The 49,505-nt window shown below is 48.2% G+C and carries 47 protein-coding genes, 3 pseudogenes and 2 riboswitches; of the genes and pseudogenes, 30 read left to right on the forward strand and 20 right to left on the reverse strand.

What is annotated here, in order from left to right; translation table 11 throughout:
* The coding region (locus tag ON063_RS02865) for an SDR family NAD(P)-dependent oxidoreductase (RefSeq protein ID WP_274664165.1) at nucleotides 1-661 on the reverse strand (661 nt) is incomplete at its 3' end.
* Between the two features lie 189 nt (nucleotides 662-850).
* Here ON063_RS02865 and ON063_RS02870 point away from each other — a divergent pair.
* A complete protein-coding gene (locus ON063_RS02870; protein ID WP_274664166.1) occupies nucleotides 851-2,146 on the forward strand; it encodes a glutamine synthetase family protein in 1,296 nt (431 codons plus the stop codon).
* Between the two features lie 30 nt (nucleotides 2,147-2,176).
* On the opposite strand, the pseudogene ON063_RS02875 reads toward ON063_RS02870, so the two are convergent.
* From ON063_RS02875 to ON063_RS02885, 3 genes and pseudogenes are all read right to left on the reverse strand, one after another.
* A pseudogene (locus tag ON063_RS02875) lies at nucleotides 2,177-3,650 on the reverse strand (peptide MFS transporter).
* 145 nt (nucleotides 3,651-3,795) lie between these two features.
* Entirely contained in the window at nucleotides 3,796-5,040 is a 1,245-nt protein-coding gene (locus ON063_RS02880) for an MDR family MFS transporter (protein ID WP_214782895.1), read from the reverse strand.
* Between the two features lie 269 nt (nucleotides 5,041-5,309).
* Nucleotides 5,310-6,410: an AI-2E family transporter gene (locus ON063_RS02885; protein ID WP_214749008.1), complete on the reverse strand. Its 1,101-nt coding sequence runs from the start codon at nucleotides 6,408-6,410 to the stop codon at nucleotides 5,310-5,312.
* Nucleotides 6,411-6,568: 158 nt separating this feature from the next.
* Nucleotides 6,569-6,668, forward strand: a riboswitch (SAM riboswitch).
* Nucleotides 6,669-6,746: 78 nt separating this feature from the next.
* On the opposite strand from ON063_RS02885, the gene ON063_RS02890 reads away from it, so the two are divergent.
* The 5 genes from ON063_RS02890 to ON063_RS02910 all read left to right on the forward strand — a co-directional run bounded on the left by ON063_RS02890 (nucleotide 6,747) and on the right by ON063_RS02910 (nucleotide 11,655).
* On the forward strand, nucleotides 6,747-7,922 hold the full coding sequence (locus ON063_RS02890) for an aminotransferase class I/II-fold pyridoxal phosphate-dependent enzyme (RefSeq protein ID WP_274664167.1): 1,176 nt from the start codon (nucleotides 6,747-6,749) through the stop codon (nucleotides 7,920-7,922).
* A complete protein-coding gene (locus tag ON063_RS02895) occupies nucleotides 7,919-8,935 on the forward strand; it encodes an iron-containing alcohol dehydrogenase (protein ID WP_274664168.1) in 1,017 nt (338 codons plus the stop codon). The genes ON063_RS02890 and ON063_RS02895 overlap by 4 nt, the downstream gene beginning before the upstream one ends.
* 41 nt (nucleotides 8,936-8,976) lie before the next feature.
* A riboswitch (SAM riboswitch) is annotated at nucleotides 8,977-9,080 on the forward strand.
* A gap of 73 nt (nucleotides 9,081-9,153) precedes the next feature.
* Entirely contained in the window at nucleotides 9,154-9,975 is an 822-nt protein-coding gene (locus ON063_RS02900; protein WP_214782904.1) for a MetQ/NlpA family ABC transporter substrate-binding protein, read from the forward strand.
* An 11-nt stretch (nucleotides 9,976-9,986) separates the two neighbouring features.
* A complete protein-coding gene (locus ON063_RS02905) occupies nucleotides 9,987-11,021 on the forward strand; it encodes a methionine ABC transporter ATP-binding protein (protein WP_274664169.1) in 1,035 nt (344 codons plus the stop codon).
* The gene (locus ON063_RS02910; protein WP_274664170.1) at nucleotides 10,993-11,655 is read left to right on the forward strand and encodes a methionine ABC transporter permease; all 663 of its coding nucleotides are present in this window, start codon (nucleotides 10,993-10,995) and stop codon (nucleotides 11,653-11,655) included. The genes ON063_RS02905 and ON063_RS02910 overlap by 29 nt, the downstream gene beginning before the upstream one ends.
* Before the next feature lie 30 nt (nucleotides 11,656-11,685).
* Here ON063_RS02910 and ON063_RS02915 read toward each other — a convergent pair whose 3' ends face one another.
* A complete protein-coding gene (locus ON063_RS02915) occupies nucleotides 11,686-12,081 on the reverse strand; it encodes a Spx/MgsR family RNA polymerase-binding regulatory protein (RefSeq protein ID WP_012726343.1) in 396 nt (131 codons plus the stop codon).
* Between the two features lie 161 nt (nucleotides 12,082-12,242).
* Between ON063_RS02915 and ON063_RS02920 the strand changes: the two genes are divergently transcribed.
* The 4 genes from ON063_RS02920 to ON063_RS02935 all read left to right on the forward strand — a co-directional run bounded on the left by ON063_RS02920 (nucleotide 12,243) and on the right by ON063_RS02935 (nucleotide 16,376).
* Nucleotides 12,243-12,626: a DUF302 domain-containing protein gene (locus ON063_RS02920; protein ID WP_274664171.1), complete on the forward strand. Its 384-nt coding sequence runs from the start codon at nucleotides 12,243-12,245 to the stop codon at nucleotides 12,624-12,626.
* 99 nt (nucleotides 12,627-12,725) lie between these two features.
* Nucleotides 12,726-14,018, forward strand: coding sequence for a hypothetical protein (locus ON063_RS02925; protein ID WP_274664172.1), 1,293 nt, complete (start codon nucleotides 12,726-12,728; stop codon nucleotides 14,016-14,018).
* The gene (locus ON063_RS02930; RefSeq protein ID WP_274664173.1) at nucleotides 14,015-15,313 is read left to right on the forward strand and encodes a hypothetical protein; all 1,299 of its coding nucleotides are present in this window, start codon (nucleotides 14,015-14,017) and stop codon (nucleotides 15,311-15,313) included. The genes ON063_RS02925 and ON063_RS02930 overlap by 4 nt, the downstream gene beginning before the upstream one ends.
* Before the next feature lie 157 nt (nucleotides 15,314-15,470).
* Nucleotides 15,471-16,376 carry a methyl-accepting chemotaxis protein gene (locus ON063_RS02935; protein WP_274664174.1) on the forward strand — a complete coding sequence of 302 codons (906 nt, stop codon included), beginning with the start codon at nucleotides 15,471-15,473 and terminating at the stop codon, nucleotides 16,374-16,376.
* A gap of 21 nt (nucleotides 16,377-16,397) precedes the next feature.
* On the opposite strand, the gene ON063_RS02940 is transcribed toward ON063_RS02935, so the two are convergent.
* Nucleotides 16,398-17,051: a M48 family metallopeptidase gene (locus ON063_RS02940; protein ID WP_274664175.1), complete on the reverse strand. Its 654-nt coding sequence runs from the start codon at nucleotides 17,049-17,051 to the stop codon at nucleotides 16,398-16,400.
* Between the two features lie 115 nt (nucleotides 17,052-17,166).
* Here ON063_RS02940 and ON063_RS02945 point away from each other — a divergent pair, with 115 nt between their 5' ends.
* The 3 genes from ON063_RS02945 to ON063_RS02955 are packed head-to-tail and all read left to right on the forward strand — an operon-like array spanning nucleotide 17,167 to nucleotide 20,742.
* Nucleotides 17,167-18,339, forward strand: a complete 1,173-nt coding sequence (locus ON063_RS02945) for a MalY/PatB family protein (RefSeq protein WP_274664176.1) — start codon at nucleotides 17,167-17,169, stop codon at nucleotides 18,337-18,339.
* 55 nt (nucleotides 18,340-18,394) lie between these two features.
* Nucleotides 18,395-19,606, forward strand: a complete 1,212-nt coding sequence (locus tag ON063_RS02950) for a hypothetical protein (RefSeq protein WP_274664177.1) — start codon at nucleotides 18,395-18,397, stop codon at nucleotides 19,604-19,606.
* Nucleotides 19,603-20,742: a hypothetical protein gene (locus tag ON063_RS02955; RefSeq protein ID WP_274664178.1), complete on the forward strand. Its 1,140-nt coding sequence runs from the start codon at nucleotides 19,603-19,605 to the stop codon at nucleotides 20,740-20,742. The genes ON063_RS02950 and ON063_RS02955 overlap by 4 nt, the downstream gene beginning before the upstream one ends.
* A gap of 62 nt (nucleotides 20,743-20,804) precedes the next feature.
* On the opposite strand, the gene ON063_RS02960 is transcribed toward ON063_RS02955, so the two are convergent.
* Together ON063_RS02960 and ON063_RS02965 are read right to left on the reverse strand one after the other, a co-directional pair.
* Entirely contained in the window at nucleotides 20,805-21,818 is a 1,014-nt protein-coding gene (locus ON063_RS02960) for a tyrosine-type recombinase/integrase (protein ID WP_074034446.1), read from the reverse strand.
* The gene (locus tag ON063_RS02965) at nucleotides 21,815-22,876 is read right to left on the reverse strand and encodes a GGDEF domain-containing protein (protein WP_274664179.1); all 1,062 of its coding nucleotides are present in this window, start codon (nucleotides 22,874-22,876) and stop codon (nucleotides 21,815-21,817) included. Before ON063_RS02965 ends, ON063_RS02960 begins: the two co-directional genes overlap by 4 nt.
* A 341-nt stretch (nucleotides 22,877-23,217) precedes the next feature.
* Between ON063_RS02965 and ON063_RS02970 the strand changes: the two genes are divergently transcribed.
* The 3 genes and pseudogenes from ON063_RS02970 to parC all read left to right on the forward strand — a co-directional run bounded on the left by ON063_RS02970 (nucleotide 23,218) and on the right by parC (nucleotide 28,070).
* Nucleotides 23,218-23,622 (forward strand): CoA-binding protein, encoded by a 405-nt coding sequence (locus ON063_RS02970; RefSeq protein ID WP_211782816.1) that lies wholly within the window; start codon nucleotides 23,218-23,220, stop codon nucleotides 23,620-23,622.
* Between the two features lie 155 nt (nucleotides 23,623-23,777).
* Nucleotides 23,778-25,679 (forward strand): annotated as a pseudogene (gene parE / locus ON063_RS02975) (DNA topoisomerase IV subunit B); the annotation flags it as partial.
* Nucleotides 25,680-25,681: 2 nt separating this feature from the next.
* Nucleotides 25,682-28,070, forward strand: a pseudogene (gene parC, locus ON063_RS02980) (DNA topoisomerase IV subunit A).
* A 32-nt stretch (nucleotides 28,071-28,102) separates the two neighbouring features.
* On the opposite strand, the gene ON063_RS02985 reads toward parC, so the two are convergent.
* Nucleotides 28,103-28,609: a DinB family protein gene (locus ON063_RS02985; protein ID WP_274664181.1), complete on the reverse strand. Its 507-nt coding sequence runs from the start codon at nucleotides 28,607-28,609 to the stop codon at nucleotides 28,103-28,105.
* 129 nt (nucleotides 28,610-28,738) lie between these two features.
* Between ON063_RS02985 and ON063_RS02990 the strand changes: the two genes are divergently transcribed.
* The 3 genes from ON063_RS02990 to ON063_RS03000 are packed head-to-tail and all read left to right on the forward strand — an operon-like array spanning nucleotide 28,739 to nucleotide 30,550.
* The gene (locus ON063_RS02990; protein ID WP_274664182.1) at nucleotides 28,739-29,356 is read left to right on the forward strand and encodes an NUDIX hydrolase; all 618 of its coding nucleotides are present in this window, start codon (nucleotides 28,739-28,741) and stop codon (nucleotides 29,354-29,356) included.
* A gap of 12 nt (nucleotides 29,357-29,368) precedes the next feature.
* Entirely contained in the window at nucleotides 29,369-30,082 is a 714-nt protein-coding gene (locus tag ON063_RS02995) for an MBL fold metallo-hydrolase (protein WP_274664183.1), read from the forward strand.
* 15 nt (nucleotides 30,083-30,097) lie between these two features.
* The gene (locus ON063_RS03000; RefSeq protein WP_274664184.1) at nucleotides 30,098-30,550 is read left to right on the forward strand and encodes a GNAT family N-acetyltransferase; all 453 of its coding nucleotides are present in this window, start codon (nucleotides 30,098-30,100) and stop codon (nucleotides 30,548-30,550) included.
* Between the two features lie 113 nt (nucleotides 30,551-30,663).
* Here the strand turns inward: ON063_RS03000 and ON063_RS03005 are convergent, their stop codons facing one another.
* The gene (locus tag ON063_RS03005) at nucleotides 30,664-31,215 is read right to left on the reverse strand and encodes a GNAT family N-acetyltransferase (RefSeq protein WP_274664185.1); all 552 of its coding nucleotides are present in this window, start codon (nucleotides 31,213-31,215) and stop codon (nucleotides 30,664-30,666) included.
* A 260-nt stretch (nucleotides 31,216-31,475) separates the two neighbouring features.
* Between ON063_RS03005 and ON063_RS03010 the strand changes: the two genes are divergently transcribed.
* The 5 genes from ON063_RS03010 (at nucleotide 31,476) to ON063_RS03030 (ending at nucleotide 36,077) form a co-directional block, all read left to right on the forward strand.
* Entirely contained in the window at nucleotides 31,476-32,324 is an 849-nt protein-coding gene (locus ON063_RS03010; RefSeq protein ID WP_214760938.1) for a transporter substrate-binding domain-containing protein, read from the forward strand.
* 9 nt (nucleotides 32,325-32,333) lie between these two features.
* Nucleotides 32,334-33,032, forward strand: coding sequence for an amino acid ABC transporter permease (locus ON063_RS03015; protein ID WP_214692406.1), 699 nt, complete (start codon nucleotides 32,334-32,336; stop codon nucleotides 33,030-33,032).
* Nucleotides 33,033-33,164: 132 nt separating this feature from the next.
* Entirely contained in the window at nucleotides 33,165-34,073 is a 909-nt protein-coding gene (locus ON063_RS03020; protein WP_214692405.1) for an AAA family ATPase, read from the forward strand.
* A gap of 1 nt (nucleotide 34,074) precedes the next feature.
* The gene (locus ON063_RS03025) at nucleotides 34,075-35,103 is read left to right on the forward strand and encodes a DUF58 domain-containing protein (RefSeq protein WP_271304786.1); all 1,029 of its coding nucleotides are present in this window, start codon (nucleotides 34,075-34,077) and stop codon (nucleotides 35,101-35,103) included.
* The gene (locus ON063_RS03030; protein WP_274664186.1) at nucleotides 35,100-36,077 is read left to right on the forward strand and encodes a hypothetical protein; all 978 of its coding nucleotides are present in this window, start codon (nucleotides 35,100-35,102) and stop codon (nucleotides 36,075-36,077) included. The genes ON063_RS03025 and ON063_RS03030 overlap by 4 nt, the downstream gene beginning before the upstream one ends.
* A gap of 42 nt (nucleotides 36,078-36,119) precedes the next feature.
* On the opposite strand, the gene cls is transcribed toward ON063_RS03030, so the two are convergent.
* Nucleotides 36,120-37,586 carry a cardiolipin synthase gene (gene cls, locus ON063_RS03035; RefSeq protein ID WP_274664187.1) on the reverse strand — a complete coding sequence of 489 codons (1,467 nt, stop codon included), beginning with the start codon at nucleotides 37,584-37,586 and terminating at the stop codon, nucleotides 36,120-36,122.
* A gap of 109 nt (nucleotides 37,587-37,695) precedes the next feature.
* Here cls and ON063_RS03040 point away from each other — a divergent pair, with 109 nt between their 5' ends.
* Nucleotides 37,696-38,916: a cation:proton antiporter gene (locus ON063_RS03040; protein WP_274664188.1), complete on the forward strand. Its 1,221-nt coding sequence runs from the start codon at nucleotides 37,696-37,698 to the stop codon at nucleotides 38,914-38,916.
* A gap of 47 nt (nucleotides 38,917-38,963) precedes the next feature.
* Here the strand turns inward: ON063_RS03040 and ON063_RS03045 are convergent, their stop codons facing one another.
* Nucleotides 38,964-39,752, reverse strand: coding sequence for a LysM peptidoglycan-binding and 3D domain-containing protein (locus ON063_RS03045; protein WP_274664189.1), 789 nt, complete (start codon nucleotides 39,750-39,752; stop codon nucleotides 38,964-38,966).
* A gap of 208 nt (nucleotides 39,753-39,960) precedes the next feature.
* On the opposite strand from ON063_RS03045, the gene ON063_RS03050 reads away from it, so the two are divergent.
* On the forward strand, nucleotides 39,961-40,221 hold the full coding sequence (locus ON063_RS03050; protein ID WP_214692393.1) for a DUF1294 domain-containing protein: 261 nt from the start codon (nucleotides 39,961-39,963) through the stop codon (nucleotides 40,219-40,221).
* A gap of 149 nt (nucleotides 40,222-40,370) precedes the next feature.
* Nucleotides 40,371-41,165 carry an AraC family transcriptional regulator gene (locus tag ON063_RS03055; RefSeq protein WP_274664190.1) on the forward strand — a complete coding sequence of 265 codons (795 nt, stop codon included), beginning with the start codon at nucleotides 40,371-40,373 and terminating at the stop codon, nucleotides 41,163-41,165.
* Between the two features lie 16 nt (nucleotides 41,166-41,181).
* On the opposite strand, the gene ON063_RS03060 is transcribed toward ON063_RS03055, so the two are convergent.
* Nucleotides 41,182-41,940: a glucose 1-dehydrogenase gene (locus ON063_RS03060; protein WP_274664191.1), complete on the reverse strand. Its 759-nt coding sequence runs from the start codon at nucleotides 41,938-41,940 to the stop codon at nucleotides 41,182-41,184.
* A 181-nt stretch (nucleotides 41,941-42,121) separates the two neighbouring features.
* Between ON063_RS03060 and ON063_RS03065 the strand changes: the two genes are divergently transcribed.
* Both ON063_RS03065 and ON063_RS03070 read left to right on the forward strand, forming a co-directional pair.
* Nucleotides 42,122-42,289 (forward strand): hypothetical protein, encoded by a 168-nt coding sequence (locus tag ON063_RS03065; protein WP_274664192.1) that lies wholly within the window; start codon nucleotides 42,122-42,124, stop codon nucleotides 42,287-42,289.
* An 11-nt stretch (nucleotides 42,290-42,300) separates the two neighbouring features.
* Complete coding sequence (locus tag ON063_RS03070; RefSeq protein ID WP_274664193.1) at nucleotides 42,301-42,909, forward strand: alpha/beta fold hydrolase; 609 nt, start codon at nucleotides 42,301-42,303, stop codon at nucleotides 42,907-42,909.
* A 22-nt stretch (nucleotides 42,910-42,931) separates the two neighbouring features.
* Here the strand turns inward: ON063_RS03070 and ON063_RS03075 are convergent, their stop codons facing one another.
* From ON063_RS03075 to bglA, 7 genes are all read right to left on the reverse strand, one after another.
* A complete protein-coding gene (locus ON063_RS03075) occupies nucleotides 42,932-43,885 on the reverse strand; it encodes an alpha/beta hydrolase (RefSeq protein ID WP_274664194.1) in 954 nt (317 codons plus the stop codon).
* On the reverse strand, nucleotides 43,885-44,433 hold the full coding sequence (locus tag ON063_RS03080) for a helix-turn-helix domain-containing protein (RefSeq protein ID WP_274664195.1): 549 nt from the start codon (nucleotides 44,431-44,433) through the stop codon (nucleotides 43,885-43,887). The genes ON063_RS03075 and ON063_RS03080 overlap by 1 nt, the downstream gene beginning before the upstream one ends.
* A gap of 130 nt (nucleotides 44,434-44,563) precedes the next feature.
* Entirely contained in the window at nucleotides 44,564-44,788 is a 225-nt protein-coding gene (locus ON063_RS03085; RefSeq protein ID WP_370149069.1) for an excalibur calcium-binding domain-containing protein, read from the reverse strand.
* Nucleotides 44,789-44,940: 152 nt separating this feature from the next.
* Entirely contained in the window at nucleotides 44,941-45,765 is an 825-nt protein-coding gene (locus ON063_RS03090; protein ID WP_274664196.1) for an SDR family oxidoreductase, read from the reverse strand.
* Between the two features lie 88 nt (nucleotides 45,766-45,853).
* Nucleotides 45,854-46,117, reverse strand: a complete 264-nt coding sequence (locus tag ON063_RS03095; RefSeq protein ID WP_274664197.1) for an ArsR/SmtB family transcription factor — start codon at nucleotides 46,115-46,117, stop codon at nucleotides 45,854-45,856.
* Nucleotides 46,118-46,248: 131 nt separating this feature from the next.
* Complete coding sequence (locus ON063_RS03100; RefSeq protein ID WP_274664198.1) at nucleotides 46,249-47,058, reverse strand: MBL fold metallo-hydrolase; 810 nt, start codon at nucleotides 47,056-47,058, stop codon at nucleotides 46,249-46,251.
* A gap of 93 nt (nucleotides 47,059-47,151) precedes the next feature.
* The gene (gene bglA / locus ON063_RS03105) at nucleotides 47,152-48,588 is read right to left on the reverse strand and encodes a 6-phospho-beta-glucosidase BglA (protein WP_274664199.1); all 1,437 of its coding nucleotides are present in this window, start codon (nucleotides 48,586-48,588) and stop codon (nucleotides 47,152-47,154) included.
* A 136-nt stretch (nucleotides 48,589-48,724) separates the two neighbouring features.
* Here bglA and ON063_RS03110 point away from each other — a divergent pair, with 136 nt between their 5' ends.
* Nucleotides 48,725-49,435, forward strand: coding sequence for a GntR family transcriptional regulator (locus ON063_RS03110; RefSeq protein ID WP_274664200.1), 711 nt, complete (start codon nucleotides 48,725-48,727; stop codon nucleotides 49,433-49,435).
* Nucleotides 49,436-49,505: the final 70 nt, after the last annotated feature.

Genomic DNA, 49,505 nt, shown 5'->3' on the forward strand with positions numbered 1-49,505 from the left:
CCGATCCGATTAAACGGATGGATTCAAAGTCATGACCGCGGCGCTCCAATTTCCGTTTGAACAGCTCGAGTGCACGCATATAGCCATACATCGTGAACTTTGAATCCGCTTCTCCGGTCTTAGAGTCACCAACGATGATGGCTGGACGGAAGATGGATACGTCGAGTTCATCCCGTGATTGCCAGACAGCCTGTTCGGCATGTGCCTTACTCTCTTCATATGGATTTAAAAAGGATTGAGATACATCATATAATGTCTCGCCGCCGACTTCTTTTGCCCCGAGTGTATAGGCGGTACTTACATGGAAAAACCGAGGAACGTCAATCAACTTGGCCAATCGAAGAGCTTCTTTCGTCCCCGTTACATTTGTTTCAAACAATTCATCGCGTAACTCTTCATCAAATTTGACGAGTGCTGCCATGTGTAGGAATAAATCGATTTTTCCTTTATGTGAATCGATAAATTGTTCATTAGCACCGAGTGCGTGTGCCGTCAAATCGCCAGGCAACACATCGATTGATTTTCTTTCTTCCACCGTGAACTGAGCATTTACTTTTTCCGGTGTTCGGGCGAGCATGCAAATCCGATGCCCCCGTTCAATCAACTCTTTGGCGAGTCGACCTCCTAAAAATCCAGTTCCACCAGTCATAAAAATATACAATCGCGTTCTCCCTCTCTGTGACATTCTGCATCCATCATATCAAGTCTTCCGTCATGTAGCCACTTTGCGTCGTTCAAAATTTCATGTTTAGAAAAAAACGAAGTCGGTTATGAACTATAGAGAAGCGTACGAAAGGTGCGTAACGACAGCTTGCCTGTCAAATCCATTGAAGTGAGGTTTTTAAGAATCATGGCAAATCTATTCGGAACAGACAAGGATGACGTAGCAAAGAAGCAACAAGAAATTGAGAAAACGGTACAAGAGAAAAATATTACCCAAATCCATCTTTACTTTTCAGATGTCCTCGGTGATTTGAAACTCTTGACCCTTTCGGCAAAATTGTTGCCAGAGGTTTTTGAAGGAAAAACAATGTTTGATGGCTCTTCGATCAACGGATTCTCTTCCATCAAAAACTCCGACTTATTCTTGAAACCGGATTTAGATCGTCCACGTTATGAGCAAGATGGTGATGAGAGTATTTTGGCGTTCTTCTGTGATGTTTGTACACCAGAGGGTGAGCGATATGAATACGACCCACGTAATGTGTTGAAGGATGCACTCGAGCGAGCTGCACGCGATGGCTACTCGGTTTTTGTCGGCGCAGAGCCTGAATTCTTCATCTTTGATGAAAATGGAGAGTTTTATGATGAGGCCGGTTACTTCTCGACTCGTTCAGAAGACAAAGGTTACGAAGTACGTCAGCATATTGCAAATCGCTTGAGCAATGTCGGATTCAACATCGAAGCGGTCCACCATGAGGTCGCTCCGGCACAACATGAAATCGGAATCAAATATGACGATGCGCTCCATACGGCAGATAACATTCAGTTCTTCAAAGAAATCGTCAAGATTGCGGCGAAAGAAAAAGGGGCATCTGTCTCATTCTTACCGAAGCCGTTGCGTGACGTGAACGGTTCTGGGATGCATTTGAACATCTCGGTATGGAAGAACGACGAAGCAGGCAAAGCGACAAGCAACGCGTTTGACGAGGCTGACGCCGATTATGGCCTCTCTCAAACAGCTCGTCATTTCATCGAAGGGATCTTAAAGCATGCCCGTGCGACGGCCATCTTTACAAATCCGCTTCCTGAGTCATATGAGCGTCTCGTTCCTGGATTCGAGGCACCGGTCAACATTTGCTGGAGTCCATCGAACCGTAGTTCGATGATTCGAATCCCAGCTTCTCGTGGAAGCGCGACTCGAGTAGAGGTCCGAAACCCTGACCCGAGTGCAAACCCATACTTGGCACTTGCTGCCCTCATCTACGCTGGTTTAGAAGGAATCGAGCAGAAGCTCGAACCGTCTAAGCCGAACGAGGACGACTTGTTCGAGTATTCAGCGAAACAAATCGAAAGCCAAGGAATCGCATCTCTTCCTGCGACATTCCATGAATCGATTCAATCGCTGAAACAAGACAACTTCCATGATTACTTTAACCACAATATGATTGACCGCTACTTGTCACTCATTCAAGTACGCAAATAAAAAATGACGCCAGCCTGGCGTTTTTGATGATTAATGGATTCCGCGCATATATACTTTGATTTTTGGTGCGAGCGCGAACAGAATCAAACTTAAGATGATAGCGACTCCGCCGATGACTCCGAAATAGAGCATCTCATTCTCTGGTGAGTAGAACTTGACGAGCTGGGCATTGATCCCTTGCGCGGCAGCGTTCGATAAAAACCAGAGTGACATCGTTTGAGCAGAGAACGCAGCGGGTGCAAGTTTAGTCGTAGCCGACAAACCGACCGGCGACAAGCTCAACTCGCCCAACACGACGATAAAGTAACTCAAGACGAGCCAGAGCGGGTTGACGAGGGCATCCGGACCGCTGAAGTAAGCAGGGAGTAGGATGACCAAGAAACTGATCCCTGCAAACAAGATCCCGAAAGCGAATTTCGTCGGGATACTCGGCTCACGGTCCCCAAGGCGAACCCACAACCAAGCGAATACCGGTGCGAGCAGAATGATGAAGAGCGGGTTCAACGACTGGAACCATGCCGGTGACAATGTGAATCCGAAGAATTCAAGGTCAGTCCGTGTATCGGCATAACTCGCAAGGATTGTTGCCCCTTGCTCTTGAATCGCCCAAAACATGACCGAAGCGATGAAAAGTGGGATGTAGGCGATGATGCGCGAACGCTCGACCTCTGTCGTCTTCGGACTGCGGTACATAATAATAAAGTAAATCGTCGGAATCGCAATCCCGAACACTCCGACGAGCGAGATGAACGTGTTGATTGTGAACCATCCGAGCGGAATCAAAATCGCGAGCAAAATGGCGATACCGATCGTGACGAGACTGACGATGCGAATCGTTTTCTTTTTCTCGTCTGGGGACAACGGGTTCGGTACATATGAACCAGCAAGCCCGAGGTTCGTCTTACGTGTCAACACGAAGACAACAAGTCCAACGAACATCCCGATTGCTGCAAGGGCGAAGCCCCAATGGAACCCGTAATCTTTTTGTACTTGTCCAACGATCAGAGGCGAAATGAATGCGCCTAAGTTGATCCCCATGTAAAAGATACTGAATCCAGCGTCGCGACGGCGATCCGTTTCGCTATACATATCTCCTACGATGCTTGATACGTTCGGTTTCAATAAACCTGTACCAATAACAATCAAAAACGACGCTACCTGGAATCGAGAGGACGATGTGCCCGAGCATGATGAACACACCACCGTAGAAGACCGCACGTGACGTCCCGAATACTCTGTCCGCAAGCCATCCCCCAATGACCCCTGACATATAAACGAGCGCACCATAGACGGACATGATGGACAGCGCGACATTACGGTCGAGCCCGAGTCCACCTTCAGAAACCTCATAGTACATATAGAATACGAGGATGGCCCGCATGCCATAGTACGAGAAACGTTCCCAAAACTCCGTGAAGAATAGGGTGAACAACCCTTTCGGTTGTCCGAAGAAGCCTTTTTGTGGAACACTGTCCACGATTGTCTGTTTATCGATCCTTTCCATGAAAGATCCCTCCTTAACCGTTTTATCATAAAAAGGATTATTATGATTGTAAAGTGAATTGAATGATAATTTCAAATTTTAATAAGAATGAAAAGAATGAAAAGACCACACTTTCTAAAAAACAGAGAGTGTGGTCAATGAGTGATTACGCGGATTTTTGCTTTGCTTCTGTCGCTTGAACGTGACGTCCGAGTTGCCAGTAAATAATACCTGACAGACAGCTCGCGCCGCCGATCAAAATCAGTGCGATATGCCCGGCACGATGATCGAAGAAGACGCTTGCGATAATCGGTGCCGTCACACCGCCGATCAGCCACTGGACACTCGCAGCCCCATTGTAGGCGCCGCGCATGTTCTCTGGCGCAATCAAGGCGATGAATGTCTGTTGGACAGGGGACATGATCATCTCGCCAAACGTGTAAAACGCGTAGACGGCGAGTAAAATCCCGACGAGTGGGAGATAAGGAACGTCGAGAGCGTACAATGCTCTCGGGACGATTGCAATCAAGACCATCCCAATCCCGAATACGGTAGCTCCAGCAAACATGACTTTCCCAAAAGGCTTATTCCCAAGCTTCGATGCAATCGGGAACTGGAAAAGAACGACGAGAATCCCGTTAAGTGCCAACAGGTAAGGGAATGGGTTTTGTTGATCCGTATACGTCGGGAGCGACTCTTTCAAAAAGAGCGGCAACATACTTTCGACGACCGAGAACCCCATTGATATGAATATACCCGCAAAGATAAAGATCAGAAACACGCGGTCGTTATAGAATACGCGCAACACTTCACGGTTGCTCGGGGTCTCATCTTCCGTGAACTCCGGCAACGACTCGTGAATAAATGCCCCAAGCACGAGGGCATATAATCCAAAGATGAAAGCAGCCGCAAAGAAAATGAGCTCCCTGTCGATAAACAGTACCGCACTCCCGAGAAGCGGTCCGAATGCGGCTCCGATGTTATGCCCCATTCGTAAGAGGCCGAACGCCTCGTTCATATGCTCGGGTTCCGTGACATCAGCGACCATTGCACTGGCAGCGGGGTGGAACAATGAATTGGTCAAGCCGAGCATGGCATTGAGTAAGAGCAACGGCCAAAACGAGTCGGCGAACGCAAAACCGATGAGGGCGAGCGCGTCACCAACGATGGCGATCATCATGATTGGTTTGCGTCCGTATAGATCAGCAAGCCGTCCCCCAATCATCGAGCCGAGGAGCGCCATGATTGGTCCCGTCGCCATGATGATTCCGACTTGAAGATAGCTGTCTAACTGGTCACTATAATAAAGGACTAAGAATGGGGCAATCATGAACATCATGATTCCCGTGATCGTTTCTCCTAAGAAACGTATCCAAATGTTGCGGTCGAGTTGCTTGAGTGATTGAAACATACAGGTCACCTGCTTTATTTAATTTTAGACACAAAAGGGACGTCATATGCATGAAGGCATACGACGTCCCACGTTGTTTATGCATGCCTAGTTAGGCAGGCGTCTTAGATATGAATCAATCGAAGAGGTGCCTGCCAATCAGTATGAACTTGAATGAATGGTTTCGAAGATACTACTGACATGGGAACCTCTCCTTTCTGTTAATTGTTGTTCTTCTCTTCAACTGTATGACACATTTCATCAATGTGTCAACAAATTATTGGGAGGATTTAGAGTAATTCATTTAAATTTTTTCGATTCAAACGATAATCAATCAGTCTAGACAAGACGACTTGAATCATCGCCGTGATCGGGACACTCACAAACATGCCGACGAGACCGAATAGACTTCCTCCGATGATAATCGATGTGATGACCCAAAACGGAGTGATTCCGACGCTGTCACCCAAAATCTTCGGCCCGAGCCATAACCCGTCAAATTGCTGCAACAAGAAGATGAACAAGAGCACCAATACGGCGGTGAACGGATCATAGAAGTAAGTGATGATAAACGCTGGGATCATCCCCAGTAGCGGACCGACGTATGGGATAAAATTGAGCACCCCGACGATGACACCAAGAAGTAACGCGTATGGCGCCCCGATGATTAAGAGTCCGATGACAGCGAGAACACCGATGATCAGACAATCGAGTGATTTACCGATGATGTATCGTTTAAAAATGTAGTCCATCTCCTGAAAGATATCGATTGTCGTCTTCGCAGTGCCCACTGGTAAGAGCGCGTAGAGAAGGCGTTTGAACATGCGAGCGAAGACTTCTTTGTCTTTTAACAGATAGATGGAGATGACAATCCCAATCAAGAAGTTGATCAATGTCATCGTGAAACTAGAGACATAACTGACAGAAGAGAGGACGGCCGTCTCGACCCATCCGGAATAACGATCCTCGAAGCGTGCAAAATCAATCGCCTGGGCGATCGTCGCATTATAGTCTTTCAAGTAATTGTTTACATCACCTAAGAACGCATCGATTTGACGGATGTAGACGGGTAACTCCTCGATGAGTGATGAAAGACTCGAGTAGATCCGCGGGAACAACGTGACGACGGAGATCGCTAAAATCCCGATAAACGTGATATAGACGATGAGCAGACCTTGATATCGCTTCAAATGGAACCGTTCTTCAATATAAGAGAGTACGGTGTTGAGTAACAAAGCGATGGCAATCCCCATGATGATCGGGGTCAGTAACTGAAACGTGTACTGCAAAACACGTGAGATGGTATCCGGTTCACTGATGACCCGCCATAAGACGAGTAAAATCAGACCGATCACACTGAGTTTCCAAATAAGTTGACGATTAAGCTCCAATGCTCTATCCCCTCATACAAATATAATTTTTCTACTCTTTTACTATGAATGTTTTTTGAAAAGGATTCAATAGATGTTCACTTTGAAAAAAATGTTTGACACCGTTGGAAATGTCTGGTTAACTTAGGGACATACAAAAATTACATAGCGAATAACACTTTCTATCAAGAGAAGCGGAGGGACTGGCCCGATGAAGCTTCAGCAACAGATTGCAAAATACTGTGCTAATTCCAGCAAGGTGACCTTGAGAGATGGGAAGGTGGTTGACTACATACGTCTGTATTGAGCACCCCTTTCCTCAGAAAGGGGTGTTTTTTCGTATCAGGAGGAAGAATCATGGCAGACAGACGTTCACAATTATTAAAATCTTTACCGACGCAACACTTCGTCGGATTAGCAGAAGAGGTCGCAGCGGTAGAGGCAAGCGGGAAGAGCGTCATCCGACTCGGGCAAGGGACACCCGATTTACCGACGCCCGCTCCAATCTGTGAGGCGCTCGAACGTGCCCTCACGGACCCGACCACACACCAATACGGTCCATTTCGAGGACAGACCCGATTGAAACAGGCGGTCGCATCATTTTACTCTCGTGAATATGGTGTCGAACTCGACCCGGAACGAGAAGTCGCCATCTTGATTGGTAGTAAATCAGGTTTGATCACACTCCCACAATGCCTTCTCGAACCAGGTGACGGGATTTTGCTCCCGAACCCGGGTTACCCGGATTACATCTCTGGAGCGAGGCTCGCAGGTGCGGAAATCATCGATTTGACGCTAAAAGAGGAACATGGCTTTCTTCCGAACTATTCAACACTCGATCCGTGCCATGCGAAACTCATGTATTTGAACTACCCGAGCAATCCGACTGGGGCTGTCGCAACACCAGCATTCTTTGAAGAGACCGTCGCGTTTGCGAAAAAGCATGATGTGATGGTCGTCCACGATTTCGCTTATGGAAGCATTGGGTTCGACGGTTATGTTCCACCGAGCTTCCTGCAGGCAGATGGTGCGAAAGATATTGGAATTGAAGTATACACGATGTCGAAGGCGTTCAATATGTCAGGGTGGCGTGTCGCGTTCGCGGTCGGAAATGCCGATATCATCGAAGCCATCAACACATATCAAGATCACGTCCACGTCTCTGTCTTCTCGGCCATTCAAGAGGCAGCGATCGTGGCATTAGAATCCCCGCGTGACTTACGTGACGACCTAGCCTCACTTTACGAAACAAGACGAAACCGATTGATTAATGGGTTACGCCGGGCGGGGTGGGAGATTGAGGCACCAAAGGGTTCGTTCTTTGTATGGGCGAAAGTACCTGAGGGGGATGCAAAATCGTTCTCGACAAAGTTACTCCACGAGGCGGGAGTCGCCGTCACACCAGGCTACTTCTTCGGAACAGAGGGAGAGCACCACATCCGTTTCGGTCTCGTATCGTCTGAACAGAAGATTGATGAAGCGGTAGAACGGATTGAGAGACTGTTTGCAGCCTATGAGGAGGTACATTTGTGATTCGTCAGGCCGTGCTCGAATATGACCATTCGCATAATGCGCTCGAGGACCTTCATACGTTGATTGGGAATCGGGAGGCACTCGTTTTGAGAGGATTGAACGGATACGGTGAAGCGGTTCGCGTGTTCCCTCGTCTAGCAGAAATTCCGAGTGTACGATTTTACGGTGAATGTTCAGACGAAGAAGTAAATCGTTTGAATGCCTATCGACCAGACGTATGGATTGCCGTCGGCGGAGGTAAATTGATTGATACGGCGAAGCGGATTGCATTCGCTCAGTCAGTCCCGCTCATTGTTGTCCCGACACTCGTATCAAACTGTGCAGCCTTCACACCACTGAGCGTCATCTACAGTGAGGAAGGGTCTTACATTCGCTATGACACGTTTCCGGTCGTCATCGAGCGCGTCATCGCAGATGAACGACTGTTACGTGATTCGCCTTATGACTATTTCAAGGCTGGCGTCATCGACACGGTCGCAAAGTGGTTCGAGGCTCGTTATATTAGCGGGACGACTTCAAAGGATGCAGGGATTCAGTCCGGGTTATCACTTGCTGCGCAGTGCGGTAAATTGATGGACTTGTCGATTCATGAACAGGACTTTCGTCGTTATGGAACGGACGTCCGATATATCGTCGACCATGTCCTCGCAATCGGTGGTGCGGTTGGTGGGTTCGGGGATGCCGGCACACGTGTTGCCGTCGCGCACGCCGTTCATAATGCACTTAGTCGCTTTGATTCGACTCATCATTGGTTACATGGGGATAAGGTCGGGTTCGGATTGATTGTTCAAAAACGGTTGATTAGATCCGATGACACCTTCCTGCTCGAGGACTGGCTTCAATCCATCGATGCGCCGACTTCGCTAACACAACTTGGGATTCATCCTGATCAAGTCGATGAATTGGTCACTTCGATTGTTGAAGAAATCACGATTCAAGGGATTCGGAATCTTGAAGATTCAGAGCGGTTAAAAGAAATTCTCATCAATCTTCAAGAAGTGGTTTACAAATAATGCTTTTATCAGTAATATAATAACAAAATAATAAAACCGATTGCTTATCAAGAGTGGTGGAGGGACTGGCCCGATGAAACCCGGCAACCAGATCAGTATGATCATGGTGCTAATTCCAACAGACGTGACGTCTGGGAGATGAGCGTGTCCGACTTTCACTTGTCGTGCCCGCCGCTCTTCGTGAGTAGCGGGCTTTTCATTTGGAGGAGGAACTATTCATGAACATCAAACAAAAAACACTTTTGGCAGGTACATCATTCCTTGCAGCAATCGCACTTTCTGCGTGTGGACAATCCGAGGCGAGCGAGACGCTCAGCACGGAAGAACTGACGATCGGCGTGACCGGTGGCCCACACGAGCAAATTGCGGAGAAAGTACAAGAACTCGCGAAAGAGGACGGTCTTGAGATCGATATCAAAGTATTCAATGATTACAACACACCGAACACGGCACTCGACGAAGGAAGCCTTGATGTAAACAGTTACCAGACGTTATCGTTCCTCGAACTACAAAAGTCAGACAAAGGGTATAAAATTGACGACGTATTCAAAACGGTCGCATTCCCGATGGGTCTTTATTCTGAGAAGTTGACAGATATCAAGGATTTAAAGGAAGGGGATAAAGTGGCCGTCCCGAACGATCCGGCAAACGAACTTCGTGCCTTGCGACTATATGAAACAGCAGGTCTGATCACACTAAAAGAAGGTCTGACGGATAAAGCGACGAAACGAGATATCGCGGAAAACCCGCTCAATCTCGAATTCATCGAACTCGAAGCGTCACAGCTTCCCACACAGCTACCGGAAGTAGCACTTGCAGCCATCAATACGAACTTCGCGATGGGTGCAGGTCTCTCCATCAACGAGGATGCCCTGTTCCATGAGGACACGGTCGACAACCCGTATCCGAACTATGTGGTCGTCCGCTCGGCCAACAAAGAAGATGAGGTCGTTGAGACGTTGAAGTCTTACTACCATTCGGATGAAGTACGTGCTTTCATCGAAGAGGAATTCAATGGATCTGTCGTACCAGCATTCTGAGGAGGGATTCGATGATTGAACTGAAACAAATCACCAAGCAATTTCACGTCAATGGAGATAAAATCACAGCGCTCGACGACGTCTCCCTTACAATCGAAAAAGGGGAGATCTTCGGCATCATCGGCCGAAGCGGTGCCGGAAAGAGTACCCTTATCCGGATGATCAATCTATTAGAACGCCCGACGACAGGTGTCGTTGAGATTGAGGGACAAGACATCACGCTGCTAAAGAAAAAAGGTCTGTCGAATTTACGTCAGCGAATCGGCATGATCTTTCAACATTACAACCTATTAAAGACCGCGACCGTCGAAGAGAATGTCGCCATCCCGCTCCGCCTCGAAGGGCTCGGGAAGCAAGTCATCCGTGAACGGGTCGACCGCTATCTCGACATCGTCGGTTTATCCGAACATCGGAACCATTATCCGGAACAATTGTCAGGCGGTCAAAAACAGCGTGTCGCCATTGCGCGAGCGCTCGCCCATGAACCGGACATCCTCCTCAGCGACGAGTCGACGAGTGCGCTCGACCCTGAGACGACCGAGTCGATCTTAGAGTTGTTGCTCGAGATCAACCGAGAACTCGGATTGACCATCTTCTTGATCACGCATGAGATGGAAGTGATTGAACGAATCTGTGACCGAGTCGCCGTCATCGATCATGGGAAAATTATTGAACAAGGCAACGTGTTGGATGTCTTCTCAAACCCGAGACACGAAACGACGCAGCGGTTCTTGAAGACGAATCTCGATGTTCCGGAAGAAGTGGTGTCGGAATTACAGACGCGAGGCACGCTCGTTCATTTATCATTCATCGGTAGTCAAACGGAGCAAGCGGTGCTCGCGCAGTTGACGAAACGATTCGGGATCTTACCGAACATCATCGGAGGCGGGATCAAGAAATTGAAAGCGGGTCTTGTCGGAAATCTGCTCGTTCACCTTGACGGGGATCACGATCAAACAGAACTTGCTGTCCGTTATTTGAAGACGAGCGGCGTACACGTAAGGGAGGTGTCGAACCATGCAACAGTTCTGGACAGACTGGGGTGACCTCATTTGGACGGGAACGATTCAAACGTTGACGATGACGAGTATCGCGCTCCTCATCTCGACCTTGATTGGACTTCCGCTCGGGACGTTGCTCGTACTGACGAGACCGAACGGGCGTCTCGCAAACCGGTTCGTGTACGGTGGATTATCGAGCGTCATCAACGTCATCCGTTCGATTCCGTTCATCATTCTCTTGTTTTTCATCTTGCCGTTCACACGCTTCATCATGGGTACGACGATCGGGGTCCAAGGCGTACTTCTACCACTCATCGTCTTCACCGCCCCATACATCGCGCGGCTCATGGAGTCTGCTCTTCTTGAAGTCGACCGCGGGGTCATCGAGGCGTATGAGGCGATGGGCATCTCAACGAGAAAGATTATCTGGTACGTCCTCATCCGTGAGGCACGTTCTTCCATCGTTCTCGGATTGACGATTGCGACAATCGGGTTGATTGGTGCGACAGCCATGGCAGGTCTCGTTGGAGCCGGTGGGCTTGGAGATATCGCGTATCAATACGGACACCTTCGTTTCGAACCGGAAGTCATGTATGTGACGATTTTTGTCCTTATCCTACTCGTTCAATCGATTCAGTCATTCGGAAACCGATTGGCAGCTAGATTAAAACGAGCCTAAAAAAGAATCGTGTCGCCTTGGCGACACGATTTATGCGTTGTGGAGCAAACGTTTTAGTTCAGCGATGCGGTCATGCCGAGGAATGAACGTCCGAATCTCTTTCTCACTGAAACCGACCTGGATGCGATGATGGTCGAAGACAATCGGACTTTTCAGGATTTGAGGGTTTGATGCGACAAAACTGTACAGTTCGCGGATCGACATCTCGTCGAGTTTCTCAGCCGCTTGCTTATAGACGCTCTTCTGTACCGACAGCAAGTCGGTCGTCCCATTCTCGGTCAGACTTAGCATTTCTTTAAATTCACCAAAGGATAAGCCTTGGTCTGTCAATTTCTTTTCGATGAAGGGAATCTTTTGTTCCCGCAACCAATCAATCGTTTTTCTGGAAGAACTGCAGCTCGTATGCGTGAATACCGTGACCGTCACGACAACCACTTCTCCTTTACATCAGTTTGGTTCTAACTATTATCTCTTTTTATACGTTACGTTTCGTGATTATGTTTCAAATCACATACAGTTTCTTTTTGATTGAAGAAGACGTCGTTCGGGTACAGATTTCAAGAGTGACCACATAAGGAGGAATGAAGATGTTTGATTATACTGTACAGTCTGACCGTACCGTTGAGGACGTCATCGACCGTCTTGGAGAAGCGCTGAAAGATGAGGCATTCGGTGTATTATGGGACTTTGATTTGAGCGACACGTTAGAGAAAAAAGGTCAGGCCATTGAAGGGGAGTATCGCATTTTAGAAGTGTGCAACCCAAAGGCAGCAAAAGAAGTGCTGTCGCACCATCTAGAGGGAGGCTACTTCCTCCCGTGTAAAATTGCCGTTTTCGAAAAGGACAATCACACCCAAATCGGCATGCCGAAACCGACAACGTTGATTCGCCTCATAGATGACGAATCCTTACAAGCCGTCGCAGCGGACGTCGAATCTAGATTGCAACGTGCGATCGACCAAAGTAAATAATCGATGTACCATCCGTTCATGAAACATGAGCGGATTTTTTTTCGTATAAGATAGTTAGATAATGGTAAAATTGGATAGAAGCATGAGTGGAGGGATTATATGTTCAAACGTGGTATGGCGATGTTGCTTGGCGCTTCCATGTTAAGCGCATGTGGTGCATCTGACATAGAAGTCATTCAACTAGATTACATAGAAAATCAATGGAATCTCGAGAGTTACACGAAAGAAGGAGAATTTGTTCAAGTACACGAAACGAGAGAAGTGCTCGAGGCATGTGAGGGTGAACGAACGACGGAGCTAAATGGAGATGTCACTGTATATCAGACAGTGTTCGCAGGACGAAACGGGGTCGTGTCATCCATGGATCCGTACTCGATGAAAGTAGTTACCTATTTAGAAGGTGACGAACGATATGTCGTCTGTCGCGAAGATTATACGAATCAATTGATGGCGGAGACGATCGATAAGTTCCCGGACTTCGTAAATACATCTGAAGGAATCAGCGTTCCGCGATTACCTAGCCTTCATCAAACACCATCATCCTCAAAAGACAATCTAATGAAAACAGACGAACTAAACATTGATGAAATCGACATCATTCCGTTCCCCGATACGTTACTTGAAATTGAACCGGCTCTATTCGGAGAGCTTGAACTAGAACTCGATGGTAAAGCGACGAGACATTCGCTCACTAGTTTTCAACCGACCGGAATCGATATGCCGCATCAACAGATTGCCATCGGAATCGATCGAAAAACATCACAACCGTATGTTCTTTTTTCATTCAATGAACGCTTTGTTTTTCAGCAATTACAGTTTGAAGAACTCGAAGACCCTGCGTCAGTGGAACAACGAGTCTTTGAGGGGCTAAGCGTCGACACCATCGTCGAACCTGGAGAGCTAACGGAAGGCGAAGCAGTTCCCTTATATACGTTCCATTACATGAGGGATGGCGAACCCGTGACTGAAACGATGACGGTTCGCTTTATTGAAGGTACGTTGCTGAAAGAAGGCGAAGAACCCGATTCGATGCTTGAAGAGTGGATGCCGGACCAAGAAGACGGTTCAAGAGTCATTGCGCACCGTAAACCGTTTGACGGGAATTCACTCACTTATCCTGATTTCATCGAAATCTCGACGGAAGAATCTGAGCAAGTCATGAAAGTATTGAAGGAGGCAGAACCGGTCAGCCGAAAGGGTGAGCCTGCAGACTATCGATACTTGACGTTGATGGATGGATGGAAAGGTCAAGCGTTTGAAGTCAGTTATAAACAGCGGTCAAAAAAAATCGACATCTATCTGACAGACCCGCTTCGCGAGCAGACATTTAAATTATCTAGTAAAGGGGCGGAAGTGTTCTTGGATATTTTCCCGGAGTACGAAAAATCATGATGAAACGACTATTATTCACGTTATGTACAGTTGGAATTTTATCGGGTTGTGGTGGTGAAGAGGTAAAGGTCGTCAAACTGGACCATATGCCCTCACAATGGGATGTACGAGACATGAACTCGAACAGCTTTACTACTGGTCCGGAGACGTGGGCGAGCGATTTACTCCTTGCATGCACCGATGACCCGGTTCCCCAAATCCATGAGGACGTCACGGTCTATCATTCGTATGTCTTGAACCGAAAAGCCATGATTTCCGACTACGATGCACATGCCTATAAGCTAGTGACGTATGTAAAAGGCGAACAGAATTATGTCATTTGTCAGGACGGCTTTTCTCCAAAGATGAGAGTCGGACTTGTTGAGAAGTTCCCTTCGTTTGTACAGGCTTCTGAAGGTGTCACCATCCCAAGTCACCCGACGATTGCAAATGGGACTGGGGAACAAGAAGAGAGTTTGAAGGAAAGCGATTATTCCGATGTTTTCGAGAATCCCGTCAATCTCATTGACGAAACGATGATTCAAGTGACCCCTTCTTTGAATGGAAGTATCCATTTAACCATCGGAGAGGACGAAGGGATCTTTCCGCTCTCAATCATTGAACCGTATCACGCGCAAATGGGAAGCATGACAATCGCACTCGGCTACGACGAACAATCCAAAGAAGCTTACATTTTCGCTAAGTCGGAAGGTGGGTTACTTTCTTATGACCCGATTGTCCTTATAACAAAAGATGATTATTCGCAACCAGAGCAGCAACCAAAGCAATTTGAAGGGCTCAAAGTCGAGCGGGTACTGCAAGCAGAATCACTCGAACCAGGTGTCGAGACACCGCTCTACACGTTCTCTTTTATTGATGATGGCAAGCGTGTGACGGAAGACGTCCGTCTCACGTACACGGATCGCGATTTTGCGACGGATGAATCGATTGAAGCGGACATAGAATCGAATCCCGCCGTACCAAATGGTCCGTTCGTGTTCGTCCACAAGACTCCTTTGAACGGAAAGGCAACGATTGATTACCCGAACGTGTTGCGGGCTGCAGGGATTGACATGACTGAGTTGATGGACGCCATCGATGAGGCAGAGCCGGTCAAGCGTGCGGGGGACGCGGAAGCGTATTCGCTCCTCACGATCATCGACGGGTGGGTCGGTCAGGAGTTTCAATTAAGCTTTCAGAGACGCTCCAAAAAGGTGGATGTATACTTAACCGATCCAAAGCGAGAGCAGACGTTCAAATTGTCGAGTAAGGGTGCAGAGACGTTCTTCAGCTATTTTCCCGATTTGAAAGAGTAAAGGTGCCTATTGGCGCCTTTTCAATTGGTAAATACTTCAAAATCAAGATATTGACCTTCTATACAAAAAGGATGCAATGGATTGCTTCTCAATACGTTACACTGAGGTTCACGATTTAGTACGAATATCCTACGAAGAAGAAAGGTTGCTATCTTTCATGAGTACATTGAACCAAAAAGTAATCCATTCAGAAGACGTTTTCCGGTCCATCGAGACGAACATGGCGATGATTCGATTTGATCGTCAACGCCGGGTCGTCGATGTGAACGATACATTCGCAAAAGCAATGAAATATAGACGCGAAGAGATGGTTGGCATGCAACACCATTTGTTCTGTCCTTCCTCCTTTGTCAATAGTCCAGAGTATTCGGCATTTTGGGAGAAACTTTGGAGCGGATTCAGTTTCTCGGATAAAGTGGAGCGTGAGAATGCAAAAGGAGAGACGATCTGGCTCGAGGCGACGTACATGCCAATCTTTGAAGGAGATGATGTCATCGGTGTCGTCAAAATCGCATCGGATATCACGGAGCGGCAACAGGTGATTGAGAATTATGCGTATCGCTTCAAATCGATGACCGATGTGCTCGATGAACGGGCGAAGACGGGTATGCAAGATACGAAAGTATTGAATGAGACGATTGAACGGCTTGCTAAAGATGCAGCGGACAACCTCCATGCCCTTCAGAACTTGCGTCGTCAAGCAGATGATATCGCGAAAATCGCACTGTCCATCAAAGAGATTGCCGCACAAACAAATCTATTGTCCCTGAATGCCGCCATCGAAGCCGCTCGCGCCGGTGAACATGGACTTGGATTTAATGTCGTGGCGACGGAAGTGCGGAATCTCTCCCGTATGGTTGAACGTGCGGTCGTCGACGTCAATTCAAATACGGAAGGGATGAACTTTGAACTACGAAAAATTGTAGAAGGTGTCACCGCATCCAATCAAGAAATTCAGTTGAGTGCAAAGACGATGGAACAGACCATGGATCGATTCCATGCGTTCGAGCAGGCAGCAGCCGAGTTACATGATACGGCCGACACGTTCACTTCTAACCTGTGAACCGATTGACCCTGTGATGGGTCAGTCGGTTTTTTTGAGCTGTAATGTATGACCGTTCTGCTTCAACCAAGCTTTCGCTTGATCTGTTTTTGGATATACGGTACGTAACGTGTTCCAAAATGAGGCAGAATGGTCGAAGTGGACGAGATGCACCCATTCGTGAGCGATGACGTAGTCCATCATTTCTTTTGGTGCGAGCATGAGGCGGACGTTGATGGAGATGGTCCCATTTGAACTACATGACCCCCAACGTGTCTTTTGGTGACCGATCCGAATCTTTTTCGCTTTCACGCCTAAGATTCTTTCGTAAGTCGGTGCCCGCTCGGTCACATATTCAAGTGCGCGTTCGCGTAGCCATGCCTCATAATGTTTAGACAGAGTGTTTTCGTCCCATGTCCCTGGTACGAAAAATGAGGAACCGTCATGTCTGAGTGTCGTGCCCTCATCTTTTTTGGTCGGATAGCTTTTTCCATGAAAGACGAGCCCCTCATCAAGAACAGACGTCTGTTTCGGAAGGTTGTGCCATGTATGACGAATCCATGAGTCGTGCTCTTCTAAAATGCGATCGACGACTCGTTTTGACAAACGTGCTGGGATACGTAGCTCGATGCCATTTGGTGTGACATAAAATGCGGCTTTTTTTCTTCGTTTATGTCTGACGATGTTGACGTTCATCCATTACCTCCTCTCTATATCTCGATTGAGTATAACCAAGTCGGCAAGAAACTGCCATGCTTTTTTGGCACGCAGTCGAATCAACTTTGATACAGTAAGAGGAGGAGGGATGAACATGAAATCAATTTTACAACAACAACTTGAACGTACTGGTACGAACTCAGTGAAGTGGGATGGGTTGGAGCGTTGGTTCCATCTGTCAGAAGAGGTGTTGCCGCTATGGGTGGCCGACATCGATATCCGTACAGCACCGTCTATTTCGGAGGCGCTCGCCAAGAAGGCCGCTCAAGGAGAATTCGGCTATACCTTGTTCGCGCCTGAAGCGCAGGAAGCGGTTCGGTCTTGGTACGGGCGACGTCACGATATGGAGATTGATCCGAAGCATGTCTTATTCTCAAGTGGGGTCGTCCCCGCATTGACACATATCGTTGAGGCATTGACGGAAGTCGGGGATGGTGTTGTCATTCAGTCACCCGTCTACCCACCGTTCCATGAACTCGTCGTTGGTTCGAAACGACAGGTGTTCGATGCGCCGTTGAAAGAGAACGATGGACGCTACGAGATGGACTTTGTCGCCTTGGAGGAAGCGATGAAACAAGCGAAGCTCTTCTTGCTCTGTTCTCCGCATAATCCGGTCGGACGTGTCTGGACGAGAGCAGAACTGGAAAAGGTCGTCGAGCTTGCAAATCAATATGGTGTCATCGTCGTCGCAGATGAGATTCATGCGGATTTGACGTTCCCTTCTCACAAACATACTGCAATCGGCTCACTCGATCCCCGCGTCATCACGGTAAGTGCGCCCTCAAAAGCGTTTAACATCGCGGGATTATTTGCGTCCTACATCATCTGTCCGGTTGATGAATGGCGGAAACAGATCACGAAAGTACAGAACAAACATCACGTCCTCCCGACACCGTTTGCGAACACAGCCATCATCGCGGCCTATACAGACAAACGTGCGGAGCAATGGCTCGATCAGTTACGTGAAGAACTCGAGCAACAAATGAGCGAGGTCATCGACTCGATTGAAACCCATCTACCGATGCTCCGTACGGCGCGTCCTGAGGCGAGCTATTTATTGTGGATCGACTTTTCGGAGCTCCCGATGTCTGCAGAGGAGAGAAAGTCTTGGCTACATCAAGACGTTCGAATCTTCTTGTCACCGGGTAGTCCGTTCGGTCCTCAAGGTGAAGCGTTTGAACGGATGAATATCGGGACGCGTCGCGAATTGCTAGACGAGGCAATCCAACGTCTCAGCGCGCAAATGAAGCGAAAAGCGTTTGTGTAAAACGAGAATCGGGAAAAATTCACAATGAGATGATGAGAGAAAGTGAGTGGATGGGATGGAGACGATCAATTGGAAGAAAAAAATGGAGGAACAGTTAAGGCGCAGTGGATTCACCTTGCAAGTCGAAAACATGTCCAATATTCGCTTGACTGAGATTCATGCGAGCTCTTCTCCGTTGATTTCTTATCCGCTCCGTGTCCGATTGTATGAGCGGATGGGCTGGCTCATGTGTGCGGTCGATTCGCCGACTCTTGACCGAAACGAGGACCATCCCTTATTCGAGCGGATGGTGACAGCCGTGTTCGAACGAATCGTACGTCATTTATACAACGGATATGGATTCCATGTGCTGACGTTCATCGGTGATACCGGGAACTATATCGCCCCGAAAGATTCTGAGACGGGCGAGGTCGTCAGGCTCGTCGCTCACCTATGGAATGACCGCTCCTATATCCATCTTGACACATTCGAGGAATATCCGGCCTTATATGTCACCCCACCGTGGGCCCACCAGGCGTATGCCATCGAGAGTACAGATGAAGAATGGGTCATTTACGCAGGTAGGGGAGGGAGACCATCGACCGATTATCGGGCGGATGGCGTCGAGTTAAAGCCTCATCGTCTGGCAGACGGTGAACTCTTTTTTCCGGTCGACCGCATCTCAAAACACAAAGGCACACTCGCTCTTGCCGAATGGCTCCGACTCGAGCGGAGAGAAGTTGAGGACTTCATGATGTCGTTCATGCAGATGATTCGAAAGTTCGACCCTTCCTTCGGATTCGCATGGGGTGGTACAGAGACGTTCTTTCACGGCGTGCCGGTTGAGCCTTATGCGCAAGTACTCAGACTCGAGAGCGGGAAGCGTCGCTATCGCGTTATGAACAATACGGCGAAGCGATTGTTTGCGGTATCGGATGACCCTAATGAATGTCTCAAGGAAGTGAGTCAGACGCTAGGGACGATCACGTTACCGGAACGACGGGTTTCAGCACTTGGTCAACTGATTATGGGGATTTGGCAACAGTTCGAGACCGATGAAGAGACGTATATCCAAGAAGTCGCATATCGGGACATCTCAAAATTTCAGATGGAAGAGAAAATCGGTCATGCTCTGGCGAATCAACAGCGTATTCGTTGGATCGATAAGAATCATCCACACAAGAATGTGATTGAATATGCCCATCTCCGTATTACGTTCCCGAAACGACCACCGGGCCTTGTCACTGTCGAACCTGCTGAATCTGGATATGAAAGAGGTGCTTTATGAGAATTGTGGACGCACGTGCCATGCCGATCGACCATGAGGATTTGATTGCTGTCACATCATCATCGGTCTACTATCGGGAAAAGAAAGATGAGACGACTTTCTCCCTCTATCGTTTTGATGAAGAGGACGGAATGATTACCCAGTTGAACCGTCGTCCCTATGAAGACTATGGGTATTCGAAACTCTTCGTGGATGGGGACGTCGTGTACTTCTTAAACGAGATCCCAGACGGCGAGGGAATCATCAAGACAGAGTTGATCGCGTTCTCTTATAAAGCAGGGAGAGAAGAAATTGTAACGACATTTGAGAAGAGAGGGAATAGCACGCTATTCTGGGTACTCGATCATCGTTACTTCCTCTTTTTGACGGCGTTTGAATCGTCTGATGAGGCATGGTTGTATGATCAGGTGACCGGTCAGCGTGAGCGTATTCGGGACGAGCGTCTAGTCGGGAAGACAGAACGATTCCGTGAGCTGTATTTGTTTACGACGACATTCGCGGGTATCGCGTATATCGTCTGTAACGCCAGACTCGATGAATTTGACTACTATGATGCACTCGACAATGGACGAGTCTCTCCGGACGATCCGATTGACCATTCGGAGGCGCTACTCATGTGTCCGCTCGAGGAGGCGATCGAGGCGATCTGGGATCAACGGGATGAATTGCCATTCGATGATGTTCTCCGATTGCAAGGGGAAGGCGACACGGTACAATACCTTGGTGAGAACGAGGGTATCCTTCGATTTTCAGCGTTCGTCGACTCTTTGAACGAAGAAGTCATCTATGATTTGACGGCACCTGATGTGTTACATGAAGTATCGGTTGTCGACTGGGGTGCCTATGAACCGCTCGACTTCACATATGACGATGTCAGTTCGACAATCTTCATTAAGGTAGATGAGAGTGACATGCATACGGAAGTCATCGATATTGCGACTGGGGCACGTTATATCGATGTGGAACCGTTCGAGCGCGTGATCGGTCGTCGTTATCTCGTTCATGAGTATACAGAAGGTCTTACGAGCGGCGTCGTCATTTTCGATTTAGAGACAGAGGAACGCTTTGCCTATGAAAATGCCTATTATATGGTCATCGATGATGCCGTATTAATCCTATCCATGTCGAGCACATAAATATAAACACCACCCATTTATTAGGTGGTGTTTATATTTGGATATATAGTTTACATAACATATTATTGCAAACCTGATATCGCGTGTTTTTTCCGCTCGTCACCGATATGGGCATACACTTGTGTCGTGGCCACCGATTCATGACCGAGTAGCTGTTGAATCGTCAATACATCGATTCCGCTCATCGCCAGTCGTGTAGCAAACGTGTGGCGGAGCTTATGGGGTGTCACTTGTTTATATGACAAGAAAGGGAGATATGGTTTCAATCGATCGATATGGCCTTTTAACACGTGTTGAACCGTACGAACGGCAATTCGTTTCCCTTTTTCATTCTGAAATAACGCACCTTCACGTGACAATTGACGGTATTCGATGAGCAGGGGCTGAAGAGGACCTGCTATCGGGATGAGGCGTTCCTTGTTCCCTTTACCGATGACACGGATGGTCTCGGTCTCGAAGTTAATATCGGTCCAATTGAGTCCGACGAGTTCCGACACGCGCATACCCGTCAGTCCGAGAAGTTGGATGATCAAAAAGTCACGTTCACGATTTGCCTCATACCAGCTCGCCTCACGGTTCGTCATCCCGACATTGCTGCGGACGAGCGTCGAGAAGTCGAGCCACTCTGACTCTGTCAAATAGATCGGGTTCCGCTTGCCTCGCTTCGGGCGCTCCACGGCCTGGAATGGATTGATCGTGGCCTGATTTGTCTCAATCAAATAATTAAAGAGTGATTGTAACGTGGAGAGTTTTCGATTGATGACACTCGGGGCGTTCTCGAGCTCAAGGGCGAGATAAGTCGCATATGCTTCTGCACCCGCGTGATCGATTTCCGTAAATGCCGCCAAATCAATTGTCTCGGGTTCTAACTCAGTCCCGCTCACGTGTTCGACCCAACGGAAGAAATCCAATACATCATAGACATAGCGTTGAGCGGTCTGTTTGGAGTAGTGCTTAGCCGCTAAGTGGTGGAAGAACTGTTGGATGAACACAGGTAATCGGTGCAATCCGTTCAGCTCAAACCGTTTCAAGTTCGTTGTCGTCGGCCGTTGTCCGAGTTGACGGAAGATACTCATTGAACCTCTCCTTTTCTTAAGAATCTAACTTGATTCTTTCCATTTTGTTTTCCTTCACGCAAATAATCATCTGCCTCTTTCAAGATCTCCTCTAACGTATCGAACTGTGTACGCACGGCAAGTCCGAACGTCATCGTGATATGGAGTTGTTCACCTTCGTATTCCAAACGTGTGGATTCGATTTGATGTCGCAACTGTTCCGTTATGGCGTAAACGTCTCCAGACGAGTTCGTATAGAAGAGCAAAAACTCTTCACCACCCCAGCGTACGGCAAGCCCGTCAACCGAGGACAGGATGGATGCGACTTGTTGGATGACACGGTCTCCACAATCGTGGCCATACGTCTCATTGAACGACTTGAATCCGTCGATGTCACATAGCGCAATGGCGTAAGAGATGCCGTCACGACTAGCCTGCTCGATGGATTCCGAGACGCGTTCGTGCCCGATTTTCCGATTCAGCAGCCCGGTCAATCCATCTGTCGAAGCGAGAACCTGCAATTGTTCGTTCGATTGCTCGAGTTCATCCGTCACCTCGACGACGGCTGATTCAAAGATGAAAGAGAGACCGGCAATCATCATGACCGTCGAAAGGATACAAAAGAGCCCAAGCGCCTGTTCAATAGGTTGCGGCAAAGTCACCATTCCGTCTGACACATTGACGAAGAGGATGCTATAGATCATCATTGCGAGGGCGGTCGTCAAGATTCGTTGTCCTTTTGTCACGCTCGGCATGAAAAAGACGCCATAGGCCATCATGAGTATGAAATAATGCATGTTGACATCCCAACCGAGAATGATAGTCGAGATGATTGCGTTATACACGACTTCGATGAAGAGTCCGGTGAAGAAAATGCCGTACCATCGCTTATGTACAAAATAAAATGAAATCGTGTAATATAGGACGCTCACTCCGTTAGAGATGAACAAAGAGGTCACATCCAATCGCCAGAATAACAGACAGAACAAGACATGAACGAACCAAGCGATGACGTTGCCATAAAACATGATGCGTTCATTATACAGCGTTCCGCGACGGGCATCATAAATTGTTCCCATCACACACCTCCTCTCATTCAGTATAGCGAAAGAACGCTTGTATTTATATAAAAGTCATCAAAATCATCCATGAAAAGACCTTATAACACGTCCTTATTATTGCGTGAAATATCTATTTCACGCAATGTTTATGAGTTGCATGATTGTTTCTGAATCGAATGGTTAATCGAACAATAAGTTTTATCGCAAAATAAACGGTAAACAATAATTTGTTATGTAAACCATATTGATTTGTCTTGAAATTGTAATGTTGGACCATTATACCTTATGATGAAAATAGGACTTGAAACGGTAAGTCAGGTAACGTTACACTGTAAACGTAAACCAAAGGGGGATTTTGGATGGATGATCAGCGTTTGAAGCAACTTTTGTCTGAAGCGAAGACCATCGCGGTCGTCGGTGTGTCCGACAACCCGAACAAGACGGCCAACCAGATTGCGGAGTATTTACTACGTGTCGGGTATACCGTCATCCCTGTCAACCCGATGCTCGAGGAGTGGAACGGCCGCAAGGCATATCCGTCCGTCGAGAGCATCCCGGGTAGAATCGATATCGTCGACGTGTTCCGTCGCAGCGAGTTTTTAGCAGGTGTCGCGGAAGATGCGGTACGACATGGGGATGTCGGGCTCGTCTTCAATCAGCTCGGTCTCTCAAGTCCAGAGGCAGAGCAAATCGTACGCGATGCCGGACTCGACTACATCGAGAACCGCTGCCTGTACGTGGAGCATGCTCGTCTACTCGGATAAGACCTACCTCCTTGGTAGGTCTCCTTTTTTTCAGCAACGGCTGACAAGGGAGGCTTGCCAGAATCGATGAACAGCTATACAATAGGAAAGAAAAACGAACGTGTGTTCGAAATTGAGGTGACTGCTATGTCAACAGATCTATTTAATTACAATGAAGAACACGACCGGGGATGTACATCGGGTCAACCGACCATCGCGGGCTTCACCATCTCGTCTATGAGATCGTCGACAACGCGATCGATGAGGCGCTCGCCGGGTTCGGCGGTCAAATCGATGTGACGATTCATAAGGACGATGCGATCACGGTCCGTGACCACGGACGTGGGATGCCGACAGGGATGCACGCCTCTGGAAAACCGACACCTGAAGTCATCTTCACCGTTCTCCATGCTGGTGGGAAGTTCGGGCAAGGCGGTTACAAGACGTCGGGCGGTCTCCACGGGGTCGGTGCCTCGGTCGTCAACGCACTCTCGAGCAAGGTCGTCGTGACCATCCATCGCGATGGGAAAGTGTTCGAGCAGACATTCGCGGACGGCGGTGTGCCGCAGACGACGCTCCTCGAGACGGGCAAGACGCGCCAGACCGGGACGAGCGTTTATTTTAAACCGGATGCAACGATCTTCTCGACGACAACGTATAACTATGACACGCTCGCCGAACGCCTTCGTGAATCGGCTTTCCTATTAAAAGGATTGACGATCACACTGACGGACGAACGTACGGATAAACAAGAGACGTTCCATTACGAGGATGGGATCGCTGAATTCGTTCAATATTTAAATGACGATAAGGCGACGCTTCATCCGATCGTCTACTTCGAAGGGACAGAGAACGAGATTGAGATCGAACTCGCATTCCAGTTCACAGACGCCTATTCCGAGAACGTCCTTTCTTTCGTCAACAACGTCCGTACGCGTGACGGTGGGACGCATGAGGTCGGCGCCAAGACGGCGATGACCCGAATCATGAATGAATATGCGCGTAAGAACGGATTGCTCAAAGAGAAGGACAAGAACCTAGACGGCGGCGACGTCCGTGAGGGACTCACACTCATCGTCTCGGTCCGAATCCCAGAGGAATTCCTCCAGTTCGAGGGTCAAACGAAGTCGAAACTCGGCTCCCCAGAGGCGCGTGCGAGTGCCGATAGCGTCATGGCGAAGCAACTGACAATCTTCCTAGAAGAGAACCCACAGATGGCCACGATGCTCATCAAAAAAGCGATTCGCGCGGCTCAGGCACGTGAGGCGGCACGAAAAGCACGTGAAGAGGCACGGAACGGTAAAAAGAAGAAACGTTCGAGCATCTTGAACGGGAAATTGACGCCGGCGACATCGAAGAATGCCGCGAAGAACGAACTGTTCCTCGTCGAGGGTGACTCGGCCGGTGGTTCCGCCAAACAAGGGCGTGACCGGACGTTCCAAGCCATCCTTCCGTTACGCGGGAAGGTCATCAACTCCGAGAAGTCAAAACTCCAGGACATCATGAAGAATGAAGAAATCAATACGATCATCCATGCGATTGGTGCCGGGGTCGGTCATGATTTCGATTTGGATGACTGCAACTTCGACAAGATCATCATCATGACGGATGCCGATACAGATGGTGCGCATATCCAAGTGCTCCTTCTCACGTTCTTCTTCCGTTATATGCGACCGCTCGTTGAGGCGGGCCGTGTGTTCGTCGCCTTGCCACCGCTCTATCGCATCTCAAAAGGGAAAGGCAAGTCCGAGCAGTTCGACTACGCCTGGGACGAAGAGGCACTCGAGAAGCTCGTCAAGGTATATAAGAAAGGCTATATCCTCCAGCGCTATAAAGGTCTCGGTGAGATGAACGCGGACCAGTTATGGGAGACGACGATGAATCCGGATACCCGTACGCTCATCCGCGTCACGGTGGACGACGCGGCCGTCGCGGACAAGCGTGTCTCGGTCTTGATGGGCGATAACGTCACGCATCGCCGTGAGTGGATCGAGGAGAACGTCGCCTTCGGACTCCAGGAAGATGATTCGATCATCGCCAATGAACATGTGACTAAAGCGATTGAGGAAGTGATGTAACGATGTCGACGATTCAACACATTTTAAACTTATCTCTCGAACAGGTCGTCGGTGACCGGTTCGGGCGTTATTCAAAATATATCATTCAAGACCGTGCCTTGCCGGACGCACGCGACGGGCTCAAGCCCGTACAACGTCGTATCCTTTATGCGATGCACCACGAGGGGAATACGAACGATAAGCCTTACCGAAAGTCTGCGAAGACGGTCGGGAACGTCATCGGGAACTATCACCCGCACGGTGACTCGTCCGTCTATGAGGCGATGGTACGTCTCTCTCAGGACTGGAAGCTACGCTATCCGCTCATCGACATGCATGGGAACAACGGGTCGATGGACGGTGACCCGGCAGCGGCCATGCGTTATACGGAAGCGCGTCTCTCGAAGATTGCTGGGGTCATGCTGACGTCGATCGCGAAGAACACGGTCGACTATACGCCAAACTTTGATGATTCGACGGAAGAGCCGCTCGTCTTGCCATCACTCCTCCCGAACTTGCTCATGAACGGGACGACAGGGATCTCAGCGGGTTATGCGACAGAAATCCCGCCGCATAACTTGACGGAAGTGCTCAACCTCGCCATCGCACGCTTGAAAGGTCAGGTCGATACGGCGAAAGACGCTCTCGAGTATGTCACAGGACCTGACTTTCCGACCGGAGGGACGGTCATGGGGAAAGACGGTATCCTGAAGGCGTTCGAGACCGGTAAAGGGAAGGTCATCATCCGCGCGAAATCAGAGATTGAGCAGCTAAAAGGTGGCCGTGAACAGATCACCATCACAGAACTCCCGTATGAAGTGAACAAGGCGAACCTCGTCAAAAAGATGGAAGAGCTCCGTCTCGACAAAAAAGTCGAAGGTGTCGCGGAAGTCCGTGATGAGACGGACCGGACCGGCCTTCGTGTCGTCATCGAATTGAAGAAAGAGGCAGATGCGGAAGGCGTCCTTCACTTCTTCTTGAAGCATACGGACCTGCAGCTCGCCTATAACTACAATATGGTCTCCATCGTGAACCGGACACCGAAACAGATGGGCATCATCCCGATCATCGACGCCTATTTGAAGCACGTCGAGGAAGTGGTCACACGTCGCACGACGTTTGAACTCGAACAGGCGAAAAAACGCGCTGAAATCGTCGATGCCTTAGAACAGGCCATCTCGGTCCTCGATGAGACGCTCGAATTGATCCGTTCCGCGAAAGATAAAGCGGACGCGAAGAAGAAACTGATGGAGCGGTTCTCGTTCACAGAACGCCAGGCCGAAGCGGTCGTCATGCTCCAATTGTATCGACTCACGAACACGGACATCGTCGAGTTGCAAAAAGAAGCAAAGGCGCTCCAAAAAGAGATTGCTCGCCTCTCGAACATCCTTGACGTGGATGCGACGAAACGGAAGTTGATCGTGAAAGAACTCACGGCGCTACGTGATGAGTTCGGGGATGACCGTCGTTCGGTCATCGAGTCGGAAGTCGAAGAATTGAAGCTGAAGACGGAAGTCATGATTGCCGTTGAAGAGACGATGGTCTTCGTCAGTCGTGACGGATACGTCAAACGGGCCTCGATGCGCTCATACGGCGCCTCAAGTGACGTCTTACCGGAGATGAAGGAGAAGGACCGTCCTCTCCTCACGACACAAGCAATGACGACAGATCACTTGCTCGTCTGGACGAACAAAGGGAGCTACCTCCTCATCCCAATCCATCAGATCCCTGAGTCGAAGTGGAAGGATGCCGGTCAGCACGTCGCCAACCTTGTCCCGATCGAGGGAGAACAGGTCATCTCGGCAGACGTCGGACGCCCATTGCCTCTTCGTGACGAAAGATGGCATGGTCAAGCGTACGCCGTTACGCGACTATGACGCGCAGCGGAAGTCGAAGCCGCTCATGGCCTTGAAGCTAAAAGGTGACGATGAGGTCGTCTTCGCAGGGATCAGTGACGGTCCTGGGCAGTTGTTCCTCGTCTCCGAGCGTGGATACGGCCTCTGGTTCAAAGAAGATGACGTCCCGGTCGTCGGACAGCGGGCAGCCGGTGTGAAAGCGATGAACTTGAAAGACGGTGACGTCGTCGCCGATGCCTTCTCGTTCTTTACGCCGCCGTTATTCGTCCTCGTGACGCAGCGAGGAGCGGTCAAGAAGATGAAACTTGAAGACCAGTTCGATTGCACGAACCGCAACCTTCGCGGAACGATGCTCATTCGTGAGGTCAAATCAAAACCGCACCAAATCCGTCGTGTGCTCCCTGTACATGGGGATGAGACATTGCATATCGTCGGAAAAGAGAAAGCAAAACAAGTGAAGACAAAAACACTCACGCTACTTGATCGCTATGCCAACGGATCGTTCGTCTTCGACGAAGATTCATTCGGTGAGATCGAGGACGTGTATCTCGATTAAAGAAAAGACCTGTCGATCGGCATAATCGCCGCTCACAGGTCTTTTTGTGTTAGCCATCCTTCTAGTTCTTGTTGCTGTCGACGGTGATGCCGTGTATGCATTTCGACAAGCTCGAACCACTCTCTCGCATTCAACCAGCCGAACCCACCGTGAAAGGTCTTCCGATCGTCTGTGGCGTCGCCTAAACGGGCTTCTAGCGCATCCATCCTTGAAATCAAGGCGGTTATCCGCCCGAGTAAATGCTCATTCGTATCGGTATTGTTCGGAGGTTGGTTCATCTCGGGAGGGAGCTCGATTTTGATTGGAGGAAATTCACCTTCTCGGAACAACTTCTCCCCGAATGGTGTCTTCTCTCCACCGAGTTGACCGTCTTCTTGAAGACAATGGTCGACTTCATCTAAATACTCATTCGCGACCAACATGATATGATCGTACATCTGACCAATTGACCAAATCGCAGGGGAGCATTTATATCGTAAGTCAGGTTCTGAATAATGTAACAAAGTTTCTTTGAAATGAGTCAGTTCATAACGATTCATGCTGCACCTCTCCTCTGTTTACTTTTAGTATACGTGACTTGTCCGAGTCTTCGGGGAATATAAATCTAAAAAGGAGAACGCGATGATTTGCCGAAAGAAACATGTAGGACAAATGATAGGGGGATCTATATGTCTCAATGGCTGACGTGGGCGAAACGGATTCAGGCGCTGTCTCAGGCCGGTCTGACGTTCACACGTGATCAATTTGACCGAGAACGATATGAAGAGCTCCAAGAAATCGCAAAAGAGATGTATGAACGACATTCAGACTTATCGAACGAGGCCATCTCACAATTGGCCCATGTTCAAGGGTATCCCACACCGAAGCTCGATGTACGAGGCGTCGTCTTCAAGGGGGACCGATTGTTACTCGTCAAGGAGCGGTCGGACGGGTTATGGACACTACCAGGCGGTTTTTGTGAGGTGAACCGTTCTCCTGCTGCGAATATCATCAAAGAAGTCGAAGAAGAGGCCGGCTTGGATGTCATTCCGGTGCGGTTACTCGCCTTATTTGATATGCACGAACATCCACACCCGCCACTTTCTGAGCACTATTACAAACTCTTCATCGAGTGTGCATTGATTGGTGACGGGGAAGGTGCTGCCGGCGTAGAGACGACGGATGTCGGATTCTTTGAACGCGACCATTTACCAGAGCTCTCCCTTGCCCGAAACACGCTCGAACAGATTCATATGTGCTTCGACGCGCACTGGCAAGAAGATGACTGGACCACCTTATTCGATTAGGAGGATTTTTTGATGAAAGTGAGACGATACGGACATATCCACCAACTAACCTTTTATGCTCCCGTTCTTCCGATCAACGTCCAGCTGATCGAACATGAACTTGGGCTCGTCTTGATTGACACGGCGCTAAAACGGAATGCGGCAAATATTCTGGCATATATTGAAGAACTCGACAAACCGCTTCTTGCCATTTTATTGACGCATGCCCACGGAGACCATGTCGGTGGGGTAGACGCAATCAAAGCTGCACATCCACTCGCAGAACTGTTCATTTCCCGGCGTGATGCCCGCTTACTATCTGGAGACCGTTCACTAGATGAGAAAGAAGAGCACAAGATACGGGGTTCCTTGCCGACGATCCGTTCTACACCAGATACGTTGTTAGATCCCGGGGAGCGGCTATTCGGTCTACGTGTTCTTGCAGCAAGCGGTCATACACCAGGATCAATTGCATTTTACGATGAAACGAATCGGGTGTTATTCGCCGGAGACGCTTTTCAGTCGCAAGGAGGGGCCGCAGTGGCGGGGGACGTCCGTCCGTTGTTCCCGCTGCCTGGTCTTGCGACATGGAACCGATCCGTTGCTGTAGGGAGTGCGGAGCGGCTGGTCGATTTGTCACCACTCCTGACGTTTGTCGGGCATGGTCCGCCACTCAAAGGGACACACCGTCTCTATTTGGCATTGAAGCGGGCGAAACGCAAACAGGCAAGGAAGTTTACTCGATGATGGAAGGATGAGACGATGCAACTAAAAGAAATCCCAATCCATCAATTTGAACAGGCCCAGCAGATGCTTGAGATTCAGCGGAATGCATATGCTGTTGAAGCGGAATTACTCGGATTTGACGAGATTCCGGCACGATATGAGACGATTGATGTCATTCAAAACTTGCCAGGTACGAGCTATGGATTGTATGTCGAGGAGCGGTTGATTGGATTTGTCACCATTGAAGCATCTGAAAACACGGTGGAGATCACAAAGCTTTGTATTGATCCGACATATTTCCGGGCGAGACTGGCGACGACGCTACTTGAGCACGTCTTGAGTATTCATAGAGGACAGCTTGTATACGTGCATACGGGCAAACATAACGGGCCCGCCAAGCGTCTATATACGAAACTTGGGTTTGTGCGAAGTGCTGAATTTGAACCAGAACCAGGTGTCACATTAATTCGATATACACACTCTTCTTAATTTTTATCTCATCTCACTATCATAAGTATACTAAGATAATGAGATGAGTCTTTATTTTTACTGATAATATATGTTATGTAAACTAATAAAAAAAGAGTATGAAAATACTCTTTTTATGATTGCCCCCCTTCTTCAAAAATCTTGTACCAATACAAGGTCAAATCAATCTGTAGATTCGCGTGTTGTTTCATTGTATCGACTCCTCCAAGTTGGAATCCCTCTTTTCTATAAAAGCGACATGCAATCAAGTTATCGTTCTGCGCCTCAAGAGATAATCCAATCAGTTCTTTCTCTTTGGCCCAACGTTCGGCTGTCTCAAGCAACATTTTTCCGATTCCTTGCTTACGGTACGTCATTTTGACTGCGATGTTTTCGATATATGCAAATCGATTCCAATCTTTTACGAGTCGAATTTGTCCTACACACTCATCTACATCCATCGCTACATATACGATTCGATTGTCCTGACTCATATAAGCATGCCAGTTGATTTCGTCGTCTGGGAATGATATTTCTTTCACCTCATAATCAAGCTCTTCAACATATGTCCATTCGCCATTTATATAACTTGGTATAATTCGACCGATGATTGGGAATGGATCATTTGTGTCATTCATTTGATTAATGAGCGACGCTTCAAGTCTTTTTAGTTGAATACGACTCATCCGCTCCGCCTCTTTTCCCTGTAGAGTATTCTCTATTTATTCATTTCAACCATTTCTTTTATTATGTAAAATAAGAATCTGTTTCATTGATTGTAGTTGTCTGTATTAATGAAATGAATTTTGCTTTCAAAGGAATGTTAGCGCTTTATGAATAAACGTTTCAAATGTAATTCGAATCTGTTTAATACGTGCTTCACAGTTGCTAGACCGGTGAACTCATGCTATTTTTAGACAGATGAAGCATCTAAGGAGGAATTCTTGTGAAACGCACAACAAAAGGTTTGGCAGCAACATTGTTTTTAGCAATCCCACTTGCCGCTTGTGGTGATGATAGCACGAATCAAGCAGATACGACACGTTGGGAAGAAATTCAAGAAGAAGGAACGTTGACAGTCGGAACGGCTGGTACGCTCTACCCCGCTTCTTTCCGTGAAGAAGAGAGTGATACGTTGACAGGTTTTGACGTGGAACTCATGAAAGAGATTGCTAAGCGCCTCGAGCTTGAAGTCGAGTTCAAAGAAATGGCGTTTGACAACATGTTGACAAGCGTTCAAAACGGACAAATCGACGTCGCGGCGAATGATATTTCGGTCACCGAAGATCGCAAGGAAAAGTTTGCTTTCTCGAAACCGTATAAGTACACATACGGAACAGCCATCGTTCGCAAGAGTGACCTTTCAGGCATTGAATCGCTTGAAGACTTGAAAGGTAAAAAAGCCGCTGGCGAAGCGACGACCGTCTTCATGGACGTGGCACGTCAATACGGAGCTGAAGAAGTCATCTATGACAACGCCACGAACGACCAGTACTTGCGTGACGTCTCGACAGGACGTACCGATGTCATCTTGAACGATTACTATCTTCAAACGCTTGCGCTCGCCTTCTTCCCAGAGTTTGATATCACGATTCACCCTGATATCGCTTATAACCCGCAAGAAGTCGCATTCTTGATGGATAACGAAAACGACGAGCTTCAAGAAAATATCGACCGTGTATTAGAAGAGATGCTCGAGGACGGTACGGTCAAAGAGTTGTCAGAACAATTCTACAACGGGGCGGACGTCTCGGTTGAACCTGATGTGGACGCGACAATCGTCGAGACGAAGTAAGGATATGATATGACGTTCTCAGATATCAAATGGGACGCCATCTTTGACGTAGACCTGGCCATCGAGTCGTTCCCTTATCTGTTAGGTGGATTACCGAACACACTTTGGATTTCCTTTACGAGCATGTTTTTCGGTCTTGTGCTTGGTCTGATATTGGCGCTTGGGAAGTTGTCTCCGACGCGACTCCTTCGCTATCCATCGACATTTTATATCTCGTTCATGCGTGGTGTGCCCATTCTGATCATCTTGTTCATCCTCTATTCGGGATTCCCGTTCATCGGAATTGAGTTTGCCGCATTGACGGCAGCCATTCTCGGGTTTAGTTTGAACTCTGCCGCCTATATCGCCGAGATTATCCGCTCGTCGATTCGTGCGGTTGATGACGGACAGGTGGAAGCGGCCCGTTCCCTCGGGATGGGGAAATGGTTGACGCTCAAAGGTGTCGTCCTACCCCAGGCGACACGGATCGCCCTCCCCCCTCTTTCGAACGTCTTTCTCGATTTGATTAAAGCGAGTTCTCTTGCGGCGATGATTACGGTTCCAGAGATTTTCAATAAGGCGAAAATCGTCGGGGGTCGTGAGTTTGATTATATGACGGTCTATATCGTCGTGGCTTTGATTTACTGGGCGATTTGTACGTTCATGTCGTTTTTCCAAGAATGGCTCGAACGTCACTTCGAACGATATTTAGATTCTCCAAAACGATGACTGACTGGCGCATGCCAGTTGGTCTTTTTTATATCTTCGTCAGAATGTAAGCAATCATGATTTTCCGCACACCTTAATCGTCGATTATGCTATGATTTTCTTAATTATCAGAAAAATATAGGGGGATTTTGAATGGTGCATCCATGGGTTTCACATTTAAATGATCAAGTCATCGGGCAATCAAAAGCAATCAAGCTTGCCTCAATCGCATTATTATCAGGAGGACACGTGTTACTAGAAGACCGTCCAGGAACAGGAAAAACGACTCTCGCACGTAGTCTCGCAAGTTCCGTATCAGCGACGTTTCAGCGTGTTCAATGTACGCCGGACACTTTACCGAGTGACATTTTAGGAATGGAATTGTTCAATCCGACGACGGGGGCGTTCGAACGTCGGACGGGACCTATTTTTACGTCAATCTTACTCGTCGATGAGATCAACCGGACGACACCGCGTACGCAATCGGCCTTGCTTGAGGCGATGCAAGAACGTCAAGTGACGCTCGGGGAAGTGTCACTTCAGTTACCGGAACCGTTCTTTATGATCGCTACACAAAACCCGTTCGACGGGCAAGGGACATTCCCGCTTCCGCAAGCACAATTGGATCGATTCCTGTTCAAATTGACACTCGCTCCCCTGTCACGAGATTCAGAGCGTCGTTTGATTCGGAATGAGCATCTGTCGACAGAGCCATTCTCGCTTCAACGTGACGAGCTGTTGAAGATGCAACAAGAGGTACGCGATGTGAAGTTCCATGAGGCGATGGAGGACTATCTCCTCGATTTGATGGAGTCACTCCGTCACCACCGGGATATCGAGGTGGGGCCGAGTCCGCGAGCAACCCTTGCCTATACGATGGCGGCCCGGGCACATGCCTATATGGAAGGACGAGACTTCGTTTCGCCAGAAGACATCCGAGCGCTCGCTCTCCCGATCCTAGGACACCGAATCGTCTTGACGGTCGAAGCTTCCTTGAAAACGAAACCGACGAAGCTTATCAAATCAGTACTCGAGACCATTCCGGTCCCATCAGAGGTGTAAGATGCAGTTAGTCAGCCCACGCTATCTCGAATCCGGATACATGTGGCTCTTGTTTGTCGTCGGGGTCTTCACTGCGCTTTATGGGAATGTCTTGATTGCGAGCCTATTAATCGGCTTCAGTCTCTATGCCTTGGTCATGCCAGCTTTCATGTTTCGGTTAGCGGAGCATGTACATGTCGACCTCACCGAGGAGTTAAAACTTTTCCCGAATGACGACGCCGTCTACGTGTTAAAACTCGTATCCACTGCAAAAGTACCACTCGGAGTCGTACGGCTATCCGGGTATTTACATCCAACCGTCGAGTCGGAAGGTCACGCGTTTTGGCGCCAGGAGAACTTTGTCGAGACGAATGCAACCGTCGACTTTACCATCCCGCTCCATGCCAAGAAGCGTGGACCCATCCGTCTTGAGGCAATCGGAATGGAAATTCGTGACCCGCTTCGTATGTTCTCTCTATACAAGGAAGACACCCTTCCCCGAATCGGTTATGTGTTCCCTGAGTTTTCACCGTATCCGATCCCGAAACGGCCACCTACCCTCCCTGGTGAGGAGATGGTCCGACATAGCGCCTATCGTGACCCGGAAACGTTCCAGTCGGTCACCCCGTATCACGGACAACCGATGCGACAGTTGTACTGGTCCGCTTATGCAAAGACAGGGGAACTGCTTGCCCGTACAGAGCAACCGGTCCAAGCGAATGAGTATGTGATCGTCCTCGATTTGTTGACGAAAGATGGACGAGCCCTCACCTATCAGATGGAACGACTCATCTCTCAAGCGGCAGCCCTATGCCGCGATTTTGAGAAAGAGAATGCGAGTTACGGTCTCATCGTCCCGACGCTTACGAAAGACGGAATCACATACGACCTACCTCCTGGAAGCGGCGAGGTGCATTTCCGTAAGATCATGACGACGTTCGCCTGTCTGTCGGAGAGTGATTTTCCATTGGCACGCTCCTTGTTCGAACGAAAAGTTGCCAAGTATAGCGGGAATCAATCGATCTTACGGTTAGGGGGTGACGGTCAATGAGATGGTTATGGTGGGTCTTCGCGGCATTTTATATCGGTCACGTGTTTCCGCTTCTCTTTTTATTGACGCTACGCCTCCCTCGGAACACACAGCTTATCGTGCAGACGGTCCTTTCGATCGGTGCCCTGTACTTCTCTTATGAGATGAGCATCTTGCTTTTGGTCTTCACGTACGTGCATGCATTTATCCGAACGTTGGATTGGACGGACCGTTACGCGATGGCGAGTGTCCTGTTCTTAGTGGCCGACTGGTTATTCCCACCGGCGACCCAGCCGCTCGCGATGGTGCTCTTTCCGTTCATCTTTTTGATCTGGCAGCGGAACCTTTACTATCGTCGTGACTATAAGCGCATGGTGACGATGCTTGCTCTCGGGCTAGGAATCGGGTTAGCCGTCTCCCTCATCATCCGTACGATCAAAGAGCTGTTGTTTGGGAATGTCATCGCCTGGATCAGTCCTTTCTTCTTATGGATCGGCAGCTGGTTCGACGGCATCACACTCGATCCGAATGACCGTGTGAACCGCTTCCTCGTGCCAGATAACCCAAACATCGATGCGGAGACAGTGTCGCAGGAAACGCTACTGGAGTCCGCTTCGAACGAGTCACTCTTTTTCATCGGTATCTTTGTTCTCACGCTATTGATTGGTGTCGGTTTGTTCTTCTATTTACAGAAGCGAAAAGACATCCAGGAAGACGGGATGATTCCAAAGAGTATTCATCACCCGACGCTTTCCAATAAACGAATTGTTCGTTCCCCAAGACAGATTCAGCTTCTCGAAACGGGACGGAAGCTCGAACAAGTGCACCCGCGTCTCCGTGAAGAAACGGTATCTGACTGGCTACAACGAATTGAGTTCACGAACCACACCTTATATGCTGAATGGTTAGAGGCAGCGGAATATGGAGACAAGGAAGCCCCGAAAGACGTCAATGAATCATTCGAGCGTCTTGTCGCACAATTGAAGAAACGCTAAAAAAACATCCGGTGAGGACTTTCCTCTACCGGATGTTTCGCGTTATAGGATCGGGCTGAGCAGGCGTGATACGCTCTCTTTAAATCGAATCCAACGGGTTCTCGACTCGTATCGCTCAATCGTCAACCGTTCGGCACGGGATTCGTCCCGTTCGAATGCATCGATGACCGATTGTGCGACATCTCGGTCGAAGACGAGTGCTGAGATTTCAAAGTTGAGACGGAAGCTTCGCGCATCGATATTCGTGGTCCCGATGGAAGAGACCTCTCCGTCAATTACGAGCGTCTTCGCATGGAGGAATCCTTCCTCGTACGTAAAGACCTCGGCTCCGTAGCGTACGAGTTCCGCCGCATTCGCATAAGTCGCCCAGTAGACAAACATATGGTCCGGCTTATTTGGAATCATCAGCTTAATTTTGGTACCTGCCATGAGAGCAATCCGACAGGCATCAAGGAAGCTCGCATCCGGAATGAAGTATGGTGTCTGAATATAGATACAATCTTTTGACTGTGTGATCATTTTGACGAGCATGTTCTTCAGGTGCTCCGTCGAAGAGTTCGGTCCTGAGGTCACGATTTGAACCGGTGAAGCATGATGTGAGATTCCCTCGGTCGGCCAGACAAAGTCGTTTTTCCGTGCTTTCGTTTTCGTCGGGATCGAGCGATTCCAATCTAAGATGAACCGTTCTAATAATTCCTTCACGGCGTCGCCAGAGATTCGTAAGTGAACGTCACGCCAATAGCCGAAGTGCTCATCTTTTCCAAGGTATTCATCCCCGACGTTAAAACCCCCGATATAACCGAGTTCACCGTCGATGATACAGAGTTTTCGGTGATTTCGATTGTTGACTCGGAAATTTATGCCGAGTTTGGACGGGAAGAACGATTTGACTTCTCCTCCGTGAGCGAGTAAATCCTTAAAGTGTTTATGTCTTAATCCTCTCGATCCGACAGCATCATAAAGGAGACGGATACGTACCCCTTGTTTCGCCTTCTCCGTTAACAGACGAATGAGAGACTGACCGAGCGGGTCGTTTTGGATGATGTAATATTGAATGTTCACTTCTTTCGTCGCGCGCTCGATGTCTTGAAACATCTGGTCGAACTTTTCCGTTCCGTCGTGCAGGACGGTGATATCGTTGTGGAATGACATCAGCGCATTCGTCGACACGAGATTCAGACGTGCCAGCCGACGATATTTTAAAAGAAGCGGATGATTGAACGGGGCGAGTGAACGGTCGAGCTGATCGAGTTGTTCTTCGACATGGTGGTGATACGCTTCGCGTTTCTCTTCTTCCACTTCATAAAAGTTTTGAGACTTGATCAGTCGGCCGAAGAAGATGTACACGAAAAAGCCAATGAGCGGTAAGAAGAAGAGAACGAGCAGCCATGCCCACGTCGTACCGATGTCCCGCCTCTCAAAAAAGATGATGGTGACGGCGAACGTGAGGTTAAGCAATAAGATGAGCCATGTCAGTATGACGATGATGAGTCCGATTGTTACTTCCATCGTATCCCTCCCTTTCCTTCAATTCTTACCCGAAATCAGGCATTCTTAGCAGATGTTTTTCATGATATGGGTATACATATATGAGGAAGCGATGAAATGGAGGGTGTTTATGGAAGACATGATGATTGGATTCAGCTTACTTGTCCTCATCGGCGCACTTTCGCAGTTGATTGCATGGCGTTTTGACTTTCCTGCCATCTTGATTATGACGGTTGCGGGTATCCTGGTTGGTCCGATTTTCGGATGGTTAGAGCCAGACTTAATATTGGGTGATTTATATAGCCCGCTCATCTCGATCGCCGTGGCGCTCATCTTATTTGAAGGCAGTCTCAGTCTCGAGTTTAAAGAGATTGATGATTTAAGAAAGCCAATTTTTCGTCTCGTTACCGTCGGTGTCTTCATTTCGTTTATCCTGACCTCTATCTTATTGATTTGGATTGGAGATTTTCATTGGTTACCGGCTTTCACACTGGGTGCCATCTTCGTCGTGACGGGACCGACCGTGATCATCCCGTTATTACGTCAAGCAAACTTATCCGTTCGACCTTCGAAAGTGTTGAAGTGGGAAGGGATTATTGTCGATCCACTCGGTGCATTGATGGGTCTCTTCGTCGTACGGATCGGCTTTATTTTGTATCAAAATGACGGACTCGCGAGCCATCTACCTTTCTTTTGGTCCTGTATCGTCGCCGTCGCTTTTGGGATTGCCGTCGGACATTTACTCATCCGCTTGTTCGGGAATGAGAAAGTCCCAGAATATTTACGGACGACGTTGACATTCTCCGGAGTCCTTCTTGTCTACTCCATCAGTGAATGGGTCATGCATGAAGTCGGACTGTTGGCCGTGACGGCGATGGGCTTGACAATGGCGAACTCTAAACATGGACATCTCCACATTTTGAAACAACTTCGTGAATTTAAAGAAAATATCTCTATCTTGCTCGTTTCGACCGTGTTTATCATTCTGACCGCGAGTTTGACCCGCGACAGTTTACTTGCCATCTTCGACTGGCCGCTCCTCTTGTCGATACTAGCAATTTTATTCATTGTCCGCCCCGTTTCGGTGCAATCGTCGTTACTCGGTTCGTCATTGACGACGAAAGAGCGGGCGCTCATCAGCTGGATTGCCCCACGCGGAATCGTCGCCATGACGGTGACAGGATTTTTCGCACAAGAGATTGCGGAATTAGGGATTGAAGACGCAGAACGGATGCTCCCGACCACGCTCGGTCTCGTCGTCATCTCGGTCGCCTTGCATGGATTGACGATTAAGCCGCTCGCTAAACGATTAGGTTTGACGAAAGTGAAGAATCCTTGGGAGAAAGGATAAACACAAAAAAGACACCGCCCGATGGCAGTGTCTTTGATGAGCTTGAATTAGTTCAAGACTTTGATTGTGATTGATTGACGACCGAAGTTGAGCGCTTGCTCTTGTGTCGGCATCAAGATATCAATTTTGTTACCTTTGATGGCACCACCAGTGTCTCCTGCGATTGCTTCTCCGTATCCTTCAACCCATACTTTAGAGCCGAGCGGAATGACAGAAGGGTCGACCGCGATGACTTTTTGGTTAGGGTTCGAACGAACATCGATACCTGTCGCTGTGATACCAGAACATCCAGCGCAGTATGGTGTATAAGCTGTTGCTTCAACAGTCATTGTCTTACCTGAAGCCGGAGCTTGGGTTTGCGTTGTAGACGATGCTGTTTTTGTTACTGGTGCTGATGTTGAAGTCTTCGGTGCTGATGTTTTCGCATCATTCGCTACCGATGCAGCTGCTGCACCTTTCACGGCGAACTCTTGTCCTGGGAAAATAAGATCTGAATCAAGACCGTTCCAAGTCATCAATTGATTAACAGAGATCCCGTGGTTCAATGCGATACGATAAAGTGTATCACCTGATTTAACTGTATACGTTTTAGATGCAGTAGAAGCTTGTGATTTCGCTTCTGCCTTTCCAAGTTTCAATACTTGGTTCGGGTAAATCATATTTGAGTTTAAGCCGTTCGCTTGTTTAATGTCGTTTACAGAGACGTTGTTGTTCACGGCGATACGGTAGAGTGTATCTCCAGACTGAACTGTGTGTGTTGATGCTGCCGAAGCTGGAGCAGCGACTCCTAAACTAAGGCCAGCGAGTGCCGTTAGTGTCAATAGTGGTTTTTTCATAAGAATATTCCTCCCTTTTCTAACGCCCCCTTACTGTAACACCTCTATATTTCATAGCGATTACAGGACGATATGAGAGTCATATCAGTTCATTTACAGAACAATTCACGGGGATGAGAGGATTCAGAAAATTGTTTTAATCTATAAAAACGGCTTTGTAGAGCCATTTTACGATATAATCAAGAGAGAAATAAGGAGGTTTTGGTCTTTGGAACTATTACTGCTATATTACATTGTGACTAATTTACTAGCGTTTGTGTCATTTTTTGTCGATAAACGACGGTCTCGGATCGGGGCTTGGCGCATTTCAGAGCGCACGTTATTGACGATGGCATGGATTGGCGGGGCATTTGGTGCTTATTTGGCAATGCGCATCTTCCGACATAAGACATTGAAGCCTAAATTCCGGATCGGGGTACCTGTTGCCATTCTCGTCCACGCGGCTTTTACAGGGTGGCTCATCTTTTAAGCATTATATAGAGGAAACACAATCATGATTAAGATTACGGGTATGAGGAAATGTTGAAATCGTCCCTGTTTTTGGAGGAATCAAAGTATTTGACCCGTTAAAAAAGAAACGAAATATCGGAAAACTACCGAAACGAGGAGATTGTCATTTTGGAAAGCACGATACTGACGAATCAAGGGGCTTCCACATTTACCATCACGAATCAGTTCACGGTATTATTGATCGAATCAGGGATTGTGGATATTCGGGTGAACGGAGAGAATATAAAACTTCTTTCAAAAGAAAGTATCCTTTTGGCGTCTGGACAAAGCTATGTCGTGCAACACATGGAAGAGACTTCGCAAATCATCAAACTTGAATTTGATCCATATGAGTTGTTCCATCCTAGATTGTCCGAAGAATATGTAACGCCATATCTCGCAGGCTACAAATCTATACATATCTTAAAGAGGGAACGAACGCACCGCTCCATCGTTCAAACGATTAAACAAGTCGTGAACCATTTACAGGTAGACGGACCGCTTAAACGGATGGATGCGACACTGCAATGTGCGGTGATCTGGCGTTATTGGATTCAGCAAGATAACCAAGGAATGAATAACGAGAAAAAACTGGAGAGTCTTCGAAACATGCTGGCATATATTCAGTTGCAGCTTGAAGATAAATTATCGTTAGCTCAAATCGCGACTGCGGGTGATGTAAGTCGCAGTGAATGTTGTCGGCTGTTTACAACGTTCGGGAACACCTCCCCCCTTGCGTATGTCCAAGTTAAACGAATGGACCGGGCCGCAATCCTATTAAAGGATTCGACTGAATCGGTTGCTGATATCGCCAATCGCCTGAGTTACTCCAGTGTCAGTCACTTCGTCCAGACATTTAAAGCACATCATTCGATCACCCCGCTCGTCTATCGAAAAAAATACCAAACGAAAAGAGCCGAATGATTTCGGCTCTTTTCGTTTATCTTGCCGTCCAACCGCCATCCGCTTTCAGTACATCTCCATTTACAAAACTTGAATCGTCTGACGCTAAAAAGAGCGCGACGTTCGCGATTTGTTCGGGTTCACCCATCGGTGCTTCCCCCGCACCTTGGATGGCACGCATCCCGAGTTCGCTCGGAGCGGTGATCGTCGAACCGATATTCGTATTGACACCACCTGGCGCGATGGCATTAGCTCGAATCTTACCGAGTGTCCCATGGGTCGCTGCAATATTTTTCGTCAACCCGATCAAGGCATGTTTCGATGCCACATATGCTGCGCCTCCGCGAGTGCCGAACAATCCTCCGACAGATGCGTTGTTGATGATGACCCCACCACTATCTTGTTTCTCCATCACTTGAATGGCGGCACGGGCTAATTTCATCGGTCCGGTCAAATTGACAGCAAGAACTCGGTCCCATAGTTCATCCGTCACTTCCCCGACCGTCATAAAGTTGTCCATGATGCCCGCATTATTGACGAGAATGTCGACCGATCCAAACGTTTCTTTCGCCGTATCGACGAGACGGTCGATATCTGACTGATTCGTCACGTTACCCGCGATACCGACGACATCCCCACCTCCCGTCTTCATCTCTTCGACCACTGCCTGCACAGAATCTTCATTCATGTCGAATGCGACGACCCGCGCGCCTTCCTTCGCGAAGAGTTTAGCGATGGCCCGCCCCATACCAGAGCCGGCCCCGGTGACGATTGCTGTTTTCCCCGAAAGTTTCATCCATCATTCCTCCTTTAAACTTAAGAACGTATATGATGCGTGATGATAGAAAGCTACCTATCACTAAGTTATACCCTCATTTGTTCACGAACACCGAGAGAAAGATGGCGAAATTTCTTCAATTGATTTCCAATCATCTTTATTCTTGAATGGAAACCATTTTTAATAGAGGAGAGATGACGTGAGACAATTCAAGGTAACCATCCACGGTCAAGGTGACCCTGTGATATTCCTTCCCGGTGGCGGATTCACCGGGTCTCAAGGACAACAGTTTGTCGAAGCGTTGCATAAACAATTTGAAATCCATCCGCGGATTGGGTCGAGTCGTACCGAACTTCACGACAATTAGAGTCCATTCGGTTGATCGGACATTCGATGGGTGGGGCCATCGCGCTTGCTTACGCGGTCCATTACCCAGACCAGGTCAGACGGTTGATTCTCCTCGATCAAGGTCATAAACCGAATGCCATGATTCCTTTTCGTGAATATGGCATATTCGGATTCGCTTTCCCCCTGTTGCGACTGCTCTATCACAGTTCCCCGAAGCGCCTCATGAAATCGATTGAAGCTCGCATGAACAAGAGTGATTCCGTATTTTCTGAGGAACGGTTCCAATTGTTCTGTCGACGGGTTGGGGTAGAATCAACATCGATGATTCGAACGGCTTTCGAACAGCCCGCTCGTTTGTCGACCGGTGGCCTACATTTATTGTTCGGATACGACGGACTGGACTTTAAGGATTTGCTTCGACGGGTCAAAGTGCCGACGCAACTCTATTATGCGGACTTCACAGGTATTGATTTGAAGGAGGCGAAACGGACGCTCCGGCATATCAAACGAGCGGAACGGGAGCTTCATCCCTCTGTGCAATTGATTGCCGTCCCAGGTGGGCACTTCGTCCAGTGGAGTCGTCATTTCTCGATGGAACACGTTGAGCGGTTCTTACGTACAGAAGAAGGCAACGGATAATTCTCCGCTGCCTTCTTCTTCATCATGATATCCAGTTGTGGCGTATGAGCCATTCGTGGAGCTGGTGTCGTAGCTCGGGATGGAGCGGCTTCTTAAGTTGTGCACGATATTGTTTTTTCACGTCCAGAATGCTCATCTCCCCGTCGAAAGGTTTCAACATATGGTCCATGTTTCTAATCTTTTGTACCACGATATGTTCCGCGTGAAGAGCATCGAGCTCGTCAAGATGATGGACGTCCGTTTGAACATCTCGATCTCCTGTCAGTGCGAGTGTCGGTACATTCAACTGAATCAAGCGATCCCGGAGCGACTCATCCGTATACGCAAGGTGTTCCCGTAACCATTTGGCAGGGAATTTCATTAGTTGAATCCGCATCGTATCCTGATCCGTCGCTGTGACACGTTCGAACAGTTTTTGTTGCTTTCCGATGACCGACTTCTCGTTCAAACTGAGTCGGAGTAGCTTTCCTTTGATTCCTTTCGTACGTTTCACTTCATCAAGTAGGAAGTGCGCCTGTTCCTGCATGCTCGTCTTCAAGGCCACACCGGCACCAGACAATAGAATCAGGCCGGAAACTGACTCGCGTTCAGCAGCAAGCGTCGCGACGATACATCCTTCGCTATGACCGAGCAGCAAGATGTCTTGTGAGACATGGTCAAGCGATTTCAGATAACGAATCATCGGTGCCACGTCATCAACGAGCCCTGACAGACCGACGGTATTCCGATTTCCCCCACTCTTGCCGATGCCACGTTTGTCAAAACGTAACGTGACGAAACCTTGTGTCGTCATCCATTCTGCCAGGTCTTTATACAGATTCGACTTGAAGCCTGTCCCATTCCCGTCGCGGTCCAATCCACCGGTCCCCCCGATGAGGATGATGGCTGGAAATGGCGACTGGCCATCATGTGGAGTCGTCATTGTAGCCGCGATGGTTGATTCTCCTTGAATGAATACCTGTTCTTGCTTATACATCATTCATCTCCTCCTTTTTCTTCGACCGGCATGAACGCATACGAGAACTTTCGTAACGTGCGTTCTTTGGATGGCTCATGGTCCAACACATCTTCTAATAAGTCATAAAGACCTCTCAAGAATCGGTCACTTTCGGGATCGGACAGGTAGAGCGGGATGCTCCGGAATCCGACTTTGTCTTCTGGGAGGTCAATCGAGTCGCGCTTCAGATAGTTGCCGAAATCCATGAGCAGTGACATCGCAAACGTGTAACAGACCATATACAGTTGCTCTCGGTCTTCCTCCTCGACAATCTTGTTGATACTGGTTAACGGATTGTTTTGAATCGCATATACTTTCTCATACACCCCGCGAACTTTATTTTCGCTCATGACAGATAAAATCTCGTCTTGTACCATTTTGTTGATATGGCGATAGAGGCTCGCTTGAGGAACATCGGGAAGTGCTTTTGCTAAGTCTCCGGTCGTGACTCCTTCATTCATCAGAACGTGTTGAAAGATTTTCATGCGAATCGGGTTCAATAAACTTTTTAAGACATCTTGATTCATTGATTCCACCTCAATGTTATCATATTTGATAATGTTATTATTTATGATAATATCATGTAGTCGAATCGTTGTCTATGTCCATACAAAAAGCCGCCCTCGTATGGCGGCTGATTCGATGCATGATTTATGATCACCGTTCACAGGCGATTCCGTCTTTGTCGCGGTCTTTTGATTGGTTCGCGTCATATAAGGCTTTATTGACATAAGGTTTATAACGCGTCTTTCCACCTTTGTTTTTGGTTGTCTTCGATTTGGCCACGCCCCCTTTATACACTTTGTTCATCTCCGTGCAGTTTTTGAAGCGTTTCGCAGCAGCATCGACCGAGTCTGTCGGTGTTGCCGTCAATCCAATCATAAGAATGAACGTCGATAGTGCCAGTGAGACTTTTTTCATCAAACCCCTCCTCTCACAAGTTATATCGGGTAAATTTGTGTGAGTTTTATCATTGAATGAGTGGATAAAAAATTCTTTCCGACACTGATGAAGTTCAAAAGAGATACTTGATGTTAATTTTTCTCTACGACACGTCGCACGATAGAGAAGAACACTTGGTTCGGCAGATAACGCTTCAGCGCAATCAACAGTCCTGCCTGTTTACCCGATGGATAGCGGAGACGCTTCTTCCGGTCGGTCGCTGCACGCCAAATCGTCTCGGCGACGACCTCCGGGCCTTCAGCGTTCGCACCAGCGGCATTCGTGTTATGGAGCGCGACTTCCGTATAGTTATCATATACATCGAGCGGTTGGTCACGGACGAGTTCTTGGGAACGACCATAAAAGTCTGTCTTGATTGGTCCTGGTTCAATCAATTTCATATCGATATTGAACGGTGCCAGTTCAAACTGAAGCGATTCGATGAATCCTTCGATCGCCCATTTTGAACTATGATACAGACTATAGATTGGGAATGTGATTTGACCACCGACCGAAGACACGGTCACAATACGTCCGCTCCGCTGTTTGCGGAAATACGGAAGAGATGCTCGGATCACGTTCATGACCCCGAAGACGTTCGTATCAAACTGACGCTGAATCTGTTCAGAAGAGGCTTCTTCAAAAATCCCGACCGCTCCGTACCCGGCATTATTCAATAACACATCGATTGTGCCGTAATCCGAGACGATTTGCTCGAAGGCGTCAAGAATGCTCGATTCGTTCGTAACATCTAGCTGATAGAGCGAGACCCCTTTTAGGTTAGACAGTTCTTGATGGTCTTCAGGACTTCGCATCGTCGCGGCGACATGCCAGCCTCGTTTGCTGAACAGTTCGACGGTCGCTCGACCAATCCCGCTTGACGCTCCCGTGATGACAATGGTTTGTTTCTGATTCATCTTCATTCTCCTTTTAACGTTTATACGTTTAAACTTTTAAACTAATTAGTGGAAAAGGAACCTTTCTCTTTGTTTCCAAAAAGAAAGGTCATAAAATACATTCATCTTCGATCGCACGTGTCAGTGCTTTGAGCAGTCCGACCGCATCCTCGAGGGTCAAGAAGTAAAAGTTCTCTGTCCCGATTTTCTCGGATGAGACGATCCCTGCTTGTCGCAACAGTTTGAGGTGATGCGAGATGGCCGGTCTAGACAACTCGATTTTTTCATCAATCTGATTGACGTTCAATCGCTCATGTCTGGCGATCTCTACAATGATGCGTTGACGATTGACGTCGGCTAATACTTGGAACAATGGGATTGCATCTTCAAATAAAGATGTGGCGACGCCTCGGGTGTTGTATCTGGTTGTTTCATATTCATCACTCCGTTTAAAAGTTTAAACGTTTAATCATGTATTCAGAATACTAGGTGATTCGCCTTCTGTCAACGAAGTTGTTCGTAGACTTCTCGAAGAATACTTGAAATCATATGTCTGGAGTCATAATCCCGCTTGGAGATTTGGACGAGCGGCGACGGGTCAGGGAAAAGGTGAGCGTTGATATCATCAATCGTATAGCCCGCAGCGGTTTTGGTTAACACGTCATCGGTCAAACGTTCTAGATAATCGAGCTTTTTGCTTAATTGCTCCCTTCCCTGTTCGAGATGTCCGGCATGCTGGCAGTACACTTCCTCAAAATCGAGGGACAGGACACGCTTGAGCGAACGGATCTGTTCAGGGACTGACTCCTCTGGAATCATGACCTTTGGATACGGATGAACGAACAAATCACCTGAAAACAGTCGACCGTTCTCCTCATCATATAAGACGACATGATTCGGTTCATGACCTGGTGTATGGATCACCTGATAGGTATGATGTTCTGATGTGATCTGATTGTCGTGATAGGCGATTGGCCGGAACGGTTCCGGGTCACCGGAGAAGCGTGCTCGATAAGCGGGGATATCTAGCCCCGTTATGCACATGTCTCTGGCAGATTCATGTATGTAGATTGGCACGCGATACGTTTGTTCGAGCCATGCGGCCGTCCCGATGTGGTCTTCATGAGGGTGTGTGATGCTAACGAGGTCAATCGGAACCGACTCATAAAAGGATTGGAGAGCGGGGAGCATCGTACGCGTCCCGGTATCGATGATCATCCCATCGAGATAATACACATACATCGACATCTCGAATGGACCGTTCTTTACTTTGGCGCAAACTGCGGTCACTGGTCCATGTTGCTTCACTTGCATCATTCTTCCCTCCTAACTCTCACTTTTCTTTATTATAGCGAAAAATAGCAAAGACCTGCATACATTTCACAGTTCTTTGCCCCCCTGTTTCACTTACAGTTCTTCCCCATTCGTCGCGATGACCCGCTTATACCAGTCGAACGAGTCTTTCTTCATCCGCTCCATCGAGCCGTTCCCTTCATTGTCGCGGTCGACGTAAATCATCCCGTACCGTTTCTTCATCTCTCCCGTCGTGAACGAGACGATGTCGATGATGCCCCAAGGCGTGTAGCCGATCAAGTCGACTCCGTCATAGAGGACGGCGTGCTTCAATTGTTCGATATGTGCCTTTAAATAATCGATTCGGGCCGCGTCATGAATCTTCCCGTCGACAATCTCATCGACGGCACCGAATCCGTTTTCCACGATGAAGAGCGGAATCTGATAGCGGTCATACAGACGATTGAGCGCATAACGGAGACCGACCGGATCGATGGCCCAGCCCCAGTCACTCGACTGGATGTACGGGTTCTCAACGCCGTTCGGCAGACCACCGTTCACGATATCCCCACGATTGTCCGCGACGACACCACTCTTCACGGTTGTCGACATATAGTAGCTGAAACCGAGATAATCGACCTTTCCGTTCTGTAAAATCTCTTCGTCCCCTTCAAGGATTGGGATGTTGTACCCTTCGCGTTCGAACTCGTTCAACGCGTAACTTGGATAAAACCCACGTACTTGCACGTCCGGGAAAAAATAACGTTGACGCATCATCTCTTCGGCCAACATGACGTCGTCCGGGTTCGATGAATACGGATAGATCGGAACGTGAGAGACCATGGCCCCAATTTCAAAATCTGGATTGATTTCTTTCCCTTTGGCAACGGCGAGGGCACTCGCAATCAGTTCATGGTGTCCCGTCTGATACATGACTTCACGCGCGTTCTCCCCTTCTTCTAGAAGGACACCTGAATTCGTCCATAAGAAGAGCGGGTTGTTGACGTCCATCTTGTTGTTGATTTCGTTGAACGTCATCCAATACTTGACCTTGTCTTTGTAGCGGTTGAAGCAGACCTCTGCAAAACAGACGAAATGGTCGACGACGGCACGGTTGCGGAATCCGCCATACTCACGTGCGAGGTGGAGCGGCATCTCGAAATGCGAGAGTGTGATGATCGGTTCGATGTCATGTTTGAGTAACTCATCGAACAAATCATCATAAAATTGAAGACCCGCCTCGTTCGGTTCTGCATCATCACCATTTGGAAAGATGCGACTCCATCCAATCGAAGTACGCAAGCATTTCAATCCCATTTCGGCAAAAAGCGCTACGTCTTCTTTATAACGATGATAGAAATCAATTGCCTCATGGTTTGGGTAGAATTCGTTCGGCTCAACCTTGTCCGTGATCCGACGCGCGACACCGTGTGCGCCTGCTGTCAAGACGTCGACGACGCTCGGTCCTTTTCCGTCAGCGTCCCAACCACCCTCGAATTGATGGGCGGCGAGTGCGCCTCCCCATAGAAAATCTTTCGGTAACGTCTTCATCCTCTATTCCTCCTTCTGATAAATCATACACGTCAAGTGTAATTGTACCGGTACAATTTAACAAGGTTGATACAATGAAACAATCTTGTTTTTTCATGATATAATACAAGAAGTGACGAAAAAGTGAGGAATGACCATGTTAAAATACCAACAAATCGCGAATGAAATAGAACAATACATTCATGAACAGAATTTAAAACAAGGTGATAAGCTACCTGTCCTTGAGCAGATGATGAGTCAATATGCCGTGAGTAAGAGTACGATCACGAAAGCGTTGGAACTGCTCGAACGAAAAGGCATCATCTTTCAACTCCGTGGTAGCGGCATTTTCGTCAGACGCCATAATCGTCCCGGTTATATGAGTCTCTTTTCCACCCAAGGATTCAAGAGTAACCTTGGAGATCGAATATTGACCTCTGATGTACTCGACGTGTCTGTTATGAAACCAGATGCGTTGGTGGCCGAAAATCTCGGGATTGACGTAACAGACGATGTGTATCGTGTCGAACGGGTAAGGTATGTGGACGGGGAAGTACTTTGTCATGAAGAATCGTATTATGTAAAAGCCATCGTCCCTTACTTGAATCGAGAGATTGTGGCCGACTCCATTTTCGATTACGTCCAAAGTGCGCTCGGCGTCTCAATTGGTTTTTCTGACATGTATCTACAGGTCGGTCGATTGACGGATGTGGAAGCAGGCCACCTCGGATTGCAAGAGAATGACCCGACACTTCGCATCGAAACGATCTTTCATCTGACGAACGGAAAACCTTTTGACTATTCACGGATCACCTACCACTATGCACATTCGCAGTTCGTCATTCAGGCGAACGGCCCCTATATGTAAAGAAACCCCTCATGCGCGTTGAACTGCTCCCCGTCAAGTAGACAGGGCAAATAATGAAAACCAAACTAGG

This window comes from Exiguobacterium sp. B2(2022), assembly GCF_028823655.1.
In the GTDB taxonomy this organism is placed as follows: domain Bacteria; phylum Bacillota; class Bacilli; order Exiguobacteriales; family Exiguobacteriaceae; genus Exiguobacterium; species Exiguobacterium aestuarii_A.

Excerpts from the sequence above, each read along its gene's own strand:
- ON063_RS03100 (WP_274664198.1), bottom strand. The coding sequence starts at position 47,058 with ATGCAAGTGAAGCAACATGGACCAGTGACCGCAGTTTGCGCCAAAGTA.
- ON063_RS03060 (WP_274664191.1), bottom strand. The coding sequence starts at position 41,940 with ATGAAACTTTCGGGGAAAACAGCAATCGTCACCGGGGCCGGCTCTGGT.
- ON063_RS03025 (WP_271304786.1), top strand. The coding sequence starts at position 34,075 with ATGCAGTTAGTCAGCCCACGCTATCTCGAATCCGGATACATGTGGCTC.
- ON063_RS03110 (WP_274664200.1), top strand. The coding sequence starts at position 48,725 with ATGTTAAAATACCAACAAATCGCGAATGAAATAGAACAATACATTCAT.
- ON063_RS02910 (WP_274664170.1), top strand. The coding sequence starts at position 10,993 with ATGCAACAGTTCTGGACAGACTGGGGTGACCTCATTTGGACGGGAACG.
- ON063_RS02940 (WP_274664175.1), bottom strand. The coding sequence starts at position 17,051 with ATGAACGTCAACATCGTCAGACATAAACGAAGAAAAAAAGCCGCATTT.
- ON063_RS02935 (WP_274664174.1), top strand. The coding sequence starts at position 15,471 with ATGAGTACATTGAACCAAAAAGTAATCCATTCAGAAGACGTTTTCCGG.
- ON063_RS02945 (WP_274664176.1), top strand. The coding sequence starts at position 17,167 with ATGAAATCAATTTTACAACAACAACTTGAACGTACTGGTACGAACTCA.
- ON063_RS02925 (WP_274664172.1), top strand. The coding sequence starts at position 12,726 with ATGTTCAAACGTGGTATGGCGATGTTGCTTGGCGCTTCCATGTTAAGC.
- ON063_RS03040 (WP_274664188.1), top strand. The coding sequence starts at position 37,696 with ATGGAAGACATGATGATTGGATTCAGCTTACTTGTCCTCATCGGCGCA.
- ON063_RS02870 (WP_274664166.1), top strand. The coding sequence starts at position 851 with ATGGCAAATCTATTCGGAACAGACAAGGATGACGTAGCAAAGAAGCAA.
- ON063_RS03075 (WP_274664194.1), bottom strand. The coding sequence starts at position 43,885 with ATGTATAAGCAAGAACAGGTATTCATTCAAGGAGAATCAACCATCGCG.
- ON063_RS02950 (WP_274664177.1), top strand. The coding sequence starts at position 18,395 with ATGGAGACGATCAATTGGAAGAAAAAAATGGAGGAACAGTTAAGGCGC.
- cls (WP_274664187.1), bottom strand. The coding sequence starts at position 37,586 with ATGGAAGTAACAATCGGACTCATCATCGTCATACTGACATGGCTCATC.
- ON063_RS02890 (WP_274664167.1), top strand. The coding sequence starts at position 6,747 with ATGGCAGACAGACGTTCACAATTATTAAAATCTTTACCGACGCAACAC.
- ON063_RS03085 (WP_370149069.1), bottom strand. The coding sequence starts at position 44,788 with ATGATTGGATTGACGGCAACACCGACAGACTCGGTCGATGCTGCTGCG.
- ON063_RS02970 (WP_211782816.1), top strand. The coding sequence starts at position 23,218 with ATGGATGATCAGCGTTTGAAGCAACTTTTGTCTGAAGCGAAGACCATC.
- ON063_RS02920 (WP_274664171.1), top strand. The coding sequence starts at position 12,243 with ATGTTTGATTATACTGTACAGTCTGACCGTACCGTTGAGGACGTCATC.
- ON063_RS03030 (WP_274664186.1), top strand. The coding sequence starts at position 35,100 with ATGAGATGGTTATGGTGGGTCTTCGCGGCATTTTATATCGGTCACGTG.
- ON063_RS02880 (WP_214782895.1), bottom strand. The coding sequence starts at position 5,040 with ATGTTTCAATCACTCAAGCAACTCGACCGCAACATTTGGATACGTTTC.
- ON063_RS03080 (WP_274664195.1), bottom strand. The coding sequence starts at position 44,433 with ATGAATCAAGATGTCTTAAAAAGTTTATTGAACCCGATTCGCATGAAA.
- ON063_RS02900 (WP_214782904.1), top strand. The coding sequence starts at position 9,154 with ATGAACATCAAACAAAAAACACTTTTGGCAGGTACATCATTCCTTGCA.
- ON063_RS02905 (WP_274664169.1), top strand. The coding sequence starts at position 9,987 with ATGATTGAACTGAAACAAATCACCAAGCAATTTCACGTCAATGGAGAT.
- ON063_RS02960 (WP_074034446.1), bottom strand. The coding sequence starts at position 21,818 with ATGAGTATCTTCCGTCAACTCGGACAACGGCCGACGACAACGAACTTG.
- ON063_RS03090 (WP_274664196.1), bottom strand. The coding sequence starts at position 45,765 with ATGAATCAGAAACAAACCATTGTCATCACGGGAGCGTCAAGCGGGATT.
- ON063_RS03000 (WP_274664184.1), top strand. The coding sequence starts at position 30,098 with ATGCAACTAAAAGAAATCCCAATCCATCAATTTGAACAGGCCCAGCAG.
- ON063_RS02930 (WP_274664173.1), top strand. The coding sequence starts at position 14,015 with ATGATGAAACGACTATTATTCACGTTATGTACAGTTGGAATTTTATCG.
- bglA (WP_274664199.1), bottom strand. The coding sequence starts at position 48,588 with ATGAAGACGTTACCGAAAGATTTTCTATGGGGAGGCGCACTCGCCGCC.
- ON063_RS03020 (WP_214692405.1), top strand. The coding sequence starts at position 33,165 with ATGGTGCATCCATGGGTTTCACATTTAAATGATCAAGTCATCGGGCAA.
- ON063_RS03005 (WP_274664185.1), bottom strand. The coding sequence starts at position 31,215 with ATGAGTCGTATTCAACTAAAAAGACTTGAAGCGTCGCTCATTAATCAA.
- ON063_RS02965 (WP_274664179.1), bottom strand. The coding sequence starts at position 22,876 with ATGGGAACAATTTATGATGCCCGTCGCGGAACGCTGTATAATGAACGC.
- ON063_RS02955 (WP_274664178.1), top strand. The coding sequence starts at position 19,603 with ATGAGAATTGTGGACGCACGTGCCATGCCGATCGACCATGAGGATTTG.
- ON063_RS02990 (WP_274664182.1), top strand. The coding sequence starts at position 28,739 with ATGTCTCAATGGCTGACGTGGGCGAAACGGATTCAGGCGCTGTCTCAG.
- ON063_RS03045 (WP_274664189.1), bottom strand. The coding sequence starts at position 39,752 with ATGAAAAAACCACTATTGACACTAACGGCACTCGCTGGCCTTAGTTTA.
- ON063_RS02995 (WP_274664183.1), top strand. The coding sequence starts at position 29,369 with ATGAAAGTGAGACGATACGGACATATCCACCAACTAACCTTTTATGCT.
- ON063_RS03015 (WP_214692406.1), top strand. The coding sequence starts at position 32,334 with ATGACGTTCTCAGATATCAAATGGGACGCCATCTTTGACGTAGACCTG.
- ON063_RS02985 (WP_274664181.1), bottom strand. The coding sequence starts at position 28,609 with ATGAATCGTTATGAACTGACTCATTTCAAAGAAACTTTGTTACATTAT.